Source organism: Curtobacterium sp. CFBP9011, assembly GCF_034045095.1.
Taxonomy (GTDB): domain Bacteria; phylum Actinomycetota; class Actinomycetes; order Actinomycetales; family Microbacteriaceae; genus Curtobacterium.
Genome location: NZ_JAXCWN010000004.1, coordinates 1 through 56,222 on the forward strand (window position 1 = coordinate 1; position 56,222 = coordinate 56,222).

Annotated in this window: 59 protein-coding genes; 38 read left to right on the forward strand and 21 right to left on the reverse strand. The window is 70.8% G+C overall.

Annotation, left to right across the window (positions count from 1 at the left end):
* Positions 1-308: hypothetical protein (locus tag SOM35_RS09575; protein ID WP_320515212.1), on the reverse strand; the 308-nt coding region annotated here is incomplete at its 3' end.
* Between the two features lie 114 nt (positions 309-422).
* Here SOM35_RS09575 and SOM35_RS09580 point away from each other — a divergent pair.
* Positions 423-1,076: a hypothetical protein gene (locus tag SOM35_RS09580; protein ID WP_320515213.1), complete on the forward strand. Its 654-nt coding sequence runs from the start codon at positions 423-425 to the stop codon at positions 1,074-1,076.
* Between the two features lie 129 nt (positions 1,077-1,205).
* Positions 1,206-1,718 carry a P-loop nucleotide/nucleoside kinase family protein gene (locus tag SOM35_RS09585; RefSeq protein WP_320515214.1) on the forward strand — a complete coding sequence of 171 codons (513 nt, stop codon included), beginning with the start codon at positions 1,206-1,208 and terminating at the stop codon, positions 1,716-1,718.
* Between the two features lie 51 nt (positions 1,719-1,769).
* Here SOM35_RS09585 and SOM35_RS09590 read toward each other — a convergent pair whose 3' ends face one another.
* Both SOM35_RS09590 and SOM35_RS09595 read right to left on the reverse strand, forming a co-directional pair.
* Positions 1,770-2,177: a hypothetical protein gene (locus SOM35_RS09590; protein WP_320515215.1), complete on the reverse strand. Its 408-nt coding sequence runs from the start codon at positions 2,175-2,177 to the stop codon at positions 1,770-1,772.
* 521 nt (positions 2,178-2,698) lie between these two features.
* Positions 2,699-3,685, reverse strand: coding sequence for a CobW family GTP-binding protein (locus tag SOM35_RS09595; protein ID WP_320515216.1), 987 nt, complete (start codon positions 3,683-3,685; stop codon positions 2,699-2,701).
* A 48-nt stretch (positions 3,686-3,733) separates the two neighbouring features.
* Here SOM35_RS09595 and SOM35_RS09600 point away from each other — a divergent pair, with 48 nt between their 5' ends.
* Together SOM35_RS09600 and SOM35_RS09605 are read left to right on the forward strand one after the other, a co-directional pair.
* The gene (locus SOM35_RS09600) at positions 3,734-4,669 is read left to right on the forward strand and encodes a magnesium chelatase ATPase subunit I (protein WP_320515217.1); all 936 of its coding nucleotides are present in this window, start codon (positions 3,734-3,736) and stop codon (positions 4,667-4,669) included.
* The gene (locus SOM35_RS09605) at positions 4,666-6,453 is read left to right on the forward strand and encodes a VWA domain-containing protein (RefSeq protein ID WP_320515218.1); all 1,788 of its coding nucleotides are present in this window, start codon (positions 4,666-4,668) and stop codon (positions 6,451-6,453) included. The genes SOM35_RS09600 and SOM35_RS09605 overlap by 4 nt, the downstream gene beginning before the upstream one ends.
* 45 nt (positions 6,454-6,498) lie before the next feature.
* Here SOM35_RS09605 and SOM35_RS09610 read toward each other — a convergent pair whose 3' ends face one another.
* Positions 6,499-7,971, reverse strand: coding sequence for a glycoside hydrolase family 32 protein (locus SOM35_RS09610; RefSeq protein ID WP_320515219.1), 1,473 nt, complete (start codon positions 7,969-7,971; stop codon positions 6,499-6,501).
* Positions 7,972-9,015 (reverse strand): LacI family DNA-binding transcriptional regulator, encoded by a 1,044-nt coding sequence (locus SOM35_RS09615; RefSeq protein WP_253465780.1) that lies wholly within the window; start codon positions 9,013-9,015, stop codon positions 7,972-7,974. It abuts the gene before it with no gap.
* Between the two features lie 133 nt (positions 9,016-9,148).
* Here SOM35_RS09615 and SOM35_RS09620 point away from each other — a divergent pair, with 133 nt between their 5' ends.
* The 17 genes from SOM35_RS09620 to SOM35_RS09700 all read left to right on the forward strand — a co-directional run bounded on the left by SOM35_RS09620 (position 9,149) and on the right by SOM35_RS09700 (position 25,238).
* Positions 9,149-10,558: an ABC transporter substrate-binding protein gene (locus SOM35_RS09620; RefSeq protein WP_111076283.1), complete on the forward strand. Its 1,410-nt coding sequence runs from the start codon at positions 9,149-9,151 to the stop codon at positions 10,556-10,558.
* The gene (locus SOM35_RS09625) at positions 10,555-11,499 is read left to right on the forward strand and encodes a carbohydrate ABC transporter permease (RefSeq protein ID WP_320515220.1); all 945 of its coding nucleotides are present in this window, start codon (positions 10,555-10,557) and stop codon (positions 11,497-11,499) included. Before SOM35_RS09620 ends, SOM35_RS09625 begins: the two co-directional genes overlap by 4 nt.
* Complete coding sequence (locus SOM35_RS09630) at positions 11,496-12,404, forward strand: carbohydrate ABC transporter permease (RefSeq protein ID WP_111076285.1); 909 nt, start codon at positions 11,496-11,498, stop codon at positions 12,402-12,404. The genes SOM35_RS09625 and SOM35_RS09630 overlap by 4 nt, the downstream gene beginning before the upstream one ends.
* Entirely contained in the window at positions 12,401-13,792 is a 1,392-nt protein-coding gene (locus SOM35_RS09635; RefSeq protein WP_320515221.1) for a glycoside hydrolase family 32 protein, read from the forward strand. Before SOM35_RS09630 ends, SOM35_RS09635 begins: the two co-directional genes overlap by 4 nt.
* On the forward strand, positions 13,789-14,694 hold the full coding sequence (locus SOM35_RS09640) for a carbohydrate kinase family protein (protein WP_320515222.1): 906 nt from the start codon (positions 13,789-13,791) through the stop codon (positions 14,692-14,694). Before SOM35_RS09635 ends, SOM35_RS09640 begins: the two co-directional genes overlap by 4 nt.
* A 143-nt stretch (positions 14,695-14,837) precedes the next feature.
* On the forward strand, positions 14,838-15,047 hold the full coding sequence (locus tag SOM35_RS09645) for a twin-arginine translocase TatA/TatE family subunit (protein WP_320515223.1): 210 nt from the start codon (positions 14,838-14,840) through the stop codon (positions 15,045-15,047).
* A 32-nt stretch (positions 15,048-15,079) separates the two neighbouring features.
* The gene (locus SOM35_RS09650; RefSeq protein WP_320515224.1) at positions 15,080-15,439 is read left to right on the forward strand and encodes a Sec-independent protein translocase family protein; all 360 of its coding nucleotides are present in this window, start codon (positions 15,080-15,082) and stop codon (positions 15,437-15,439) included.
* A complete protein-coding gene (locus tag SOM35_RS09655) occupies positions 15,429-17,027 on the forward strand; it encodes a glycoside hydrolase family 32 protein (protein WP_320515225.1) in 1,599 nt (532 codons plus the stop codon). Before SOM35_RS09650 ends, SOM35_RS09655 begins: the two co-directional genes overlap by 11 nt.
* Positions 17,028-17,331: 304 nt before the next feature.
* Positions 17,332-17,979 carry a hypothetical protein gene (locus tag SOM35_RS09660; RefSeq protein WP_320515226.1) on the forward strand — a complete coding sequence of 216 codons (648 nt, stop codon included), beginning with the start codon at positions 17,332-17,334 and terminating at the stop codon, positions 17,977-17,979.
* A 225-nt stretch (positions 17,980-18,204) separates the two neighbouring features.
* Entirely contained in the window at positions 18,205-18,612 is a 408-nt protein-coding gene (locus tag SOM35_RS09665) for a hypothetical protein (protein ID WP_320515227.1), read from the forward strand.
* A gap of 59 nt (positions 18,613-18,671) precedes the next feature.
* Positions 18,672-19,142, forward strand: coding sequence for a hypothetical protein (locus tag SOM35_RS09670; RefSeq protein WP_320515228.1), 471 nt, complete (start codon positions 18,672-18,674; stop codon positions 19,140-19,142).
* A 47-nt stretch (positions 19,143-19,189) separates the two neighbouring features.
* Positions 19,190-19,726, forward strand: coding sequence for a hypothetical protein (locus SOM35_RS09675; protein ID WP_320515229.1), 537 nt, complete (start codon positions 19,190-19,192; stop codon positions 19,724-19,726).
* Positions 19,727-19,801: 75 nt separating this feature from the next.
* The gene (locus SOM35_RS09680; RefSeq protein WP_239539739.1) at positions 19,802-20,440 is read left to right on the forward strand and encodes a response regulator transcription factor; all 639 of its coding nucleotides are present in this window, start codon (positions 19,802-19,804) and stop codon (positions 20,438-20,440) included.
* Positions 20,433-21,635 carry a sensor histidine kinase gene (locus SOM35_RS09685; protein WP_320515230.1) on the forward strand — a complete coding sequence of 401 codons (1,203 nt, stop codon included), beginning with the start codon at positions 20,433-20,435 and terminating at the stop codon, positions 21,633-21,635. Before SOM35_RS09680 ends, SOM35_RS09685 begins: the two co-directional genes overlap by 8 nt.
* A gap of 123 nt (positions 21,636-21,758) precedes the next feature.
* Positions 21,759-23,759, forward strand: coding sequence for a bifunctional lysylphosphatidylglycerol flippase/synthetase MprF (locus SOM35_RS09690; protein WP_320515231.1), 2,001 nt, complete (start codon positions 21,759-21,761; stop codon positions 23,757-23,759).
* The gene (locus SOM35_RS09695) at positions 23,756-25,036 is read left to right on the forward strand and encodes an alpha/beta hydrolase (RefSeq protein WP_320515232.1); all 1,281 of its coding nucleotides are present in this window, start codon (positions 23,756-23,758) and stop codon (positions 25,034-25,036) included. The genes SOM35_RS09690 and SOM35_RS09695 overlap by 4 nt, the downstream gene beginning before the upstream one ends.
* 76 nt (positions 25,037-25,112) lie before the next feature.
* On the forward strand, positions 25,113-25,238 hold the full coding sequence (locus SOM35_RS09700; RefSeq protein WP_320515233.1) for a PLDc N-terminal domain-containing protein: 126 nt from the start codon (positions 25,113-25,115) through the stop codon (positions 25,236-25,238).
* Between the two features lie 40 nt (positions 25,239-25,278).
* On the opposite strand, the gene SOM35_RS09705 is transcribed toward SOM35_RS09700, so the two are convergent.
* The 3 genes from SOM35_RS09705 to SOM35_RS09715 all read right to left on the reverse strand — a co-directional run bounded on the left by SOM35_RS09705 (position 25,279) and on the right by SOM35_RS09715 (position 27,848).
* Complete coding sequence (locus SOM35_RS09705) at positions 25,279-25,473, reverse strand: hypothetical protein (protein WP_221849310.1); 195 nt, start codon at positions 25,471-25,473, stop codon at positions 25,279-25,281.
* 116 nt (positions 25,474-25,589) lie between these two features.
* The gene (locus SOM35_RS09710) at positions 25,590-26,243 is read right to left on the reverse strand and encodes a class F sortase (protein WP_320515234.1); all 654 of its coding nucleotides are present in this window, start codon (positions 26,241-26,243) and stop codon (positions 25,590-25,592) included.
* A 3-nt stretch (positions 26,244-26,246) separates the two neighbouring features.
* A complete protein-coding gene (locus SOM35_RS09715) occupies positions 26,247-27,848 on the reverse strand; it encodes a tyrosine-protein phosphatase (RefSeq protein ID WP_320515235.1) in 1,602 nt (533 codons plus the stop codon).
* A 229-nt stretch (positions 27,849-28,077) separates the two neighbouring features.
* Here SOM35_RS09715 and SOM35_RS09720 point away from each other — a divergent pair, with 229 nt between their 5' ends.
* From SOM35_RS09720 to SOM35_RS09730, 3 genes are all read left to right on the forward strand, one after another.
* Positions 28,078-29,091 (forward strand): LacI family DNA-binding transcriptional regulator, encoded by a 1,014-nt coding sequence (locus SOM35_RS09720; protein ID WP_320515236.1) that lies wholly within the window; start codon positions 28,078-28,080, stop codon positions 29,089-29,091.
* 151 nt (positions 29,092-29,242) lie between these two features.
* Positions 29,243-29,908, forward strand: coding sequence for a 2'-5' RNA ligase family protein (locus SOM35_RS09725; RefSeq protein WP_320515237.1), 666 nt, complete (start codon positions 29,243-29,245; stop codon positions 29,906-29,908).
* A complete protein-coding gene (locus SOM35_RS09730; RefSeq protein ID WP_320515238.1) occupies positions 29,905-30,915 on the forward strand; it encodes a LacI family DNA-binding transcriptional regulator in 1,011 nt (336 codons plus the stop codon). Before SOM35_RS09725 ends, SOM35_RS09730 begins: the two co-directional genes overlap by 4 nt.
* On the opposite strand, the gene SOM35_RS09735 is transcribed toward SOM35_RS09730, so the two are convergent.
* From SOM35_RS09735 to SOM35_RS09745, 3 genes are all read right to left on the reverse strand, one after another.
* Complete coding sequence (locus tag SOM35_RS09735) at positions 30,912-32,813, reverse strand: ABC transporter ATP-binding protein (protein WP_221849305.1); 1,902 nt, start codon at positions 32,811-32,813, stop codon at positions 30,912-30,914. The genes SOM35_RS09730 and SOM35_RS09735 overlap by 4 nt on opposite strands.
* A gap of 187 nt (positions 32,814-33,000) precedes the next feature.
* Positions 33,001-33,705: a DUF2750 domain-containing protein gene (locus SOM35_RS09740; RefSeq protein WP_320515239.1), complete on the reverse strand. Its 705-nt coding sequence runs from the start codon at positions 33,703-33,705 to the stop codon at positions 33,001-33,003.
* A 9-nt stretch (positions 33,706-33,714) separates the two neighbouring features.
* Positions 33,715-34,587, reverse strand: a complete 873-nt coding sequence (locus tag SOM35_RS09745) for an inositol monophosphatase family protein (protein WP_320515240.1) — start codon at positions 34,585-34,587, stop codon at positions 33,715-33,717.
* 230 nt (positions 34,588-34,817) lie between these two features.
* Between SOM35_RS09745 and SOM35_RS09750 the strand changes: the two genes are divergently transcribed.
* The 3 genes from SOM35_RS09750 (at position 34,818) to SOM35_RS09760 (ending at position 38,032) form a co-directional block, all read left to right on the forward strand.
* Positions 34,818-35,759: a carbohydrate ABC transporter permease gene (locus tag SOM35_RS09750; protein WP_320515241.1), complete on the forward strand. Its 942-nt coding sequence runs from the start codon at positions 34,818-34,820 to the stop codon at positions 35,757-35,759.
* Complete coding sequence (locus SOM35_RS09755) at positions 35,759-36,589, forward strand: carbohydrate ABC transporter permease (protein WP_320515242.1); 831 nt, start codon at positions 35,759-35,761, stop codon at positions 36,587-36,589. Before SOM35_RS09750 ends, SOM35_RS09755 begins: the two co-directional genes overlap by 1 nt.
* 120 nt (positions 36,590-36,709) lie before the next feature.
* A complete protein-coding gene (locus SOM35_RS09760) occupies positions 36,710-38,032 on the forward strand; it encodes an extracellular solute-binding protein (protein ID WP_320515243.1) in 1,323 nt (440 codons plus the stop codon).
* A gap of 56 nt (positions 38,033-38,088) precedes the next feature.
* Here the strand turns inward: SOM35_RS09760 and SOM35_RS09765 are convergent, their stop codons facing one another.
* Positions 38,089-38,886 (reverse strand): helix-turn-helix transcriptional regulator, encoded by a 798-nt coding sequence (locus tag SOM35_RS09765; protein ID WP_320515244.1) that lies wholly within the window; start codon positions 38,884-38,886, stop codon positions 38,089-38,091.
* A gap of 132 nt (positions 38,887-39,018) precedes the next feature.
* Between SOM35_RS09765 and SOM35_RS09770 the strand changes: the two genes are divergently transcribed.
* From SOM35_RS09770 to SOM35_RS09795, 6 genes are all read left to right on the forward strand, one after another.
* On the forward strand, positions 39,019-39,813 hold the full coding sequence (locus SOM35_RS09770) for an alpha/beta fold hydrolase (RefSeq protein WP_320515245.1): 795 nt from the start codon (positions 39,019-39,021) through the stop codon (positions 39,811-39,813).
* 71 nt (positions 39,814-39,884) lie between these two features.
* A complete protein-coding gene (locus tag SOM35_RS09775) occupies positions 39,885-40,991 on the forward strand; it encodes a FecCD family ABC transporter permease (RefSeq protein ID WP_320515246.1) in 1,107 nt (368 codons plus the stop codon).
* Positions 40,992-41,172: 181 nt separating this feature from the next.
* Entirely contained in the window at positions 41,173-42,132 is a 960-nt protein-coding gene (locus SOM35_RS09780) for an ABC transporter substrate-binding protein (RefSeq protein ID WP_320515247.1), read from the forward strand.
* Positions 42,129-42,932 (forward strand): ABC transporter ATP-binding protein, encoded by an 804-nt coding sequence (locus SOM35_RS09785; RefSeq protein ID WP_320515248.1) that lies wholly within the window; start codon positions 42,129-42,131, stop codon positions 42,930-42,932. The genes SOM35_RS09780 and SOM35_RS09785 overlap by 4 nt, the downstream gene beginning before the upstream one ends.
* Positions 42,929-43,738, forward strand: a complete 810-nt coding sequence (locus SOM35_RS09790) for a class I SAM-dependent methyltransferase (protein ID WP_320515249.1) — start codon at positions 42,929-42,931, stop codon at positions 43,736-43,738. The genes SOM35_RS09785 and SOM35_RS09790 overlap by 4 nt, the downstream gene beginning before the upstream one ends.
* 25 nt (positions 43,739-43,763) lie before the next feature.
* Positions 43,764-44,312 carry a GNAT family N-acetyltransferase gene (locus tag SOM35_RS09795; RefSeq protein WP_320515250.1) on the forward strand — a complete coding sequence of 183 codons (549 nt, stop codon included), beginning with the start codon at positions 43,764-43,766 and terminating at the stop codon, positions 44,310-44,312.
* Between the two features lie 131 nt (positions 44,313-44,443).
* Here the strand turns inward: SOM35_RS09795 and SOM35_RS09800 are convergent, their stop codons facing one another.
* The 6 genes from SOM35_RS09800 to SOM35_RS09825 all read right to left on the reverse strand — a co-directional run bounded on the left by SOM35_RS09800 (position 44,444) and on the right by SOM35_RS09825 (position 49,959).
* Entirely contained in the window at positions 44,444-46,189 is a 1,746-nt protein-coding gene (locus SOM35_RS09800; protein WP_320515251.1) for a peptidoglycan D,D-transpeptidase FtsI family protein, read from the reverse strand.
* Positions 46,190-46,364: 175 nt separating this feature from the next.
* Complete coding sequence (locus SOM35_RS09805) at positions 46,365-46,847, reverse strand: hypothetical protein (protein WP_111074160.1); 483 nt, start codon at positions 46,845-46,847, stop codon at positions 46,365-46,367.
* A 158-nt stretch (positions 46,848-47,005) separates the two neighbouring features.
* Complete coding sequence (locus SOM35_RS09810) at positions 47,006-47,986, reverse strand: phosphotransferase (RefSeq protein WP_320515252.1); 981 nt, start codon at positions 47,984-47,986, stop codon at positions 47,006-47,008.
* 108 nt (positions 47,987-48,094) lie between these two features.
* Positions 48,095-48,538, reverse strand: a complete 444-nt coding sequence (locus SOM35_RS09815; RefSeq protein WP_320515253.1) for a barstar family protein — start codon at positions 48,536-48,538, stop codon at positions 48,095-48,097.
* A gap of 60 nt (positions 48,539-48,598) precedes the next feature.
* Complete coding sequence (locus SOM35_RS09820; protein WP_320515254.1) at positions 48,599-49,006, reverse strand: hypothetical protein; 408 nt, start codon at positions 49,004-49,006, stop codon at positions 48,599-48,601.
* A complete protein-coding gene (locus SOM35_RS09825) occupies positions 49,003-49,959 on the reverse strand; it encodes an alpha/beta fold hydrolase (protein WP_320515255.1) in 957 nt (318 codons plus the stop codon). The genes SOM35_RS09820 and SOM35_RS09825 overlap by 4 nt, the downstream gene beginning before the upstream one ends.
* Before the next feature lie 177 nt (positions 49,960-50,136).
* Between SOM35_RS09825 and SOM35_RS09830 the strand changes: the two genes are divergently transcribed.
* Together SOM35_RS09830 and SOM35_RS09835 are read left to right on the forward strand one after the other, a co-directional pair.
* On the forward strand, positions 50,137-51,120 hold the full coding sequence (locus SOM35_RS09830) for a type IV toxin-antitoxin system AbiEi family antitoxin domain-containing protein (RefSeq protein WP_320515256.1): 984 nt from the start codon (positions 50,137-50,139) through the stop codon (positions 51,118-51,120).
* A gap of 281 nt (positions 51,121-51,401) precedes the next feature.
* Positions 51,402-52,604 carry an FAD-binding domain-containing protein gene (locus SOM35_RS09835; protein WP_320515257.1) on the forward strand — a complete coding sequence of 401 codons (1,203 nt, stop codon included), beginning with the start codon at positions 51,402-51,404 and terminating at the stop codon, positions 52,602-52,604.
* A gap of 110 nt (positions 52,605-52,714) precedes the next feature.
* Here the strand turns inward: SOM35_RS09835 and SOM35_RS09840 are convergent, their stop codons facing one another.
* From SOM35_RS09840 to SOM35_RS09850, 3 genes are read right to left on the reverse strand one after another with little or no spacing between them, the layout of a single operon-like run.
* The gene (locus SOM35_RS09840; RefSeq protein ID WP_320515258.1) at positions 52,715-53,239 is read right to left on the reverse strand and encodes a hypothetical protein; all 525 of its coding nucleotides are present in this window, start codon (positions 53,237-53,239) and stop codon (positions 52,715-52,717) included.
* Positions 53,236-53,730: an ASCH domain-containing protein gene (locus tag SOM35_RS09845; RefSeq protein ID WP_320515259.1), complete on the reverse strand. Its 495-nt coding sequence runs from the start codon at positions 53,728-53,730 to the stop codon at positions 53,236-53,238. The genes SOM35_RS09840 and SOM35_RS09845 overlap by 4 nt, the downstream gene beginning before the upstream one ends.
* A 44-nt stretch (positions 53,731-53,774) precedes the next feature.
* Complete coding sequence (locus tag SOM35_RS09850) at positions 53,775-54,659, reverse strand: alpha/beta hydrolase (protein WP_320515260.1); 885 nt, start codon at positions 54,657-54,659, stop codon at positions 53,775-53,777.
* Positions 54,660-54,809: 150 nt separating this feature from the next.
* On the opposite strand from SOM35_RS09850, the gene SOM35_RS09855 reads away from it, so the two are divergent.
* From SOM35_RS09855 to SOM35_RS09865, 3 genes are read left to right on the forward strand one after another with little or no spacing between them, the layout of a single operon-like run.
* Positions 54,810-55,424: a TetR/AcrR family transcriptional regulator gene (locus SOM35_RS09855; protein ID WP_320515261.1), complete on the forward strand. Its 615-nt coding sequence runs from the start codon at positions 54,810-54,812 to the stop codon at positions 55,422-55,424.
* Positions 55,425-55,429: 5 nt separating this feature from the next.
* Positions 55,430-55,768 (forward strand): DMT family transporter, encoded by a 339-nt coding sequence (locus SOM35_RS09860; protein WP_445082755.1) that lies wholly within the window; start codon positions 55,430-55,432, stop codon positions 55,766-55,768.
* Entirely contained in the window at positions 55,768-56,082 is a 315-nt protein-coding gene (locus SOM35_RS09865) for a DMT family transporter (RefSeq protein ID WP_320515262.1), read from the forward strand. The genes SOM35_RS09860 and SOM35_RS09865 overlap by 1 nt, the downstream gene beginning before the upstream one ends.
* Positions 56,083-56,222: the final 140 nt, after the last annotated feature.

Sequence of the window (56,222 nt, forward strand, 5' to 3'; positions counted from 1 at the left end):
CAGAGTCGGAAGGTGGCCTGGTTGCCGTGCTCGCTGACGCTCGTTGCCACGAGCGATCCTTCCGCGGATCTGACGGTGGCTACTGTGTCGTCGTAGTTGACGCCGTACACCCATGCGGGTGCTGCACGAACCTGCACCAGGTCCGGCCCGATCGTCTTTGCGTTCAACGCTTCCCAGAACACGTCACCAGAGTCGGAGGGAAGCGCGAACCAGACTTCAGTGTCCGCGTCGGACGACGATTGCGTCGGCATAAGCGAAGATCCCGCCCATTCGGCCGTCCGACTGGGGTGCTGCCGGTACTCGCTCATGGCGGCAATCTATCCTCGCCATGCACCCGACCGCACTCGGTTTCGGTCGACGACACTGCCCGACCTCGAGCCCGGTTGACGATCCCTTGCCGGACGCCGTCGTACGCTGTGCGAGTGGTGAGCATGATCATCCTCGTGATGGCCGAGTACATGGTCGACGATTCCCCGCTGTGGTACCGCGCGTCGCGGTCTAGAGAACACTCCGGAGTTGCCGAGGCCACGGACCTCGGCCTAAGCGCGTCACTCCGGCACGACCTACAGGCATGGAACGACATCTTCGAGCAGGTGAGGCAAGAAGTGTTCGACGATCGTGACGGGTCGAGCTCAGTCCCGTCGACCTCGGCGTCCCCCGAGCTGTTGGAAGCACACCGAGTCGAGTCCTTCACCCTCGCGAGTCGCGTACAGCTCGAACTCGGCGACGACGTCCACGTCTGGTGCGGCGCAGGCAGCGGCATCGACACGTTGACCGAATCAGGGACGGCCGTTGTACTGCCGAACGGACGACCAGGCAACGACGTCGAGTTCTTCCACAACGGGAAGCGCGACGTCAGATCGGCGCGTGCTGCCCGCGCACGGGAGGGAACAGCCAAAGCAATTGTCCACTGGCGAGCCCTCACCGAGCGAGTCGAGACGCCGTTCGGCGACGCTGGAACCCGAGCCCTCGGACTCCGAACAGCCGGCCGCCTGCAGAGCGACGTCGGGCCGCACGCCCAGGTCATCTTCTATGCTGGCGCATCGGCGCCGTACCAGCTCGACCAATTCGACTGAGATGACCACCGTCCGGTAACCGATCGGCATTCGGACACGTCATCGGAAGCCGACGGAGGTATCCGCTTCGCTGGTGCTGCGCGTCCACGACCGATAGACAGTGAGCCACGTCCAACGAAGGAGTTGCCGATGCTGGTTCAGGTTTGTGGTCTTCCCGGTGCAGGGAAGTCGACGCTGTCTGCTGCGATCGCGGAGTTGACGTCCTCGCTGACGCTTCGCGTTGATGCGATCGAGGGCGCGATGTGGAAGTACCAGATTCCGCGGGGGCAGTCTGGGATCGCCGCGTACTCGATCGTGCATGCCATCGCGGTGCCGAATCGGCGGCGAGGACAGGTGGTCATCGCCGACGCGGTGAGCGGTGTGGAACCCGCTCGGGCTGGATGGGTGTCGACAGCGGAAGCCGCTGGGGTACCACTGCGCGTGATCGAGGTCGTGTGTGCGGACGTCGACGAGCACCGTCGCCGCGTGGAGCAGCGTGCGAACGACCTTCCGGGGTTCACCTTGCCGACGTGGGACGAGGTACAGCGCACTGCCGACGAGTACGAGCCGCGCACGGACGATCGACTCGTCGTTGACAGCATCCGCCCACTCGAAGAGACGGTTCGCCAGGCCGTCGACTACCTGGCACTCGACGCCCGGTAGAGGATCCTCTATCGGAACATCGAGCGATTGTTTCCTGAGGGGCGTGGGCCCTTAGCGGCGGACCTTGAGCTCTCCTCTGCTGGTGATCTGGATCGTTCCGGTCGGGTAGGTGACGTCACCGCAAGCTGTCTTGTCCTGAGAAGCGAACAGCCGCGTCGACTTCCTCCCGATTTCCGCCTTGGTCGTGGTGTCCGCGGCGGTCAACATGAACTTGTGTCCGTTCGGCTCGGAAGACCGCGCGGTGACCGTGTTCTTCGTTGCCGCATCGGCACAAACATCGTCGAGACAGACCGAAAGGACGTGTCCGGGGTGCGCATCGACCCACGCAGTGGCGTCGATCGCCACGCTGGCGGTCGATTGGCGGCTTCCGCTGCATCCTGTGACGGAGCATGCCGTCACGCTCCCCGCTAGGAACACGGCCAGTATGCCGCCCGCGGTTGCACGCTTGCCCCACTCCATAGGTCGACCGTACGTCAAGAACTACTATTCGGAGCCCACCACGTGATACCTGTGCATTGTCGCATTTTCATCCCCTTGTGCACGGTGGTTTTGTCGAGTTGAGACTGATTCCGGGGGAGAGGCATCAGGTCCTCGTTACGTCACCTTCAGCGCGACTCAGAACGCGCTGTACTGGGGCATCTGCTCGCAGTCAGAGAAGAAGTGCATTTCGGGTGTGGAGGACATGACCGGGAAGGTCTCGACCATGGCGCAGCAAGGTGAATGGATCCTCGAGCGTCACGGTCACAACGGCGGAACCAGCATGCTGGAGCCTTTCGGCAAGATCCCGACGCTCGGAACCAATTTGGACTCGGTGTCAGCGCTCGGGTCCACTGGAAACTTCTCGTTCACGTTCAAAGACACCGGGACGACTTGCTGAAGACGTTCGCGATCAACCCGGTCATCGCCTCGATCGTGTACGGCGCCGTGAACTCCGACTTCGCGCATTGGTCCGGTCTGAAGTAGGTGTTCGAGAACAGCTCTCACCGGCTGAGCCGCAACAGCCTCCGCAGCCGCCGCACGCCCGCTGGCGACGAAGGCTCGCCCACGGCGACCGACTCGAAACGCGCCCGGACTGCCTCGGCGTCGAACCCGTACCCGATGGCGACGAGTGCCCGAGCTGTGGACGCGGTCCCGAGCGGTTCGACGTGGACCGTGCCGGTGACGACGTGCACCACGTACGGCCGACTGGCGCTGCCGATCCGCACGTCGACGATGCCCTTGATCCGCGCGACGCCCGGAACGGGTGTGTCGAGCAGGTCGACGAGCGCGTCCGCGGACACCGGGGCGTGGAGTTCGCGGGTGACGGCCTCGGCGTGGTGGTGCACGTGCTCCGGTTCCGTCAGGCCCGAGAAGTCGAGCTCGTCCGATGCGGCCCGCTCCGCGACGTCGAACAGCACGGTGGGGTCGATCGCGCCGCGCACGGCCGAGACGACGACGGCCCGCGGGGCGACGGCCCCGAGCGCGCGGAGGACGCGGTCGGCGTCCGGTGTGCGGTCGGTCTTGTTCGCCACCACGAGCGATGCCGTCCGGTAGCGGGCGTCGCCGAGGCGTTCCGCTTCGGTCGTCCGCGCGAACCAGGCGGCGTCGACGACCTCCACGAGTCCGCCCCACCGGGCGCGGGGCGCCGAGCTGAACCGGATGAGGCGCGAGAGCACCGCGGGATCGGCTGCGCCGCTCGCTTCGACCAGGACGACGTCGAGTGCGAGTCGTGCGTCGGTCAGGCGTTCGAGGGCGTCGTCGAGTCCGCTGGTGTCGTCGAGGCAGCAGATGCACCCGCCGGAGATCGAGGCCGCCTCGTCGATCTGCCCGACCACCAGTCCGGCGTCGATGTTCACGGCGCCGAAGTCGTTCACCACGACGCCGATGCGGGCGCCCGGCGTGCGGAGCAGTGCGTTGACCAGGCTCGTCTTGCCGACGCCGAGCGGTCCGGTGATCGCGACGACGGGCACGGTGGAGCGTGGGTTCACGGCTGACCTCCGTTCCGCCTCGTGGATGAGAACAGTTATCATCAAAGCATGTCGGATGTGGTCTTCCCGTTCAGTGCGGTCCTCGGTCAGGACGAGCTGAAGCGCTGCCTCGCGCTCTGCGCGGTCGATCCGGGCATCGCCGGTGTCCTGGCGATCGGTGACCGTGGCACCGCGAAGACGACGACCGTGCGGGGCCTCGGGGCGCTGCTCCGCACGGCGGGGGTGCCGATGCCGATCGCGGAACTGCCGCTCGGCGCCAGCGAGGACCGGGTGCTCGGGTCGCTCGACATCGATCGCGCCCTCCGCGGCGAGGTCGCCTTCGCGCCGGGCGTCCTCGGTGAGGCGCACGGCGGCTTCCTCTACATCGACGAGGTGAACCTGCTCGACGACCTGCTGGTGGACGTGCTGCTCGACGTCGCCGCGTCCGGGGTGAACCGGGTGGAGCGCGACGGCATCAGCCACGTCCACCCGGCCCGGTTCGTGCTCGTCGGCAGCGGGAACCCCGAGGAGGGCGAGTTGCGCCCGCAGCTCGAGGACCGTTTCGGCCTGGCGACGGCGGTCACGACCATCACCGACGTCGACGTCCGCCTGGAGATCGTCCGCCGACGCCTCCGCTTCGACCGCGACCCGGCCGCGTTCGTCGCCGCCGCACGCGACGCGGAACTCCGGCTGGGCGAACGCATCGTCCGGGCGCGTGAGCTGCTCGACGAGGTCGAGGTGTCCGAGCGGATCCTGCGCCAGATCGTCGACGTCTGCGTCGAGTCCGGCGCGATCGGCCACCGAGCCGACCTCGTGATGACGCGGACCGCCCTCGCCGGCGCGGCCTTCGCCGGCCGGACGGACGTCACCGGCGCCGACGTCGCCATGGCAGCCGTGCCGGCACTCCGACACCGGACCCCGCGCCAGCCGGCGGAACGTGCCACAGCCCCTGCGGCGCGCGTCCGGCTGGCGACGGCCCGGGTGCTCGGCCTACGGGCCGCGTGACCGACGACCAGCACCGGGCGGTGCTCGACCGATGGCTCGCCGGCGACCGGTTCGGGATCCTCTGCACGGGCGACGCGGACACCGCCGAGAAGGCCTTCCGCGAGCTCGCCGATGCAGCTGATGCCCGCTTCGCGCACGCCGAGGCGGTCGACGTCGAACAGCTCGCGGCGGTCCAGGGCGAGCGCGTGCTCGCCCTGGCGTGGGACGCCCGCGACGTCGCACCGGCGCTGCTCCGCCGCTGTACGGCCGTCCTCCGGTTCGCACATCCACGCGCCGTCACGCTACCGAGATCATGCAGGGCACCGGCCTGGAGGCTCGACGAACTGTCCGGCGCGGTCGTCCGGCTCCTCGACGTGGCCGGTCTCCGCGACCACGGGCTCGACGTGGCTGCATCGCGTCTCGCCCTGGGGCTGGCAGAGGGCGGCCACCCGGATCCGCTGGCCGTCGTCGCGGAGGTCGTCGCGGGGCCTCGGCGCTCCCGATCTGCCGTACCCGAGGACCCGACCGGGGGAGCGGAAGGCGAGTGTGGGGACGACGCGGCCGGCCCGTCGGTCGAGGACGAGGCGGACGGCATCCAGAGCGGACCGGCGACCGAAGACCCCGCAGCGACCGCCGACGACGAGGACGGCGACGGAACGGCAGCAGGCGGTCAGGACACCGGTGCCGGCGACGAGGACGGTACGGGCAGTGGGCGCTCTGACCGCCCGGACGCGACCGGCGAACCGGATGCGCGCGACTCCGACTCGACGGACGAGGGGCCCGGCGACGAGGCGGACGGGACCGACGAGGGCGACGCCAGCGCCGATGACCGGGCGACCAGCAGCACGGACGTGTCCCGCGGTGCGGAGGCGAGCACCGCCTCCAGGCCGGACGGAGACCCGACCGGCAGTGACAGCGCGACCGGTACTGACGACGCGACCGGCGCGACGGCGACGGCGCAGGAGTGCCCGCTCGACGGTGACCGCACCGGCCTGGCGGTCACCGTCGAGGCGACCCGCGTCACGATCGACCACGCGATCCGCGTCCGCCCGGCGACGCGGAGCGACCGGCACCTGCGTGGGCGAGACGGGCCGTCGAGCCGATCGGGCGACCGCGGGCGGATCGTGCGTGACGTGGCGCTCGACCGCGGTCGGGGTGGGATCGCCGTGGTGCCGAGCCTGCGACGCGCGGCGGTCCGGGTGGCGCTCGAGACCGCGACGGGCCGACCCGATCCGGTCCCGCTCGTCCGCGACGACCTGCGTGCCGCCGTCCGGGCGCGACGAGGGGGGACCCACACGGTGGTGCTCGTCGACGGCTCGTCGTCGTTGGGGCGGGCGGGACTCGACCGGGCGGGTTCCGCCGCTGACCGCATGGCCGCCGCGGTCTGCGCGCGACGCGGCACCGTGAGCGTCGTCGTGGCGGCCGGTGACCGTGCGGAGATCGTCGTCACCCGCGCGACGAGTCTGCACCGCACCCGGTGGGGGATCGGCCGGGCACGGACGGGTGGCGGGACGCCGCTCGCGCACGGGCTCCTGGTCGCCGCGGAGCTGCTCGACGTCGACGAGCCCGCTCGTCGCCGGCTGGTGGTCGTCTCCGACGGCAGACCCACGGTCGGACTCGATGGAACGGTGCTCGGCGAGGCCGCGGCGGTCGGCGAACTCCGGGCGGTGCTGCTCGACGTCACCGCCCGCGTGCCGGACGTCGCCCTGCTCCCCGTGGGCGTGCCTCCCGGGATCCGGTTCGAGCGGGACACGGGGCCGTTCCGCGCTGCTGGCGTCCGGGTGCTCGGGGACGGACGCGGCTGAAGGGCGTCTGCCCTCCCGGCTCGCGGTCCTGCCCGCGATCCGGGGTCAGCGGGTGCGGATCGCCAGGCGCTGGAGCGTCATCGCGCCGTCTTGGGTGAAGAGTCCCAGACGGCCGGCCCTGCGGTCGTGGAGCCGCGTGCTCAACGCCACGGAGCCGTCGATGACCGCGACACAGATGTCGCCGTCGAGGTGCACTTGGATCCGGTGCGCTCCAGGAGCGAGCTCCACAGGGCGTTCCAGTTCCACGGCGTGCGGCACGTCACCGAGGATCTGCCACTGCTCGGTCCCGGTGCTGCCGCGCGGCCACCGGTCGAACACGACCCGGTTCCGATCGGGTTCGAGGCGGAGCGCGTACCCCTCCTCGCCGTCGTCACTCGTGCGCAGGAGCAGCCCGAGCGAGGCGGTGCCGGGCTCGATGACGACGTCGGCGACGACCAGTGCTTCGTCGGGGAGTTCCGGTCCGACCCACGACGCGTACCGGGTGGTCGCACCGTTCCCGACCGTCCCGTCGGCGCCGTTCACCGGTTCGAGCTGCGCCGTGACGTCCGACTCGTGCCGGTACGCGGCCTGCACCGCGTCCGGCAGGTCGAACCGGAGCGAACCGTCCGGGCGCTGGTGTGCCTGCAGTGTCGCCATGGTGCCGGCCCACTGCCAGGCTCCTTCGTCGCGGTAGCCGTCCTTCGTCGCGATCCAGCCGACGAAGTACCGGTCGTCGCCGAGCGCGACCGTCTTCGCTGCGTAGAAGGCGCGTCCGTCGACGGTGTCGTCCGTCGGGGCGAGCCACGGCCCGTCCGGGGACGTCGCGATGCGGTACCGGGTGCAGAACGCATCGGAGAACTCCGAGTACACGAGGTACCACCACTCGCCCCACTGGAACACGTCGGGGCACTCCTGGGTGATGAAGCGGTGTGGTTCCCAGAGCGGTTCGGCGTCGCGCCACGTGACCAGGTCGTCCGACTCGAGTCGAGCGACGAGCCCGGACCGTCGGTAGGGGTCAGCCCGCCGCCGTGTCGCGAGCAGCATCTGCCAGGGCCGGTCGGCGGCCGGCCGGAACACGAAGGGGTCTCGCCAGTCTTCGGGGGAGTAGCCGGCGAGTGCGGGGAAGTCCCAGTCGGGGTGCTTCGTCCAGTCGGTGAGGTCGCCGTCGGAGGTCGCGTGACAGACCACCTGCGCGTCCTTCGGCCCACTGTCCGCCTCGATCGTGATGCGCGGGTTGTGGCCCGTGTAGAAGAGGTGCAGCGCTCCGGTCTCGTCCTGGACGACGCTCCCCGTGTAGCAGTCGAAGTCGCTGGCCTCCGGTCCGCCGGACGGGAGCACCACGCCGCGGTCCTCGAAGTCGACGAAGTCGGTCGTGGTCACGGCGCCCCACGGCATCCCCGTGCTCCGCTCGAGCGGGGGAGCGTCGGGTCGCTCGTCGAGCAGGTAGAACAGCCATGCCGTGCCCTCGTGCTCGAAGGGGATCACGTCCCCGACGAAGCCGTTCGGCGGCTGGAAGTGGGTGCTGCGGTGGACGGTCACCTAGGTTCCTTCGGGTCGTGGGGATGCGAGCGAGCTGCGGGGCACGTAGTCGCAGGGGACGAGGTGTCGGCCGGGCTGCTCCGTCGCCGCGAGGAGCAGCGTTCCGGCGTCGTAGCCCATCTGCTGGTGCGGGAGTGCGACGGTGGTCAACGGCGGGTGCATCTGGTCGGCGAGGTCCGGCTGGTCGTCGAAGCCGACGATGCTGATGTCCTCGGGGCACCGCATGCCGAGTGACTGCGCGGCCATCAGGGCACCGACGGCCATGCGGTCGTTGCCACAGATGATCGCCGTCGGACGGATGGTCGTCAGGACCTCCATCGCCAGGTCGTAACCGGAGCCCACCTGGAACGTGCCGAACGCGACGCGGATGCTGTCGGCCGAGACGTCCGCGTCGGCCGCGGCCCGCTCGAGTCCGCGCTTGCGCTCCCGGCAGGCGTAGTCGTCCTCGGGGCCCCCGAGGAATGCGATGTCGGTGTGTCCTGCCGCGAAGACGGCGGCGGCCACGTCGTACCCGCCCTGGAACTCGTCGGCCAGCACGGTGACGGCGGGTGCGTCGCCGGACGGGAAGCAGTTGACGTAGACGGTCCGGACGCGCTCGAGGCCGTCCACCGGTGTGACGTACTCCGGACCGGGTGCCGCGTAGATGAGCCCGGCGACGCCCTGCTGGACGAGGTTCTCGACCGCTGCCTTGCCGCCGTCCGTGGTCTGCGCGGTCTCGACCACGAAGCAGACGTAGCCGGCCTCCTGGACCGCCTGCTGCACACCGAGCACGATGTGGCCGGCGTACGGCTGGGCGACGAGTCGGTCGGCGATGACCCCGACCGTGTACGACCTGTTCGAACGCAGCGACTGCGCCGCGCGGTTCGGTTGGAAGTTCAGCTCCTTCGCCGCCTCGAGCACCCGGGCTCGGGTGTCCGCAGCGATGGACACGTCCCTGCGGTCGTTCAGCACGAACGACACGGTCGGTTGTGACACGCCTGCGTGACGTGCGACGTCCTTCATCGTGACGCGGTGCGGCTGCGTCGTGCGTTGGCGGCTCGCCATCGACCCTCCTTCATCACCCTCATCATGCCAGAGCAAATACGTATTGCGTCGACCGTTGCCGGTGTGTACGCTCGCCACAAATACGTATTGGCACCCGGTCATCGGGGCCATCATCGCTCAGAGAGGAGCGACCGTGACGAACGGATTCAGTACACCGATCGACCGGCGCACGCTGTTCAAGTTCGGCGGAGCCGGGCTCGCGCTGGCCGGCATCGGCTCGCTGGCTGCCTGCTCGACCAGCGGCGGAGGGGGCAGCGGATCGGGGACCGTGAAGATGCTCTACTTCGGCGAGCAGAGCGCCGCCAGTGCACTGCAGAAGGCGATCGAGCCGAAGATCAAGCGCCTGGACAAGAAGGCCAGCCTCGAGGTGACCGCGATCAACGGCACCGACTGGAACGACTTCCTCGCCAAGGTGCTCACCCAGATCGCCTCGGGCGACGTCCCGGACATCGTCAGTGTCGCCACCGAGGGGCAACAGCTCCTGGCGTCGAAGAACCTGCTCACGCCGCTCGACGAGTACGTCACGAAGAACCTGTCGGACCTGCACGAGTACTTCACCGGCGCACACCCGGTGCTGCTCGAGTCGACGATGTACCAGGGACACCTCTACACGCTGCCGGACAGCTTCAACGCCGGCAGCATGTTCTACTCGACCGACCTGTTCGACAAGGCCGGCCTCGCGCGCCCCGCGGCCGACTGGACCATGGACGACTTCCACTCCTCGGCCGATCGCCTCGCGAAGGTCGGTGGCGGTACCTACGCCTTCGACTGGGTGGTGCGGCTCTGGGGGAGTTGGACCTCGTTCCTTTACGCCAACGACGGGAACCTGCTCGAGGAGGGCAAGTACTCCGGCGGCGACTGGCTCTGGAAGAGCAAGGCGTTCTCCGACAACCCGATCGGTGTCGCCGGCCGCAAGGGCGGATGGAAGTGGGGCGACCCCACCGCCAACTCGGACGCGGCCATCGAGGCGCTGCAGTACGTCATCGACCTGCAGAAGTCCGGCGCATCGCCCTCGCCCGATGTCGGCGGTGGTGCCACCCTGCAGGGGCTGATGGCCTCCGGTCGGATCGGCATGACCATCGGCGGCGGCTTCTGGGCCGGTGGGCTCCACAACGCGGGCATGAAGGACGGCAGCTTCGACGTCGTGCAGTTCCCCACGTGGAAGAGCAACAAGTCGCTCTTCGGCGCCGGTGGGTACGGCATCTTCAACTCGTCGAAGCAGAAGGACCTGGCCTTCGAGGTCATCAAGCTGATGGTGCAGCCGGAGAGCTTCGATTCGCTGTGGCCGGGCAACGTGACCACCCCGGCGCAGAAGTCGCTGATGACCGCGGAACGCTACTCCACGACGGGGCCGGAGCACTGGTCGGTGTTCTACGACCAGCTCGACAACTCGGCACCCATCTCGGCACCGCCGTACTACAACGCCCTCGCGACGGCGCTCAACCAGCGCACCACGCAGGCGATCTCCTCCGGCAACGCGAAGAAGGCTCTCGACGGCCTGCAGGCTGACATCGAGAAGGCTGCTGCGCAGGCGTCGTCGTGACCGCAGCGACCGGAACACGCACCCGGCGGGCCGCGACGGCCGCCCGTCGGCCAGCGGCCAGACGTGCCCGTCGGCGGGAATCCACCTTCGGCTTCCTCATGATCGGGCTCGCGGTGGTCTTCGTCGCCGTGTTCACCCTCATCCCGATCCTGGCCTCGCTCGGACTGTCCTTCACCTCCTGGGACGTCATCAGCAGCCCCAAGTGGGTCGGGTTCGACAACTACGTCCGACTCTTCACGGACGGGCCGGTCCTGGCGTCCTTCGGAGTCACCATCGGACTCGCCCTCGCCATCGTCGTCCTGCAGATCTCGCTCGGACTCCTGCTGGCCGTGCTGGCGAACAACCGGAAGCGCAACGCCACCCGCGTGTTCTTCCGCACGTCGTTCTACCTGCCACTCCTGGCATCGACCGCCGCCGTGTCGATCTTCATGGGCTACATCTTCGACACGAAGTTCGGCCTCATCAACTACTACCTCAACGAGATCGGCCTCCCGGGGGCGCACTGGTTGAACGACCCCTTCTGGGCGAAGGTCACGATCGTGATGGTCGTGGTCTGGCAACAGGTCGGGTTCACCTTCGTGCTCTTCGTCGCCGCACTGCTGGCGGTGCCGGTGGACGTCCAGGAAGCGGCCTCCATCGACGGCGCCGGCCCCTGGCGATCGCTGTTCCAGATCAAGGTCCCGTTGATCAGCCCCACGATCCTGTTCGCGACCGTCATCGCGATGATCAACGCGATGCAGCTGTTCGATCAGCCGTTCATCATGACCAAGGGCGGGCCCGGTACCGCGACGACGACGGCCACGATCTCGATGTACCAGGCCGGGTTCCAGAACCTGCAGTTCGGGTTCGCCTCGGCCATCGCGATCCTCCTGCTGGTCATCATCGGCATCATCACCGCCGTCCAGTTCATCGCCGCACGAAAGCTGGTGTTCTACCAATGACGACCACCGACACCCTCAACCCGCTGCACAGCCCGGAGACGGTGGCACAGCCGAGCATCGACCACATCGTCCGGCGCCGGCGTCCTGCCGCCACCGTCGGGAGCGTCATCGGGATGGTCATCCTGATCGTCGCCGCGGTGTTCGCCCTCGGGCCGCTGCTCTGGACCCTGACCACGTCCCTCCGGACACCAGCGGAGTCGTTCAACAACCCGCCGCAGTGGCTCCCGCTGTCCTGGGACTTCAGCAACTACGCCGCGGTGTTCAACCAGATCCCGATCGGACAGTTCTTCGTCAACAGCGTCGTCGTCACACTGCTCATCGTCGTCGGCCAGACCATCACCTGCACCCTGTCGGGCTACGCGTTCGCGATGATCAGCTTCCCCGGCAAGAACACGATCTTCGGGATCTTCCTCGCCACGATGATGGTGCCGATCCAGACGATCATCATCCCCGTCTTCGTCATCCTCAAGGACGTCGGCCTGACCGGGTCGATCGCGTCCCTGATCGTTCCCGCCCTCGGCAGCGCGTTCGGCACCTTCCTGATGCGGCAGTACTTCATGCAGATGCCGAAGGAGCTCGGCGAAGCGGCACGGATCGACGGGGCGAGTCAGTTCGGCGTGTTCTGGCACGTCTACTCGCGGATGGCGAGTCCGGCGATCGCGACGCTCGCGATCCTGAACTTCTCCGGTTTCTGGGCCGAGTACTACCGGCCGTTGATCTTCCTCAACCAGCAGGACTCCTTCACCCTGCCGCTCGGCTTGGTCGGTCTGCAGGGCAACCTCGGGACCGGGTCGATCTCCGTCGTCCTGGCCGGCGTCGTGCTGACGATGATCCCGAGTGTCCTGCTCTTCGTCTTCGCGCAGCGCTACTTCATCGAGGGCGTCACGGCTGGATCCTCCCGATGACCGACACCGTCACCGGCCACCCGGAACTCCGCGATGCCGACACCACCGCTGCCGATCACCACCTCCCGCAGTTCCACGTCAGGCTCCCCCGCGGGTACGTCAACGACCCCAACGGGCCCATCGACATCGACGGACAGGCGCACCTGTACTTCCAGTCCCGACCCCGCGTCGACCTCGACGTCCCGGTGGAGTGGGGGCACGCCACCAGCGACGACCTCGTGCACTGGACGCTGCACCGACCCGCCATCGTCCCCGTCCCGGGCGGGAGCGACTCGGGAGGCGCGTGGTCCGGCAACACCGTGCTCCACGAGGGCACCGTGCGCGCCTACTACTCGGGCAAGGTCGACGACAGTCCGTTCCAGTCGGTGCTCCTCGCCGAATCCACCGATGGCGGCAACACCTTCGGCCCGCCGGTCCAGGTCGTCGCCGATCCGTCGGCCGACGAGGGGATCACGATGTTCCGTGATCCGTTCGTCTGGCAGGACGAGAACGGCTGGTCGATGGCGGTCGGAGCGGCATCGGCGGACCAGACCGCTTCCGTTCGTCAGTACCGGTCTGCCGACGGCATCACCTGGACGTCCGTCGGCGATCTGCTGGCGATGCCCCGCACCACCGTCGACGGCATCGACACCGGCGAAGGGTGGGAGTGTCCGCAGATCCTCCCGGTCGACGGCACCGAGGTCGCCATCGTGGCGTCCTGGTCACACGCGGCGGGACCGGGCGACGTGATCGCGATGCCGCTGGCAGGTCCGCGGCACCTCGACCGGGTCGACGAGGGGCAGCACTTCTACGCAGCATCGGTGATGCGGACCGGATCCTGGGGGGCCGTGCTCTTCGGGTGGATCACCGAGGGGCGGACCGACGAGTGGACCGAGCAGGTCGGCTGGTCCGGCGCCATCTCCGTGCCCCGGAGGACATGGCTCGAGGACGGCCGGCTCCGCAGCGAGCCCCATCCCGCGCTCGAGTCCCTCCGAGCCGGCGGACCACAGCCGGGACACGGAGCGACGATCGGGGCACAGGTGGAGATCGTGCTCCCGGTACCGGTCACCGGGAGCGTCCTGGTGCGGTTCTCGGAGACCGAGTACCTGGCCATCCGCGTCGACCTGGACACCGACACCCTCACCGTCGATCGCGCGCAGGCCAGCCGTGACGACCGTGCCGATCCGACTCCGGCGGTGGTCCGAGCACCGTTCGATCGCTCGGCGGAGCGGCCCGCGGTCCGGGTGCTGTTGGACGGATCCGTCGTCGAGGTGTTCACCAGCGCCGGCCACGCCGTCACCACACGCGTCTACCCCGAGCAAGCACCGCCGTGGACGGTGGAAGCACCTGCTGGGGCACTCGTCTGGGAGCTGGCGAGCGCCGCCGTCACCGTGGTCGGTACGAGATGACCGGGTACCCGATCACCGTCGCGGGCGAGTCGCTGGTCGACGTCGTGCACGACGAGCGGACCCGGGAAGTGCCCGGTGGGAGCCCCGCGAACGTCGCACTCGGACTGGCGCGGCTCGGCACGCCGGTCGAGTTCGCGACGTGGCTCGGGGACGACGCGCGCGGACACCGCATCGCCGATCACCTCCGAGCGTCCGGCGTCCAGGTCGTCGACGACGCGTTCGGTGCGACGCGGACGTCGTCCGCGGTCGTCCGGCTGGCTCCTGACGGCCAACCGACCTACGAGTTCGACATCGAGTGGGACCTGCCGGACCTGCCGCGGACCCCGCGGTGGTTGCACGTCGGATCGATCGGCGCCTTCCTCGAGCCGGGGGCCGGCAAGGTGTCCGAACTCGCCCGGCGCACGGCGGCCGAAGGCGGAACCGTCTCCTTCGACCCGAACATCCGTCCTGCGCTCCTCGGCAGACCGGCCGACGGACGTCGCACGTTCGAACGACTCGCAGCGGTCGCCGACGTCGTGAAGCTCTCCGATGAAGACGCCGGCTGGCTCTACCCGGGGTTGGGTGCGGACGCCGTGCTCGATCGTCTCCTCGAGATCGGCGTCGAGTTCGCCGCCCTCACCACGGGTGCCGCGGGCTCGATCGTGACGACCGCGACCGAGCGGGTGGCCGTCCCCGGCGAACGCGTCGACGTCGTCGACACCGTCGGGGCCGGGGACAGCTACATGGCGACGCTCATCTGGCAGCTCCAGACGCGCGGCGCCGCTGTCGGCCCGATCAGCCGAGACAGCCTCCGCGAGCTCGGCCGCCTCAGTACGCGTGCCGCGGCGATCACCGTCGCCCGGCGTGGCGCCGATCTGCCGACCAGGGACGACCTGTTCTCCGCCGCCCTCGAGATCCGCTGATGACCGCCCCGCCCAACTGGACTTCCCGGTCCTCAGCGGCGCCTTCGCCCTCTGACTCCAGATCACGCTCACGATCGTCATCGCCAGCCCCGTCTGGCTCCTGGCCTCGACTGCACCGCTCCCATCTCGCAAAGGACAACCCCATGCTCGGCAACCTCACCGGAATCCACCTGCTCGTCATCCTCGGCATCGTCGTCCTCCTCTTCGGCGCGACGAAGCTGCCCGCGCTCGCCAAGGGGATCGGCCAGTCGCTGAACATCTTCCGCAACGAGATCCACGCTGACGGCAGCGGGAAGCCCGTGGTCGACGGCACCGCCCCCGCTGCCCCGACGTCGACGAACCCGACCGAATGACCTCCTCCCACCGTGCGTGACGGGACCTGATCGTGGACGTCGACAAGTTGCTCGTCATCGCCGTCATCGCGGCGTTCTGCCTCGGACCGCACCGTCTCGCCTCCGACACCCGGCGGCTGACGGGCTTCCTCCGTCAGCTGCGCACCTGGGCAGACACCACGAAGGCGCAGATCGAAGAAGAGACCGGCGTCGACATCGACTGGTCCGAGCTCGATCCCCGTCGCTACGACCCGCGCCGGATCATCCGCGACGCACTCACGCAGTCCCCGGTACCTCCTCCGGCCGACCGCCCCGAGCCGCCGACCGCCCCAGACCGTCCGGTGCAGACCCGACCGATGCAAGCCCGACCGATGCAAGCCCGACCTCGAACCGGAGTTGACCATGACATCTGAATTCCAACGACGCGCGCTCTTCCAGGGGGCGGGCATCGGTGCGTTGGCACTGTTCGCAACAGCCGGCCCAGCGGGGGCAGCGCGAGCATCCGCCGCGGCCCTTCCCGCGTCGACGTCTGCAGCATCGGCGGCTGCCGTCTCGTTCCGGGCGAAGTACCACATGACCCCACCGGCGGGATGGTTGTCCGATCCGCAGCGTCCCGTGTTCACCCGCGGTGCGTACCAGCTGTACTACCTGCACTCCGACGTCGACAACGGTGACGGCGGCTGGGACCACGTCTCCACGACCGACGGCGTCGACTTCACCTTCGAAGGCACCGTCATCCCGCTCGAGACCGACCTCCCCACCTGGACCGGTTGCACCCTGATCGACACCGACGACACCGCCGGGTACGGCGCCGGTGCGGTCATCGCCCTCGCCACTCGACCGACAGGAGGCGTCCGCAAGTACCAGGAGCAGTACCTCTTCTGGTCCACCGACGGCGGCTTCACCTTCACTGCCCGACCGGAGCCGGTCATCGTCAACAACGACGGACGCGCAGCGACCACCGATGCGGAGATCTCGAACGCCGAGTGGTTCCGCGACCCCAAGGTCGCCTGGGACGACGCCCGCAACGAGTGGGTCTGCGTGATCGGCAGGCAGCGGTACGCGGCGTTCTACACGTCGAAGAACCTCATCGACTGGACCCTGCAGCGCAACTTCGACTACCCCGACCACGACCTCGGCGGCATCGAGTGCCCCGACCTGTTCCAGATCACCGCTGACGACGGCACCACCCACTGGGTCTTCAGCGGCAGCATGGACGCGTACAACGAGGGACTGCCGTGCACCTCCGCGTACTGGACCGGCTCCTGGGACGGGACGTTCTTCACCGCTGACGACCTCACGCCGCAGTGGCTCGACTGGGGCTGGGACTGGTACGCCGCGGTCACGTGGCCGGCGAACGAGGCACCGACCACGAAGCGGTACGGCATCGGCTGGATGAACAACTGGAAGTACGCCAACCGACAGGTCCCGACCGACACTTCCGACGGCTACAACGGTCAGAACTCGATCGTCCGTGAGATCACGCTGCAGAAGCAGTCGGACGGTCGGTACAGCCTCCTCAGCGCGCCCATCGCCGCACTCCGGAACGCAGCGACCGGCACCGTCCCGATCGGGAGCCGGTCCGTCGACGGTTCCGCTGTCCTGCCGTACAACGCACGGGCCTACGAGATCGAGCTCGACGTCGCATGGACCGACGCCACCGACGTCGGCGTCTCCGTCGGTCGTTCGGCCGACGGGACCCGACACACGGACATCGGCAAGACCGGCAGCGATCTCTACGTCGACCGGGCGGCCTCCGATCGCGCCGGTTTCGCACTCGCCCCGTACACCCGTGCAGTCGCTCCCGTCCCTGCTGCGACCCAGGCGGTCCACCTCCGCATCCTCGTCGACACGCAGAGCGTCGAAGTGTTCGTCGATGCCGGCTCCGTCGTCTTGTCGAACCAGGTGGACTTCGACTCCGGGGACACCGGCATCTCGCTGTACTCCGTCGGCGGCGCGGCCACCTTCTCCGACATCGTCGTCCGCGAGTACGGCGACTGACGCGGACGGCCGGTGGGCACCTGACCGGTGCCCACCGGCCGGAGGCGCTGCTGGTCACGGTCCGTCGGCAGCCAGTCGTGAAGGCAGGACGACCGACCCCTGCGCGCGAGGACGAGCCTGTACTCCTCGCCCCGCGCTGGGCGGTAGCGTTGAACCACCCCGGTTCCGTGACCGACCTGCGAAGGCGACCGAGGTGCACGGTGGGGCGTGCGGTCATGAGTGGTCTCGGCTGCCTTCACCAGAAGCCGGGGCGACCGCTGGGGGAGCGGAGCTGTTCCCTCGGCGCAGTACCTGAGGGGACACCATGTCGATCAAGCACATCTTCACCACCGTCGTCGGGATCACGGTCGTGACCGTCGCACTCGCCGGCTGCTCGTCGCAGTCGGCGGACTCCGCGCCGAGCAAGGCCGCGGCGAAGCCGTCGCAGAGCCAGGCCGCGGAACAGCAGACGCCGACCCCGACGCCGACCAGCGAGGCCGCAGCGTCGGGTGTGGTCGACGTCACGTCGGACAAGATCACCGACGACCAGATGGGCCACACCGTGCAGGCCGACAAGGTCGTGCGGAACTTCCCGTGGACCTCGGCACAGTCGGGGCTCGCGGACCGGGACGACAACGAGCAGGTCCTGGTCCACGTCGCCGTGACCGCCGGGGACAAGTACTACTCGACGATGGACTGCCTGGCGATCCGCGTGCAGGCCCACGGCAGCACGGAGTCGTACACGTCCCAGGGCACGACCTCGGTGGTCGAGGACGCGATGAAGGCCGCGGGCTACCCGGCGCTGACGAAGGTCGAGCAGGGGCAGTCCGGCGAGGGCTGGTGCGCCTACTCGGTGACCGACCCGTCCGACGTCCTCGACCTGGAGTACCAGCGCAACGCGGCTGCGTCGAACGACGGGACGCAGATCACGGCGAAGGACTTCTACGCCGAGATGACGCCGGTGGCGTCGTGACCTTCACGCCGCGGCTGTCCTGACGTCGGATGAACAGTGCACGGTGTCAGCCTCATTGTCGAGCCCGCAGGACGATTTTTGCGCTCAGGATTTCAACTCCTCGATCGCGCAACTTCGACAATGAAGGTCTCCTCAGACACGGTCAGGAAGTATTCCATTGACGCTGAGGTTCCCTCTAGGTTTTTGCCGGGGGGACATGGGGTCCTCCGGGGAAATGAGGCACTCATGAAGTTCCGTAAGCTCGGCATGACATTGACTACTCTGGCGGTCGTCGCGGGGGCAGTGTTCGCCGCACCGATGGCCGCGCAAGCATCGGACTCGCACAGCGTTTCGGGGACGGTGTACGAAGGCGGCGCTTGGTACAAGTCGAGCACCACCCGCTCGGTCGCGAAATCCGGTACGAAGATCTACCTCAACCTGAATTCGGTGCCTGCGAAGGGCATCCAGTGGCGTCTGGTGAACTCGAAGAACAGCAAGGTGTTCAGTGACACGGTCACGCTGAACAGCGCCGGCACGAAGACCCTCGTCGATGACGTTCTCGCCGGTACGGTCTTCCAGAACGACTACCGTCAGAACAGTACGTGCAACTCCTCGTGCGGTGGTTACAACTTCTCGGGCTCCGAGATCTACTGATCGATCGAGACGCGGGGGTGGCGAGCATGACTCGGGGGTTCATGATGCTTCGACGAAGCATGCTCGCCGCCTGCGCCCTCGTGGTGCTGGGGGCAGCAACTGGTTGCGCTCAGGGGGTGCCCACATCGCACCCGTCGGGAAGCTGGGTCACAGCAACGCAGGCCAACAAGGAGTACCGGCAGGCGGCGGCAGCGCTGGTACTCGCGGATGGTGCGCGCTGGCCAGCAAGTCCTGAGAGCGCAAAGGGGCCGGACGGGGCACCGCAGTACTACCAGGTGGGCGCAGCGACGAATGATGCGCAGTTCTACTGGTTCTGTTCCTGGACGACGAAGGATGCAACCTCGGGAACGGATGCCTTCGACGCGCGTGCGGCGGCCGCGCTGCAACAAATCACTCGGTTACGGCTTGGTGGGTCGGGTTCGGATGAGAACACGAAGCAACTGCTCGATGCGGTACGCGCAGCAATTGCCGGTCATGACGAAGCCGCAGTGAAAGAATTCAACGAGAAGAATTGTGCAAGCGCGGTATGAGTGGATCTCGACCAGGAACGGCTCTGTTCCTCATCATCAGGTTGCTGATGCTCTTCCTTGCCGCGGTACTCGTCGGGGTGCTCTTCGAAGTCATCAAGGGGGACGGTACGAATCCCTTTCGATACGTGATCGGTAACCTTGCTGCTCCATGGCTGGTCGTACCTTTCGCCGGTGGTCGTAGCGTCCGCAATCCGCTGGCCGGAGCTTTGATCGGCGCCGTGTTGGCCGTCGTCAGTCTTGCTGCGTTCTACAGCCTCCTCGAGCTGGTCAATCATTCGCTGTCGATCCACGTTCTTTCCAACTACGTTCTGTTCTTCTCCGCAGGTGCCGTAGTCGGAGGTGTAACGGGCTTGCTCGCGACGCTCAGTCGTCGATTCCTGACATGGTGGCTCGCCCTCGGACTTCCCGCGCTGTTCGTGCTCGAGCCCTTCGCCGCCTTCGCTGTCGGCTTCAGCGGCGGTCGGACCGGTGTCAACGTCGCGGTGTGGGTTGTGGAGCTGCTCCTCGGGGTCGTGTCCTTCGTCGTCGTTCTGCGGTCACACGGCCGCCTCGCCGCTCGAGTCAGTGGGAGACCCCTCGGTTGAGGACGACCCAGAAGACTGGGGCCGCATGAGGGCGGTTCGACCGCTCCCGTCGCATCGCCGCCCCCGCATGCCAAGATGACCGCCGTGACCACCGTCGTGATCGTCGATGACGAGACGCTCGTCCGGTACGGCTTCGAACTCATCCTGGGTGCCGCGCCGGACATCGACGTGGTCGCCACCACGGGTGACGTCGACGCCGTGCAGGTGGTCCGTGAGCACGCTCCCGACGTGGTGCTGCTCGACGTGCGGATGCCGCGGATCGACGGGCTCGAGGTCCTCCGTCAGCTGCAGACCCTCCCGGAGCCCCCGGCGGTCGCGATGCTCACGACGTTCGACACGGACGAGTACGTCGGCCGTGCGATGGACCTCGGCGCCGCCGGCTTCCTGCTCAAGGACACCGACCCCGAGGGGCTCGCCGAGTACATCCGCGTGCTGGCCCGCGGGGGAGTCGTCCTGGCGCCGGGGGTGGACCGCCGGTCGCTCTTCGCGGCCCGGTCCTCGGCCGCGACCCCACCGCCGTCCCTGTCGGACCGCGAGCGTGCGGTCCTCCGGCTGATCGCCGACGGCGCGAGCAACCCGGACATCGGCCAGCGCCTCGGCGTCAGCACGGGCACCGTGAAGGAGGACGTCCGCGCCCTCCTCGCCGCGTTCGCCGTCCCGACACGGGTCCAGCTCGCACTGCGTGCGGCCGAGGCAGGACTGCTGGATGGCTGAGCGTCCCCGTCTGGCCCGCGTCGGTCGGGTGCTCGCGGCGACGGACGGGAGGCTCGACCACCTCGTCGAGGTCGCCCTGCGCTGGGTGCGCACCCACCGGGCACCCTGGTGGCTGGTCGACCTGCTCTTCGTCGCGGCTGCGGTCGCCGACGCGGTCCTCGACATCTCGGGAGCGACGACCGTCGACACGGTGCTCTCGCTGCTCGCCGCGGCCGGACTGCTGATCCGCCGGCGCTTCCCGGTGCTGGCGTTCGCCCTGACGGTTCCCGCGCTGTTCGTCGGTTCCGCGGTGGTCGCGGGCAGCATCGCGCTGTTCACGCTGGGGGAGCGCACGGACCGCCGCTGGCTCATGCTCCTGGCGGCGCTGGTGCAGTTCGTGGGGTTCAGCGGGTTCGTCGGGCCGGCGCAGGCCCCGGCGGAGATCGTCGTCTCCGTGGTCTACGCGCTGCTGTTCGCCCTCGGGCCGCTCGCGGTGGGGCTGCTCGTCCGGACCCGCCTGCTGCTGACCGAACAACTGACCGCGGCGCGTCTGGCCCGGGAGGACGAACGCCGCCAGGCCGCAGCCGTCGCACTCTCGCGGGAGCGGGCACTGCTGGCGCGGGAGATGCACGACGTCGTCGCCCACCAGGTCACCCTGATCGCCGTGCAGGCCGGGGCGATGCAGATGGCCGGACGCGACGAGGCCGAGCGCGGGTTCGCCCGGACGATCCGGCAGCTGTGCGTCGTGACCCTGCAGGAGCTGCGCGGCATGGTCCAGGTGCTGCGCGCCTCCGGTGGGACCGACCGGCAGATCGCTCCGCAACCGGTGCTCGCCGACCTGCCCCGACTGGTCGCCGAGAGCGGCCTCGACACCCGCTGCGACGTGGACCTGCCCGACACCCTCGAGCAGCCGCTGCAGCGTGCCGTGTACCGGTTCGTGCAGGAGGGCCTGACCAACGCCCGCAAGCACGCCCCCGGCGCCCTGGTCCGGGTGAGTGGCCGGCTGCACGGCGACGAGGTCCTGGTCGACGTCGTCAACGGCCCGGCCCGGTCGGACCGCCTGGAGCTGCCCGGGTCCGGCCTCGGGCTGATCGGGCTGGGGGAGCGGGCGTCGCTGCTCGGCGGCAGCATGCAGTCCGGACCGCAGCCCGACGACGGGTTCGCGCTGCACCTGCGGCTGCCGGTCGCGCACGTCTCGGCGGCCCGGAAGCCCTGACGGAGCCCCCCGGGAGCGGCCCGACCCGGGTCCTCCGGTCGACGGACCCGGATGGCCGATCGGCCATCGGAGTTCACGCTGCGGGTCGATGACGCGGAGCGCTCGTTCCGCTGCAATCAGAACGTGGCACCCTCAGCGCTCGTCGGACGGCTCCGACACCTCCCGGTCTCCGTCGCCGTGGCGGTGACCGCGGTCGTCCTCGTCGTCACCGCGCGCATCGCGCACGCCGAACCGGACTTCCCGCACCACCCGCCCGTCGCCTGCCTGGCACTCCTCGGCGTGGTGCTGACGGTCGTGCTCGCCGAACGGTCCCTCGGATCGGTCCGGACGCTCCTGATCGGCGTGCTGGCGCCGACGCTCGGCGTGCTCGGGACCCTCCTCACCGTCACCGTCGGGTCCGCGCTCGGCGAGGCACACGCCGAACTGGCGGTCGGCCAGCCGCTCTTCGCCCCGTCGACCGTCGCGACCGCACTGCTCGGCGCCGCCTCCGCGGCGATGCCCGCGCAGCGCCGGTGGCGCACCCGCGCCGCGCTCTGGACCGTCGTCCTGACGCTCGTCCTGTTCGCCGGCCACGGGTCGGACCTGGCCCGTGCCCTGGCGACCCTGCTCGGGACCGCAGCGGGCGCGTTCGTGGTGCGCCGCGCCTCCCGTCCTGGAGGCCCGTCCCCCCGTGACACCGTCAGCGCACGCACGTGGGTGGTCGCGACCCTCATCGCACTCGGCGCGGGCACGCTGGTCACGCCCGTCGTGCCGGACCCGGACGGCGTGCTGTCCGTCTTCGCCGACGCCATGAGCGACCACGCGGTCGTCGTGGTCGGGCTCCTGCTGCTCGCCTCGGCGTGGCTGGTGCAGCGCGGCCGCCGCGTCGGCGTGTACCTGGCCGTCGGCGTGCTCGTCACGCTGACCGCGGTGCTGGCCGACGTGTTCCTCATCGAACCGATGACCGACGACGCCGTGCAGTGGCGGGGGATCGGACTCGACGCGATCGAGTGGCAGGTCACCCTGCTCGGCGCCTGGCTCGTGCCCGCGATCGTGCTGCTGGCGGTGCTCGCCCTCCGCGGCACCCTTGTCCGTGGCCGGTTCCGGGCCGCTGCGGACGGACGGGACGCCTTCGTCGGGATGCTCCGCGACGGCGACGCCGGCACCCTCGGCCACATGGGCACCTGGCGCGGCAACGCGACCTGGACGCATCCGGGCGGACGCGGTGCCGTGGCCTACCGGGTCTGCGGCGACGTGGCGCTGACGGTCTCGGACCCGGCGTGCTGCGTCGACGACCGTGCCGAGGTGGTGTCCGCGTTCGCGGCCTTCTGCGAACGGAACGGCTGGGTGCCGGCGTTCACGAGCGTGCACGAGCCGGTGCGGCAGATCCTCGCTGCCGAGGGCTGGACGTCCCTGCCCGTCGGTGTGGAGTCCGTGCTCGACGTGACGTCGTTCGACCTGCGCGGCAAGAAGCGGCAGGACCTCCGGACGGCCTCGAACCGCGCCGACCGCGAGGGCGTGCGTGACGAGTGGACGACCTTCGACGCCCTCGACGCCGAGCCGCGGGCCCAGGTCGAGACGATCTGCACCCGCTGGGCGACCGACCGGCGACTGCCCGAGATGGGGTTCACCCTCGGGGGATTCCACGAACTCGACGACCCGGACGTGCGGCTCATGCTGGCCGTGGCCGCCGACGGGCACGTCACCGCGGTCACCAGCTGGCTGCCGGTGTACGAACGTGGGGCGCTCGCCGGGTACACGCTCGACGTCATGCGCCGCGGCGAGGACGGGATGCCCGGCGTGATGGAGTTCCTCATCGCCCGCACCGCCCTCCGCGCCCGCGACGCCGGACTGCGGATGATCAGCCTCTCCGGCACGCCGCTGGCCGCCCACGCCGGCGCCGGGTCGCTCGTCACCCGCGGATCGCTGCTCGTCGCCCGGCTGCTGGAACCCGTGTACGGCTTCAGGTCCCTGCAGCGCTTCAAGGAGAAGTTCGGAGCGCGGCACGAGACACTCTGGATCGTGGTCCCGACTCCGCTGCACGTGCCGCGCGTCGCCCGCGCCCTCGCCGGTGCGTACGTGCCGGGTCTGCGACCGAAGCACCTCTGGGCGCTGCGCCAGGCGCACCGCGCGGCGGCCCGGTGAGTCCGACCGAGTGGCTGCTCGCCACCCAGCTGCAGGCCCCGTCGAAGCTCGTCCCCCTGGACGTCGGGTTCACGTTGCTGACGGTCGCCGTCTTCCTGCCGGCACTCGGTGCGCTGCGGTCCCGGGCAGCCTGGCGTCGAGCCGGACTCCGCGCCGCCGTCGCCGCGGGTGCCGCCGTGGTCGTGCTCTTCGTCTGCTGGGTGCTCAGCGACCTGATGAACGTGTTCGGCGTCGCGCTCAGTCCGATCACGCGGATGTGGGTCGCCGTGGCTGCCGCCGCGCTCGGCATCGCGGTCGTCGGGCTGGTGCAGGGCGGTGGCTGGCGTCGTGTGCTGGCCGCGGTGCTCGTGCCGGCCGCGCTGCTGGTGCCCGCCCTGGGCGTGAACGTCGAGTTCGCGATGTACCCGACGCTCGGCACCGTGGTGCAGAAGAACCCCTACCCGGAGCTCGACCTCGCCGCCGCTCCCGCTGCCGCGCCGCCCGCCGTCGGCGAGGTCCGCACGATCGACATCCCGGGGCAGCGCTCCGGCTTCGACGCCCGACCGGCCGTCGTGTACCTGCCGCCGGCCGCCCTCGTCCGGGACCCGCGGAAGCTGCCCGTCGTGCTCGCGTTCTCCGGGCAGCCCGGCGCCCCGAGCGACCTGTTCACCGCCGGACAGCTGGACAAGGCACTCGACGCCTACGCCGCAGCGCACCAGGGCCGCGCCCCGATCGTCGTCTCCGTCGACCAGCTGTCGGCGCCCGGGCTCAACACGATGTGCGTCGACTCCGAGCTCGGGAAGGCCCGGACCTACGTCACCGAGGACGTCCCGCGCTGGCTCACCGCACACCTGCCGGTCACCACCGACCGGCACGCCTGGGGCCTGGCCGGGTTCTCACAGGGGGCGACCTGCGCGATGCAGTTCGTGACCGCACAGCCCGACCGGTTCGGGCCCGTGCTCGCGGTCTCGAGTGAACTGCACCCGATCGACCAGAACCCGCAGCACAGTGCCGACCGGGCCTTCGGCGGTTCCGTCGCAGCGTGGAAGGCCGCCGGTCCGATCGCGCAGATGCGGGCGAACGGGCTCGGCGGGCACGCGCTCTGGCTGACGGCGGGGTCCTCCGACCGCGAGTTCAGCGACAACGCCCGGGTGCTGGCACGGGCAGCGCGGGCCGCGGGAGCCCACGCCACCGTGGCGCTCGCACCAGGCAGCGGGCACGACTGGAACACCGTGCAGTGGTCGTTCCGCACCGAGCTGCCGCAGGTGGCCGACGTGCTGTTCGCGGCGCTGCGCTGACCTGGACGGTGGGTCCCCGACGGCGTGACCGGCGGGGCGGCGGTGCCCCGGGCCTCCCGGCGCTTGATCCGCGCGGATGACGCTGCCGGCGACCGTCGTGTGGATCGTCGGGGTGGTCGTGCTGCCGGTGCTGGGGTCGCTCGTCTGGTTCCTCGTCGGACGGCGGGATCTCCGCCGCCGTCCGAGCACCCTCCGCGGCTGACGGCTGACGGCTGACAGCTGACGGCTGAGCGTCAGCACGGTCAGCGGTGCTGACGCTTCCTGGTCTCGTACCAGCCGAGCAGCGCGGCGACGAGCACCATCTCGACGAAGAAGTACGTCGCGCCGTTCCCGGACCGGGCTGCGAGCGGGGTGAAGACCGCGAGCCCCAGGACGACCACCGCGACGACCCCCCAGCGGAAGGTCCGGCGGTCGCGGTCCCGGTCTGCGCTGTTCACGATGCCTCCTGATCGGCTGGTGCGGTCGATGTGGACGGCCCCCAGGCTCGCACGACCGGAGGACGTGTGTCAGTCGCCCGACTGGCCGACCGGAGTCGTACCCCTGACGACCGGCATCACGCCCGCACGGCCTCGACCACCACGTTGCTGACCGACCGCTCACCGTCCGCACGCTGCAGGCACGTGATCACGACGAGCCGCCCCGGCGTGTTCGCCCAGACCTCGGCGTCGGCATGGATGTCCCCCTTGCCGACCGTCTCGGTGCGGGTGACGCGGTAGCGGACGTCGTCGACCGTGATCGCCGCCCCCGTCGCGATGCGCGGGCGCCCCGCCGCGACGTCGATGAGCGCGTTCCCGGGCCCGACACCGCCGCCGCGCAGGGAGTGCATCGCGACGAACACGGTGCCGTGTGCCGCGTCCGCCGGGGCGACGCCGAGGTTCCGCACCCAGTACGCCGAGGTGAAGCCGGGAGGCTCGACCACGTCGTCGACGACGCTCAAGGCCCCGAGGGGCACGTCCAGACCGACGGACGGGGCCGCGAAGCGGCCGACCCCGGAGGGGGTGGCCGACGCGCTCGGGGCGGGTGCGGGGCCGTCCACCTGCACGGGGTGGCCGGCGAGGTCGAGGGTGGGCGGGCCTCCCGTCTGGCGGGTGTGGGGGAGCGTCAGGCCGACGATCGCGGTGACGACCATCCCGACCGCCAGCACGCCGGTGGCGGCGCCGAGGACGGATCCCCGGCGCCACCGCTTCGTCGTGTGTCGTGTCGTCACGACTCAGCGGCCGCTGCGGAACTGGCCGTTGCTGGCCCGGCCGTTGCGGACCCGGCCGCGCAGGCGGAGCACGCCGAGGCCGGCGAGCAGGGCCGAACCGAGACCGCCGAGCAGGACCCACGGCAGGACGCCGCCGTCGGCGGGGCTGGCCACGACCGTGCCGCCCGTGGCGACGGACGGACCCGATGCGGAGGAGGACCGGACCGGGACGGTCGCCACGGTCGTGCCCCCGCGGGTCGTGGTGGTCCCGGTCGCCGAGCGGGCGACCAGGACGATGCGTGCCGCGGTGGTGACGGCGGTCCCCTTCGCGTCGGCCAGGAACAGCGTGTGCGCGCCGGCGGCCAGGTCGGCCGGCAGGACGACGGAGGCCGAGACGGTCCCGGCCGCCGTCGCGGTGACCGTGCCGATCACGCGCGGGGTGGAGTGCACGACGACCGAGTAGACCGCACCGGGCGTGAGTCCGGCGCTCGTGATCGTCACGGCGGAGCCGGGCGCGAACGGGCCGTGGGCGGCGGGGCCGTTCGCGACGACGGACAGGGCGGGCTGCCGCACGGTGACGCGGTACTGCTTCGTCGTCGTGCCGTCCGCCGCGGTCACCGTGACGACGGCGCTGCGACCGGTGACGGCCACCGAGGAGGTCGCTGCCGAGTTCGTCGTCGTGACGTGCACGTCGGCGGCGGTCAGCGCGGTGAGGGGTGCGGTGACGGTCGCACCGGCCGTGGTCGCCGCAGCGGCGAGGGGCACGGTGACGCCACCGACGGTGACGGCCGAGGCCGAGGCGTCGTCGGAGACGAGGAACCGGGCACGGAGGGCCGCGACCTCGGCCGGGGTGACGCCGATGGTCTTGGACAGGTACGAGTCCATGCCGGCGTACTTCGTCGCGACGTCGTGCTCGAAGGTGCCCTGCAGCAGCTGCGGGGTGGCCCACGTGACGCCGAGCTGGGTGTTCGAGAGCAGGTAGTCGTGCAGGACGTCCGCGCTGTCGACGCCCAGGACCCGGTCGAGCAGGTCGATGACGGTGCCGGTGCGGTCCATGCCGTGGGAGCAGTGGATCAGCACGGTGCCGGTCGTGTGCGTCGCCAGGATCTGGAGCACCTGGGCGTAGGCGCTGATCATCGGGCCACGGTCCGCAGCGTCGACGTAGCCCTTGTCGGTGAGGTCGTGGTACATCACGGTGTCGTCCGGGTAGTCGCCGTCGGCGCCGAACATCGAGATGTCGACGACCTTCGCGCCGGGGATCGTCACGTCGGGCTTCGCCGCCACCTGACCAGGCGTGCGGAGGTCGACGACGAGGTCCACGTGGTACTTGCCCGCGAGCGTCTGGGCGCCGGCGGCCGTGACCTTGTCGAGCGACTCGGAGCGGATCAGCCGCGTCGCGTCGACCCGGCGTCCGTCAAGTCCGGTGAAGGCGCCGAGCTCGCGGCCGTTCACCATGCCCGGGACGTCGGTGACCGGGTGGTCCTGCGCGGTGAACGCGGGCTGCAGGCCGGTGTCGGCGCTCGCCGTGGTGGTCGAGAGGCAGACGGAGCCGAAGACGGCGGCGGCAGCGGTGGCGATGGACGCGGCTCGGAACAGCGCGTGTGCTCGGGCGGGACGGTTGGGCACGGGGCTCCTCGTTCGGGTACGGGTACGTGTCCGCCCGCGACCAGGGGGTCGGCGACGCGGCGGGTACCGAGAACGATCGGGGTCCGTCCGGGCCGTTCGGTGAACAGTGCGCGACGGCAGACTTTCTGCGCGGTGAGCCAGCGCTCAGGATGGCGATCGGCGCTGCTCCTCGTCGAGGGACGCGCTGTGCCCGCTACCGTGAGGGGATGACCACACGACGGGCCCGGGCGTGAGCCACGCCGTCCCGACGATCCTCGACGTCGCCGCTGCCGCCGGTGTCTCGAAGTCCGTCGTCTCGCGGGCGCTCGCCGGGGCCTACGGGGTCGCGCCGGCGACGGTCGAGCGGGTGAAGCAGGCCGCCCGCGACCTCGGGTACGTGGCGAACGCCAACGCCCGGGGCATGTCGGCGCACCGGACCCACACGGTCGGCGCGTTCGTGCGCGACGCCTCCACCCCGTTCTACGGGCACCTGCTGACGGCGTTCCAGCTGCGCGCGGCGGAGCGTGGGTACCGGGTCGTCACCGCGACCGGAGCCGGGTCGTTCTCGATCGCGGAGGAACGGCGTGCGCTCGAGACGCTGGTCGCGCTGCGGGTCGAGGGACTCATCGTCTGCAGCGGCGCCCTGCCCGTCGAGGACGTCCTGCCGTTCGCGCAGCGGATCCCCACGGTGGTCGCCGGGCGTCCGGAGCGGGACGAGTCGGTCAGCAGCGTCTACTGCGACGAGCACGGTGGCGGGACGGCGCTGGCGGACCGGGTCGCGGACCTCGGCCACGAGCGGGTCGCGGTCTTCACGGTCGCACGGTCCGGTTCGCTGACGCAGTCGGCGCGGACGGACGCGATGGCCCGACAGCTGGGCGCGCGGGGTGTCGACGTGGTGCTGGTCCGCCTGGAGGACCACGGCGACGACCCGCGCCGGCTCGACTCCGCCGTGGACCACGTGGTGGCGGTCGGGGGCGTGACGGCGATCATGGCGCCGAGCGACCACTGGGCGGTGGGTGTCCTCGAGGCGATGCGCCGCCGCGGGCTCCGGGCGCCGGAGGACCTGTCCGTCACCGGGTACGACGGCATCATGCCCTTCGCCACGGAGCTGTTCGGCATCAGCTCGTGGCGGCAGCCGCTCGACGTGATCGGATCCCTGTCGGTGGACGACGTCGTGGACCAGATCGACGGGGTGACCTCGCGGGCGACGCACACCGCCATCGACGGCACGCTCGTGCCCGGTCGGACGCTCGCTCCGCGCTGAGCAGCACGGCGGCACGGCCGCGCGGCGCCCGCTCGGGTGCCGCCCGCGTCACCACCCGTTCACCTGCTCGTCGCCGTCCAGACGACCACGACGGTGCGCTGGTGACCACGATGGGGAACGTTCCCTAAACGTGCTCGACCGAACGGATCCCATGTCCCAGCCCGACGCCGCCGTCACCTCCCGCCTGCCGCTCGACGCCACCGACCCGTACCGCTACGGCGTCTACCTGCGCCCCGATGCCCGCACCTGCCGCGCCGTCACGGTCGTCACCGACCAGCTCCGCGCCCAGTACGGCCTGGTGTCCGCCGGCGCGTTCCCGCCGCACGCCACCCTGGTCGGCAGCCAGCCGTTCGGCCGCGACGTCACCGAGGTCGTGCAGGCGCTGACGACCCTGCTCGCCGACCGTCCGGCGTTCGACGTCCACAACGCCGGCGTCCGCGGGCAGGGCATCGGGTACGTGTACGACGTCGCCGAACGCCCCGACGGCACCCTGAACCAGGACTTCGTCCAGCTCGCCGCGGACGTCGACGCCGCGGTCGACCCCTTCCGTCGGACCATGGACTCGCCGCCGTCGAACGACTTCCTGCCGGAGAAGTGGCGCGCACACCTCTCGCTCGCCTCCCACGACCTCTACGGCCGTCCGGACCTGCGCGACGAGGTCGGTGCGTTCATCCGCGACCTCGACATCGACGTGCCGTCCGGCTTCCGCGGCGACACCGTCGTCCTCTACCGGACGGCCAGCCCGGACTGGAGCGGCCGCTGGTGGCACACGATGACCTGGGAGCACGTCCACACCTGGACCCTCACCGGTCGATGACGGTCACCCTCGCCGAGGTGGCTCGGGCGACCGGGCTGTCCCGGTCGCTCGTCTCCCTGGCCCTCCGCGGCGACGACGGGGTGTCCGTGCCGTGTCGGGAACGGGTGGTGCGCGCGGCGGACGAGCTGGGCCTCCCGGTCGGTGCCCTGGCGCGACGACGTGCCTCCGGTGACCCGCTCGTCATCGGGGTGCTCGTCACCGACGCGGCACACCCGTTCCACGCCGAGGTGCTGGCGAGTGCGCGGGAGACCGCCGCGACCTTCGGGTTCGCCGTCCGGGTCGTCGACGCGGGTCGCGACGACGCGCGGCTGGCCGCCGGACTGGAGGCCCTGGTCGCCTCCGCCGGGACGGCCGACGGTGTCCTCGGGGTCGCGGTGGTGAGCAGCCGTCTCCCGCGGGCACGGGTCGTGTCGGCCGCGCGGCGGGTCCCGGTGGCGGTCCTCGGATCGGGGGCGGGCCTCCTGGCCGGGACCGGCATCGACACCGTGAGCGTCGATGAGGAATCCGGCATGCGGGAACTGCTGCTGTACCTGGCGTCGCTCGGGCACGTCCGGACCTGCTTCGTGGCGGAGTCGGCGTTCCCGTCGACCACACGGCGGGGGCGGGTGCACGCCGAGGTGTCGGGCCGGCTCCAGGTGACGGCGGACCGGTGCACGGCGGACATCGACGTGCTCGTCGCCGAGCCCGGACGAGTGCGGAGCTTCCTGGACGACGGCGTGACCGCGTTCGTCGCGGCGAACGACGCGACCGCGGGACGGCTGCTGGCCGCCGCCCGCGCAGCCGGGACCGACCTGCCGGAGGTGGCCGCCGTCACCGGGTTCGACGGCACCGCGCTGGCGGAACGGCTGGACCTGACGACCGTCGAGCAGCCGTGTCGGCGGATGGGGGCACGGGTCGTCGAACTCGTCGTCGAACGGCTGCGGGGTCGGCGTGTGGTCCGACACGAGGTGCTGCCGACCGTGCTCGTGCCGCGGTGCCGGCCGCGGTCGGTGCCTTCGGAGGGCTAGACCGCGCCGATCGCTTCCTCGTCCGCCGCGGCCTCCTTCTGCACCGCGAACTGCGTCCGGTGCAGCTCCTCGTACCGCCCACCCGCGGCGAGCAGTTCCTCGTGCGTGCCGCGCTCCACGATCGAGCCGTCCTCGACCACCAGGATCAGGTCCGCGCTGCGGATGGTGGAGAGGCGGTGGGCGATCACCATCGCCGTCCGGCCCTCGAGCGCCTCGCTCAGCGCGGCCTGCACGGCGGCCTCGGACGTCGAGTCCAGGGCGGCCGTCGCCTCGTCGAGGATGACGACCCGCGGCTGCGCGAGCAGGAGCCGTGCGATGGTCATGCGCTGACGCTCACCACCGGACAGCCGGTAGCCACGCTCACCCACCATGGTGTCGAGCTGGTCCGGCAGGGACCGGATGAGCGGCTCGAGGCGGGCCCGCCGGACGGCGTCCCACACCTCGTCGTCGGTGGCCTCGGGCCGGGCGAGCCGCAGGTTCGAGCGGATGGTCTCGTGGAACAGGTGGCCGTCCTGCGTCACCATGCCCATCGTGTGCCGCATCGAGCTGAACGTGACGTCGCGGACGTCCGTGCCGGCGAGCCGGACGGCGCCGCTGTCGACGTCGTACAGGCGCGAGAGGAGCTGCGCGACCGTGGACTTCCCCGCACCGGACGTGCCGACCAGGGCGACGGTCTGCCCCGGCTCGATCCGGAACGAGACCCCGTGCAGGACCTCGTCGCCACCACGGGTGTCCAGCGTGGAGACCTCCTCGAGTGACGCCAGGGAGACCTTGTCGGCGGACGGGTAGGCGAAGCGGACGTCGTCGAACTCGACCGCGACCGGACCGTCGGGGATCGTGACGGCGTCGGGCTTCTCCTGGATGAGCGGTTCGAGGTCGAGCACCTCGAAGACGCGCTCGAAGCTGACCACGGCGCTCATGATCTCGACCCGGGCGTTCGCCAAGCTGGTCAGCGGCGCGTAGAGGCGGGTGAGCAGGAGGGCCAGGGTGACCACGTCGCCGGTGTTCAGCTGGCCGCCGAGGGCGAGGGAACCACCGACTCCGTAGACGAGCGCGAGGGCGAGCGCGGAGACCAGGGTGAGCGCGGTGACGAAGACGAACTGCAGCAGTGCGCTCCGGACCCCGATGTCCCGGACGCGGGCGGCACGGACGCGGAACTCCTCGGCCTCTTCGTCGGGGCGGCCGAACAGCTTGACGAGGGTCGCACCCGGCGCCGAGAACCGCTCGGTCATCTGCGTGCTCATCGCCGAGTTGTGGTCGGCGGCCTCGCGGCGGAGCGCGGCGAGACGGCTGCCCATCCGGCGTGCGGGGATGAGGAAGACCGGCAGCATGACCACCGCGAGCACCGTCACCAGCCAGGAGGTGCTGAGCATCACGACCAGGGTCAGGACCAGCGCCACGACGTTCGTGACCACGCCGGACAGCGTGCCGCTGAAGGCCTGCTGCGCGCCGATCACGTCGTTGTTGAGCCGGCTCACGAGCGCGCCCGTCCGGGTGCGGGTGAAGAAGGCGATCGGCATCTTCTGCACGTGGTTGAACACGGCGGTGCGGAGGTCCAGGATCACGCCCTCACCGATCCGCGCCGAGTACCAGCGGGTCACCAGCGACGTGGCGGCGTCGGCGACGGCCACCAGGGCGATGACGACGGCGAGCCAGACGATGGTGCCGACGGCGCCCCGGGCCGCGATGACGTCGACGACCTGGCCGGCGAGCACCGGCGTCGCGACCGCCAGGAACGCCCCCACGACGGACAGCACGATGAAGACGAGGAGCTTCGCGCGGTACGGCACGGCGAACGTCATGATCCGCCGCACGGACTCACGGGAGATGCCGTGCTTGCCGTCCCTGGCGGTCGAGATCTTGTAGAGCGAGCTCCAGGCCACGCCTTCCATGCTCATGACAGTTCCCTCCGTGGCCAGCCGGGGCCTGCTGCGGTGGCGGGGAGCCCCGTGGCGGGGCCCTGCAACGGCGACGGCGACCAGGGAGTCAGGATACGGCTCGTCCGGCACCGAGCGGGCGGGCGTCGTGCGCAAGGCGGCTGGTGCGGGCGCTGGACGGAAGCGGTTCCGGACTCGGAACTGTGCCTCAGCGCCGGACTCCGATCCACTGCACGCTCCGTGGGTCGTCGCAGAGCCCGTCGGCCCAGTCCACGGGGAGGAGCTCACCCGGTCCGGAGGGGTCGACGAAGTCGCCCGTCCAGGCCTCGCCGGCGATCGCTTCGGCGCTGTCGTCCGTGAACAGCGTGCGTTCGGCGGCCAGGTCGTAGCGGCGGCCGAGGACCGGGCCTCCCGGGCGGTCGCGGTAGAGCACGACGGCGACGTCGTCGGTCAGGGCGCGGCCGGCGACCCATTCCGTGCCGTCGTTCCAGTCCGTGTCGGTCGTGAACAGGTGCTGCAGGTGCGCGAGGAACGCCTCGGTGTACGAGCGTCGTTCTGAGCCGGCGTCCTGTTCGGTCAACCGGGCCAGCACCTCCCGGGGCGTCAGGTCGTACCCGGTGGCACGAGATCCCGACCAGTTCAGTCCGACGTCGATGCCGTCCCGCTCGAGTCCCGGCAGCCGTCGGTCGACGAAGTCCCGGAGCGCTATCTCCGACGGTCGGAAGCCGGAGTAGGCGGGCACGGTGCCGATCACCCGTTCCGCCCTGGACCGTCGCGACCAGAAGGGCATCGCCCGTCGGCCGTCAGCGCCGAGGGGAGCGGGAACGCCGCCGTCGTCCTCGACGGTCCACACGGACTCCGCGCGACCGACCTCGTCGAAGAAGGCCGATGCCTGGGCTGCGCTGGTGCTCACATCGGGACCCTAGACCGCGGACCGACCCTGACGGTCGAGCGGTGGCGTGATCGTGCTCGAGAGCTGCTGCACCCGCTCGACCAGGGCCCGGTGGTCGACGCCACCGCCGGCAGCCACGTAGTCCTCGGCCCGGTGTGCCGGGTCGGTCGCGACGCCGGACGTGAACCCGCGGAACCACCCGCCGGCCCGCTCCAACACCAGCGCACCCGCGGCGACGTCCCACGGGTGGGTGGCGAAGCCCATCGTGACGTCCGACCAGCCGGCGGCCACGTGCGCGAGGTTGAGCGCGCCGCTGCCGGTGCTGTGGTGGTGCCGGTACCGGAGCGTGAGGTCACGGACCAGGGTGAGTGCAGCCTCCTCGCCGAGGAGTTCCAGGTCCTGCTGCACCGGGAAGCTGGTCAGCACGGTCGCGGCGTCCTCGGGCAGGGACACGGACCGGATCGGTGCGCCGTCGAGGGTCGCGCCGGTGTCGTCGGCGGCGAACAGGTGGTCGGCCACCGGGTCGTACACGGCGCCGGCGACGACGACCCCGTCGACCTCGGCGGCGATCGAGACGCACCAGTAGGCCAGCCCCCGGGCGAAGTTCGCGGTGCCGTCGATCGGGTCCACGATCCACCGGAGGGGCGCGTCACCGGTGCTGCCGCCCTCCTCCCCGAGCACCACCGACCCGGGGAACGCCCTGGTCAGCGCGGTGGTGATGGTCTCCTCCGCGGCACGGTCGTGCACCGTGACGACGTCGTGGGCGTCGCGCTTCGTGGTGATCGCCATGTCCGACCGGAACGCCTGGAGCAGCTGCGGGGCGACCGTGCGGCAGGCGGACTCGGCGGCGGCGCGGAGCGCGGCGGGGGTGGGGGAGACGGTGGGCGTGGCGGGCGACGACATGGGACCGGTCTACGACGTGGCCGGTCCTGGACGGGGAACCAGGCGGTGCTCCGAGCCGAACCGGAGGTGAACACCGGGGGTGCGTGGACCGCCGTCGTGGTTCGTCCGTTGAACGCGGTGTGAACGGACGGCGGCGGGTCGCTGACGTCGCTTGACCGGCTCCTCCGACCGCCCGCACAGTGGACACCGTTCCCGGATAGGGAACGTTCCCTACCCGAAGGTTGCTCGACATGACGGTGTCCGTCCGGCCCGGCCTGCTCGCCGGTCCCGCCCGCCCCGCCAGGACGACCCGGTCCTGGCTGCGGTCCGACCGCCGCGTCGGCATGGCCCTGCTCCTGCCGGCGTCGGTCGTGTTCGGCGTGTTCGTCTTCTACCCGCTCGTCCGCGTCATCGTCCTCAGCACGCAGGGCACCGACATCTTCGGCCAGCCCGCCGGATCGGTCGGACTGCAGAACTACGTCCGGACCTTCACCGACCCGGCCTTCGCCCGGACCATGCTCAACACGGCACTGTTCTGCGTCGGCGTCGTCGCCGGCCGGATCGTGTTCGGACTGCTCATCGTCGTGCCGCTCACCGCGAAGCTGCGCGGGATGCCCGTCTTCCGGGCACTGCTCACCTCGCCGATGGTCGTGTCGGTGTCAGCGGGGTCGGTCGCCTTCGCGACGATGCTCGCCCCCGGCACCGGCCTGGTGAACACCGTGATCCGGCAGCTCGGCGGTCAGGGCATCCCGTGGCTGACCGACACGCACTGGGCGCTGACGAGCGTCGTGCTCGTCACCGTCTGGGGCTCGCTCGGGTTCACCGTCCTGCTGCTCGTCGGGGCGTTCGGGGCGATCGACCCGCAGGTCGTCGAGGCCGCGCAGCTCGACGGCGCCGGCCCGCTCCGCACCTTCTGGTCGGTGTCGCTGCCACTGGTCACGCCGACCCTGTTCTTCGTCGTGGTCACCGGCACCGTCGAGGCGCTCACCACGTTCGGTCAGATCCAGATCCTCACCTCGGGAGGCCCGGCCGACTCCTCCCGCACGCTCGTCTACGCGATCTACCAGCAGGCGTTCGGCTCGGCGAGCGCGAACTTCGGGCTGGCGGCAGCGCTCGGCGTCGTGCTGTTCCTGCTCGTCCTCGGGCTGTCCCTCGTGCAGTTCGGTGTGCTCGAGAAGCGGGTGAACTACTGATGCGACCCGTCACCGCCCGGCGCTTCCGCAGCGCCCTCGTCTACGCCTGGCTGATCGCCGCCGTCGTGGTCGTGTGCTTCCCGCTGTACTACGTGTTCGAGGGCGCCCTCACCCCGAACGAGTACCTCGACCAGGGGCTGCCTGGCCTGCTGCCCGTCCACCTGACGCTCGACAACGTGGTCCGGGCGACCCAGGTCGTGCCGCTCGGCCAGCAGTTCCTCAACAGCGTGCTGGTGACGTTCTGCCAGACGGTGCTGCAGGTCGTGATCGGCATCATGACCGCCTACGCGCTGGTGTTCTGCCGACTCCGCGGCACCCGGGCGCTGTTCCTCGTCCTGCTCGCCAGCATGATGATCCCCGGCGAGACGACCCTGATCGCGAACTACCTGACCGTCTCGTCGTGGCACATCATCGACACCCTGCTCGTGGTGTTCCTGCCGTTCGTCGCCTCGGCGCTGACGATCTTCCTGTTCCGGCAGACGTTCCTGAGCTTCCCCGACGAACTGCGTGAAGCCGCGGTGCTCGACGGCGCCGGCCACTTCCGGTTCATCCGGTCGATGCTGCTGCCGATCACCCGGCCGACCCTGGTGTCCGTCACCCTCGTCAGCGCCACGGCCGCGTGGAACGGGTTCTTCTGGCCGCTGCTCGTCACGAACTCGCCGGAGAACCGGACCGTGCAGGTCGGCATCGCCCAGCTCGCCGACGCCCAGGCGTCCGACGTCGGTGTCGTCCTGGCCGGCGCCGCCATGGTCACGCTGCCGGTGCTCGTCCTGGTCCTCGTCGCCCAGCGGTTCCTGGCCGGTGGCCTGACCGCCGGCGCCCTGAAGTGAACGGCGCACTGCACGGCCACCGCGCAGGGGTGACCGCCGACGCGTCCGCGTGACCGTCCGTCCCTCCCGTCTCCCGCCCCGCCCCAGCTCCCACCCTCACCCCGAACAGGAAGCAGCACCATGTCGTCTCGACGCTCCACCGCCGCACTCGTCCTCGGCGCCGCCACCATGCTGGCGCTCGCCGGGTGCTCCGCCTCCGGCACCGCCGCCTCGTCCGGTCCCGTCACCGTCGACTTCTGGCACGCCATGTCCGGCCCCGCCGCAACCGAACTCGGCTCCCTGGTGTCCGAGTACGACGCCCACAACGCCGACCACGCCACCGTCAAGGCCTCGTACCAGGGTGACTACGCCGCGGTGCAGACGAAGTACACCGCCGCTGTGCAGTCCTCGTCGACGCCGGACCTGCTCATGATGAACGACGTGTCGACCGGCTTCATGATGGACTCCGGCCAGACCGTCGCCCCCACCACCCTCGGGAAGGTCGACACCTCGTCGATGGCCCCCGCCGCCAAGCGCTACTACAGCGGGAAGGACGGACTGGCAGCGATGCCGTTCTCGGTGTCCGTGCCCGTCCTGTACCTCGACAAGGCGCTCGTCGAGCGGGCCGGACTCGACCCGAAGTCCCCGCCGAAGACCCTCGACCAGGTCGCGACCTGGGCCGAGGCGATCCACAAGGCGACCGGCGCCTACGGCTTCAGCATGAACATGGCCGACTCGTGGATGCTCGAGGAGCTCTCCGCCTCCGGCGGCAAGCCCTTCTGCTCGCCGGACAACGGCCGCGGGTCCACGAAGGTCGACGGGGTCAGCCTGACCTCCGACACCCAGGTCGGCTTCATGACGCGGCTGCAGTCGCTGTACCAGGACGGCGTCGCGCTGAACCCGGGCACCGACTCCGCCGCCATGAACTCCGCCTTCGCCAGCGGCAAGGTCGGCATGCTGATGACCTCCTCCGGCGCGTACACGACCGTCGACCCGGACGGCTCGAAGTCCGTCGTCACGACCTTCCCCACCACCGCCTCGTCGAAGGACGCCGGCCAGGTCATCGGCGGCAACGCGCTCTGGATCTCCGGCAAGGGGCACTCGACCGCGGAGCAGCGTGCCTCGTACGACTTCGCGAAGTGGCTGCAGACGCCCGAGGTGCAGGCGAAGTGGGCGAAGGCGACCGGCTACCTGGCGATGGACACCGGGGCGGCGTCGACCAGCGTCGGCAAGCAGTCCCTCGCCGACCCGAACGTCGCGGCCATGTACCGGCAGCTGGCGGCCGACCCGTCGAGCACCGCAGCGGCGGGCTGCGTGACCGGCGCGTTCCCGACCGTCCGCGCGACCGTCATCGGCGCGTTCAACCGGGTGGTCGAGGGCGCGGACGTGCGCGCCACCATGCGGACGGCCGAGAAGCAGGCGTCCGCGCAGATCGCGGACTACAACGAGGCTGCCGGCAAGTGAGCTGAGCCGTCGCGGACGGGAGGCACGGTGCGGGCCCGCACCGTGCCTCCCGTCCGCTACTGCGCGCCTTCCGGCGCCATCAGACCGTTCCGGTACGCGAACGCGATCACCTCGTTGCGTGACCCGAGGCCGAGCTTGCTCAGGATGTTGCCGACGTGGGTCTTCACGGTCGCCTCGCTGATGTACGCCTGCCGCGCGATGTCGGCGTTGGAACAGCCGTCGGCGAGGAGCCGGAAGATCTCGCGCTCACGCGTCGACAGCGTCGCGACCGCCGCATGGTGCGTCACCGGGCTGATCGGGACCGGTGCGGTGTCCGGTCGACGTGCGCCGATCCTCCAGGACAGCGCTGCGGCCGCGACCGACACGACGACCCACACCGCGATGTCACTGGCGATCCGGCCACCCCACGGGAGGCCGTTGACCGTGCCCCACCGGCCGGACAGCGAGACCGTCGGAACGGTCAGCAGCGCGCCGACGCCGACCGCAGCGGCCAGGACGCCGGCGAGCAGCCGACGCCGGTGAGCGGGGTCAGCGGACCGCGCGACGAGCGCGGGAAGCGGCAGGAGGACCAGGTAGCCGACCCAGCTCGCCTGACTGAACCGGGCCGGCCAGAAGAGCAGTTGCAGGGTCACCAGCAGCACCGTGCCGACGACGGCCCAGGTCGGCCGCAGGCGCGCCATGCCGAGTGCCGCGGCGTACCCGACCATCACCAGAACCGCGTACGGGTTCGTGGCGAAGGTGTCCTCCCGCAGGGGGACGTCCACGGTGAACTGGCCGTGTTGCGTCGCGACCCAGGCGGCGAGGAGGGCCAGGGCGACGGCCGGCACGATGGAGGCCCGCAGCAGTTTCGGCATGCTGTTCACGGTAGGACCCGTGGTCGCCTCTCGGGCGGGGTCGGGGGCGGAATCGTCCGCGAGTCGGAGTCGTCCATCGGGGGGAGTGGCACGGGATCGGTGCCTCTCAGAGCATTCCCTAGGCTCGTGTCCGTGGAAGCGACGACGCGCACGGTCACCACCGCCGACGGCACCGAGATCGCGGCGCTGGTGTGGCCGGGGGACGGTCCGACCGTCGTCGTCCTGCACGGCCTGGCCGGGAGCAGCCGTGAGTTCGTCCCGACGGCGGAGGCGCTCGCCGGCCACTCCGTCGTCCTGGTCGACCAGCGCGGCCACGGCCGGAGCACCAGGCGTCCCACAGACACCTCGCGCGCGGCGTTCGTCGCCGACGTGGTCGCGGTCATCGACGCGCTCACCGTCCCCCCGGTTGTGCTGGTCGGCCAGTCGATGGGCGCGCACACGGCGATGCTCGTCGCTGCCGCCCGACCGGACCTGGTGCGGGGGCTCGTCCTGCTCGAGGTGGACCAGGGCAGTGGCACACCGGAGGACCACGCTGCCCTCGGTGCGTTCTTCCGTTCGTGGCCGACGCCGTTCGCCGATCGCGTGGCTGCCCGGACCGAGCTCGGTGACGGGCCGCTCGCGGAGGCCTGGGTCGCCGACCTGGAGGAGCGCCCGGACGGACTCCACCCGCGCTTCGACGCCGACGTCATGCAGTCCACGATCGAGGCGGTCGGTACGCCCCGCTGGGCGGAGTGGGAGTCGGTCACGGCGCCGACCCTGGTCCTGTACGCCGACGGTGGCATGTTCACCGCGGAGCAGCAGCAGGAGTTCGTCCGTCGTGGTCGTTCGGTGACGGTGGGGCGGCTCCATGACGCCTCGCACGACGCGCACCTCGACGCGTTCGACCAGTGGATCGACGCCCTCCGCTCCTGGGTCGCGTTGATGTGAGTCCGTCGCTCGGTTGTGTCTCCTGCGCCCGGATCTGGTACTAATGAGATCCGTTCTCATCAAGGAGACCCATGTCCGAGTCGCTGCCGGCGGTCCGCCCGACGTCCTCGTCGACGCGTCCGGCCGACGCCGTCGTGCTCCTGATGCGCCGCTCCCGTCGTCGCGCAGCAGCCCGGATCACCCTGCTCGTGGCGGTGCTCGCCGTCGTCGCCGTCGCCGCGATGATGATCGGTCCGGTGTCGATCGCTCCGACCCAGGTCATCGGCATCGTGGTCGACCGCGTCAGCGGCGTCCGATCAGGTGACTGGTCCGCGTCCGCCGACCAGATCGTCTGGGGCACGCGGGCACCTCGGGTCGCGATGGGGATCATCGCCGGCGCCGTGCTGGCGGCCGGGGGAGCGGTCCTGCAGGCCCTCGTCCGGAACGGCCTGGCCGACCCGTACCTGCTCGGCATCAACTCCGGCGCCAGCACCGGCGTCGCACTCGTGGTCCTGGTCATCGGCGGAGGCAGCGCGCTCCTCTTCTCCGGCGCAGCGCTGGCCGGGGCGATCGGCGCCGTGCTGCTGGTCGTGGCCCTGGCCGGGACCGCCAGCCGTCGCGGTCCGATCCGGCTCGTGCTCGCCGGGCTGGCCGTCGGCTACGCCCTCAACGCGGCGACGAGCTTCCTGGTCTTCTGGAGCGACTCCCCGGAGGCCGCCCGCTCGGTCCTGTTCTGGCTCTTGGGCTCGCTGGGGTCGGTGCAGCCGGTCGCGCTCGTCGCCGCAGCAGTGTCCGCCGGCCTCGGACTCGTCGCGCTCGTCGTCATCGCACCGTTCATCGACGCGCTCGCGTCCGGTGACGACTCCGCGCGGTCCGCGGGCATCGACCCCGAACGCGCGCGGCTGGCCCTGATGGTCGGTGTCTCCGCCATGGTCGGCGTCATCGTCGCCGCGGTCGGCGGTGTCGGGTTCATCGGGCTCGTCGTGCCGCACCTGGCACGTCGGCTCGTCGGCGGCCGACACCGGGCGGTCGTGCCGGTGTCGGCGTTGCTCGGCGCGGTCCTGCTCGTCGTCGCGGACACGGTCGCGCGCACCGTCTTCGCGCCCCAGGAGATCCCCGTCGGGGTCGTGACCGGTGTGCTCGGTGCGCCGTTCCTCCTGGTCCTCCTCCGCCGCACCGCCCCCACGTCCACCCCCTGACCGCCAACCCACGGTCGCCCCCCCCCACTGGAGAGCCCCCTTGCGAACCCGAACCCGAACCCGAACCCGAACCCGGCCATCCACCCGGCCCCGGTCCTCCACCCGGCCCCGGTCCTCCACCCGGACCCGGCCCCGGTCCACCCCGGTCCTGACGGCGATCGGTCTGCTCGCGACCGCCGCCGTGGTCGGCCTGAGCGGCTGCGCGGCATCGTCCAGCGCCACCGAACCGACCACGAGCCCGAACGGCGCCGCGCACTTCCCGGTCACGATCGAGAACTGCGGCACCCCGGTGACGATCACCGCGGCCCCGCGCCGCATCGTGCTCGTCAACAACGACGAACTCCCGAACCTCGAGGCGCTCCATGCCGTCGACCGGATCGTCGGCATCACCGCACCGCTCGCCCCGGACCTGTACGCGAAGCAGACCTACCGCGACCTCGCCCGCCTGCACGTGCTGTCCACGAAGCAGACCTCGACCGGTGGGTCCGTCGTGTCGCAGGAGAGCCTCCTCGGAGCGAAGCCCGACCTGGTGATCGCCCCCGCGAACGCCGTCGACCGGGACGCACTGCAGGCCGCCGGCATCCCGCTCTACACACCCTCGGCGTACTGCCCGGACCCCGGCCCCGAGCTGAGCCGCACGGCGACGTTCGGGCGCGTGTGGAGCGAGCTGCGGACGCTCGGCACGGTCCTCGGACAGCAGGCCCTGGCCGAAGACGCCGTCCAGGCCGGACGCAGCACCCTGGCGGAACAGTCCGCCAGCACCGACCGCGGGACCGCTGCTGCCCTGTACGTGTCGTCCGGCGGGGGCGTCCTCTCGCCCTACGGCGGACCGAGCATGGTCACGCCGGTGTTCCACGCGGTCGGGCTCCACAACGTGTACGCGGACGCGAAGCAGCGGGTCTTCGACGCCAACGTGGAGGACATCATCTCCCGCGACCCGTCGACGATCGTGTTGCTCTACTCGAGCGGGACGGCGCAGGACACCATCGACAGCTTCCGCACGGCACCGGGCGTCTCCGGACTCTCCGCGGTGCGACACCACCGGGTCGTCGCGCTCCGCTTCCCCTTCACCGACCCGCCCTCGACCCTGTCGGTCGCCGGGCCGGCCGAGCTCGCCCGGCAGCTCGACGCGCTCGGGTGATCGAGGCGCACGCCGTCACCGTCCGCGCCGGGCGCCGGGTGCTGCTCGACGGTGTCGACCTCAGGGCGCCGACCGGCTCCGTGACGGGGATCGTGGGGCCCAACGGCAGCGGCAAGACGACGCTGCTCCGCGCACTGCTCCGGGCCGTGCCTGTCGACGACGGGCGTGTGGAGATCGACGGGCAGGACGTCCGACACCGCTCGCGCCGGTGGATCGCCCAGCGCGTCGCGAGCGTGGCGCAGCGGCTCGACCCGGACCCGGCGCTCACCGTGGCAGACGAGGTCGCGCTCGGCGGCCTCGCCCGAGCCGGGCTGCTGGACCGCGGAGGCACGGGATCCGACGAGCAGGTCGCCGCAGCCCTCGACGCGGTCGCGCTGGCCCACCGAGCCGGTGATCCGTTGGCCGCGCTGTCGGGCGGCGAACTGCAGCGGGTCGGTCTCGCACGCGCGATCGCCCACGGAGCCGACCACGTCCTCCTCGACGAACCGACCAACCACCTCGACCTGCGGCACCGGCTCGAGGTCCTCGAACTCCTGCCGCGCATCGCACCGACGGTCGTCGTCGTCCTGCACGACCTCGAGGTCGCCGCACGCGTCTGCGACCACCTGGTCGTCCTCGCTGCGGGGCGCGTCGTCGGTGCCGGGCCGCCCGCCGGCGTCCTCCGCCCCGCGCTCCTGGACGCCGTGTACGACGTCCAGACCACCCGCCGGGACGACCCCGACGGCGACCTCCACCTCGCGTTCCGCCTGCCCACCCCACCGGCCGTCTCCTCGGCCCCTCCGGAAGGACCCACCGCATGACCGACACCACGACCACCACTCCGACGGCCACCCCGGACGACACGGCGCGGGCACGCGACCTGGCGACCCGGTGGGACGCCCAGCAGACCGCCTACATCCGGCACCGGGCGGAACGCTTCGCCACGATCGCCCGCGTGGTCGCGGCCGTCTGCGCGGACACGTCCGCCCCGCGGATCCTCGACCTGGCGGGTGGCACCGGCTCCCTCGCGGAAGCGGTGCTCGCCGCCGTTCCCGGCGCCACAGCCGTCGTCGCCGACAAGGACCCGGCGCTCCTCGCCATCGCCGCGGACCTCGCCGTCGCCGACCCTCGGCTCGTGATCGCCGAGGTCGACCTCGCCGACCCGCACTGGGCCGAGCACCCGGCGATCGCCAGCGCGCCGTTCGACGCCGTCGTCAGCTCGACCGCTCTGCACTGGCTCCAGCCGGGGACCCTCGTCGACGTCCTCCGACGCACCGCGGACCTCCTGCGCCCCGGCGGCGTCCTGCTCAACGGCGACCACCTGTCGTACCAGCGGGACGAGAGCACCATGGCTGCCATCGCCGCGGACGACGACGCGGCGACCCAGCGCGAGGGGTTCGCGAGCGGCGCGGACACGTGGGACGCCTGGTGGGCCGCGGTGGCGGAGACGCCCCGCTACGCCGAGGCCCTCGCGCGGCGCGACACCGTGTGGGGCGCGGAACTGCACGAGGCGCCGCCGAAGGTGACGCTCGGGTTCCACGTCGAGTCGCTCCGCAGTGCTGGGTTCGCAGAGGTCGGCACGGTCTGGCAGTACCTCGACGACCGCGTCGTCTACGGCATCCGGTGATGCTCGAGGCGCGAGATGATGCGGTGTGATCTCGCGCCTCGACCTCCCCACCACCGTCCCCACCCGGAGCGCCGTGGTGGTGATCCGTCGCGCGACGCTCGACGACCTCGGAACGATCCTGCGTCTCCTGACCGACGACCCGATCAGCGCCGCGCGCGACGGTGCGTCCGGTGCGTCCGGTGCGTCCGGCCAGGAGGCGCTCCTCGCGCACTCGGAAGCGTTCCGGCAGATCGCGGCCGACCCCGGCAACGACCTCGTCGTCGCGGAGGACGCTGACGGCGTCGTCGTCGGCACCCTGCAGCTCACGCTGATCCCCGGACTGTCGCGTCGGGGGAGTGCGCGCCTGCTCGTCGAGTCCGTCCGGGTCGCGAGCGAGCAGCGTTCGGCCGGGGTCGGCACGGCGCTGATGCGCTGGGTCACCGACCAGGCGGCGCCGGCGCTCGCCGTGTCACTCGTGCAGCTGACCTCGGACGCCGCTCGGGTCGACGCCCACCGGTTCTACGAGCGACTGGGCTTCGTCGGCAGCCACGTCGGCTTCAAGTACGCGGTCGAGCGCCCCGGGAGCGATGCCTGACGACGACCGTCGTGCGGCAACTTCGGGTGGGCTGCCGGCGTCGCGGGTCTCCTCGTCCTCGGAGCCTCAGGACTGCTCGCGTTGACCGCCAGAGGTCGAGCTGTGAGGACCTGACGCTCGACCGGGGCTGCTCACCAGGTCGCTGGGTAGAGCTTCGCTTCGGAGGTCGACGGGGCGACACGGTACTTCTCGAGGACCTGCGACATCAGGGTCCGGAAAGCGGGAGCCGCGGAGCTGGAGAACTTGTGGCCCGGTCCCGGCTTCGTGAACGTCACGGTGACGACGTACTGCGGGTCTTCCGCAGGAGCCATCCCGGCCACCGAGATGATCCGGTCTGCACCGTAGCCAGCGGCACCGTTCGCGACTTCAGCAGTGCCGGTCTTGGCTGCGATGTTGTACCCGGATATCGGCTGCATCCCGACGAGCGTTCCGCCCTTGACGACGCTCTGCAGCATCTGGACGACCTGATCGGCGGCAGCGGTCGAGACGACGCGTTGACCCGTGACGTCGGGGGCGTCGATCGTGGAGCCGTCAGCCAGTCGGCACCCGGCGACGAAGTGCAGAGGGATGCGGACGCCGCCGTTGCCGAGGGTCTGATAGATGCTGGCCACCTGCATGGCAGTCGTCGAGATGCCCTGCCCGAACATCGAGTTGATGTTGGTCTGCGAGTCCCACTTCGGCGACGCTGGGTAGTCCATGCCCGGCTGGCCGCCGTAGGTGATTGCCGACTGCGGCTCGAACAGACCGAACTTGCGCATGTAGTCGTAGCGTTGCTGTGCGCTCAACGCTTCCCCGAGACCGGTGATCCCGACGTTCGACGAGTCGCGGAGGATGCCGGTGAGCGTCAACTGCTCCGTCGGGTGCAGCTCAGCATCACTGATCCGTCCGCCCCAAGGGAAGGTCCGGGAGTACGGCACGGTGGCCTGTGTGGTCGGGGTCGCTCTGCCCTGGTCGATGAGTGCCGCTGCGATCGCGGCCTTGATGGTCGATCCCGGTTCGTAGGTGTCCGTGAGTGCCCGCGAACCGTAAGCGCCCTTGTCATGCGTTGCGTCGACGTCGTTGGGGTCGACTGTCGGGTAGTCAGCGACGGCCAGTACCTCGCCGGTCTTGGCCTTGGTGACCGTGGCAGTCGCGGACACGGCGCCGATGTCCTTCGCTGCAGCCGCGACGTCCTGTTCGGCCATGTACTGCAGGTCGCTGTCGATCGTGGTGAGGAGCGTGCCGCCGTCCTTCGCCTGCTTCGTCGTCACCGTCGACCCCGGCAGCTGCACACCGTCAGCACCTCGTTCGTAGGTCTGCGCCCCGTTCGTCCCGGCCAAGCACCGGTCGTAGGCGAGTTCCAACCCAGCCTGAGGTCCGTCGGTGCCCATGAACCCGGTGAGGTTCCCCGCGGTTGCGCCGGTCGGGTACGTCCGCGCTGACTGCGGTTGCGGGTAGATCCACGGGATCTCCAATCGCCGCAACTTCTCGAAGTGCTCTGTGTCCAACCCCTTCGCCAGGTACGCGAAGTTCGACTTCGGGTCGGCAGCGATCGCCGTGCGCATCGACTCCACCGATGCTCCGGAAACCCGCGAAACCGCCTCGAGCGCATCGCTGACGCTGACCTTCTGCAACCGCGTCCCGCCGAACTTCCCCCGGAACCCCTTCACCAGCGCCGGCGCGGTGGTGATGTCGTACCGGGTGACACTGTCCGCGAGTTCGACTCCGGATCTGTCGACGATCGCGCCTCGTTCCCCGTAGACCGTCACGGGGATGCTGCGCTTCAGCTCCGCCTGCCTGTGGAGCGCCGACGCGTGCACGACCTGGATGTCCACCAGCCGGACGACGAACACCACGACGAGCGCGATGACCGTCACCATCGCCACGGTGTACCTCATGCCGGTTCGCCGTCGAAGATCTGGCAAGAGTCCCCCTCTTGGTCCCGCCCCGGCAAAGCTGAGGCGTCCCCATGCTGGGGCACAGAGCACCTTTCGCGCAGACGACGCACGCAGGTCACACCAACAACGCGGGCGGCTTGATCGCCGATCGGAGCGTGAGACGACGACGCGGCCGTCAGTACTCGAGGACCGGCCACTCCCTCAACCGAGAGAACCGTGGGCGCGGCGGCACCGGCTCGTCGTCCTCCATCACCCGAACGTCCGTGAGCACCGTGATCTCGCCGGTGCCGTACGAGCGGTATGCGATGCCGTCTCGCTCGTCCACGACCATCGTCACGCGGTCAGCTGGATCGCGCTCATGCTCGAACGTCACGAGCAGCCAGTGCCCGTGAACCCGTTGGACCAGGATCGGCGCGAAGCTCCCGGGTGATCCCCACAGCAAGAGGAGCTCCGGTGTGAGGAGCCGGACGGGAGGAGCCACCGCGCCGCTCCGGGCGAAGCTGACCTCGACCGCTCCGTCGACGGAGTCGAGGACACCCTCCGCGTAGTGGTCACGGTGGCGGTCGCCCTCGTGGTCGAACGTCCAGCTACGGTCGCATTCGTCGATGACGACCTGGAACTGACGGGGCTGCGCCGAGCCGCCTCGCGTCATCGTCATGCCGCGAGCGAGTCGTCTGGCGGGACGTCGGAGCGCAGCGATCTCGGACTGGAGGACCGGCGCGTCAGCCGGAACGAGGACAGTGTCGAAACGCACACCCCAGTGTGACGCGAACGGCGATCCGAGGGGCCGGACGCCTGGGCGGATGTCGGACGGGCTCAGCCGCGCAGCTGTGCCGCTGCGTGCTCGAGCTGCTCGGTCGCTGCCGGACCCCACCCGTTGTGGTCATCGCCCGGGGGCACGAGGGCCAGGGAGAACCAACACACCAGGACCGGCCACCAACCGAGTTCCTCGTTCGTCAGGGCGTGGACCGCTCGGTACCCGTCGAGGAACTGCTCCCGCACGGACACATCGACGGGCCCCCAGTCCCGGAAGAGCGTGCCGAGCATGACCGCTGATCGAGCGAGTTCCACGATGCGATGGTCACGTCGGAGTTCCTCGAAGTCGAGGACGCCGACGATCGCAGTACCGGCGCACAGGATGTTCGCGGCGCGGTAGTCGCCGTGCACGATCTGCACGGGCGGGAGATCCGGTGGCACCCGATCGAGCAGCTGCCTGAAGACGTCGCGGGCCTGTGGGGACAGCGTGGACGGCTCGGCGGTGAGCCACCCCGAGATCTGTGCGGTGAGCGGTGCCGGCGGGGACAGGACCTCGTGTTGCAGGTCGCTCACTGGGCTCGAGCGCAACGCGTCGTGCAGTCGAGCGAGTGTCGCCCCCGCTGCACGGACCTGATCGGCGTCCTCGACATCGAGGTGCGCTCCTTCGATGACGCGTTGCAGACCCATCGAGACGCCGGCGTCCGCCACCTGGACGCCACCCGCGAGCGTCGTCACCGGAGCAGACACCGGCAATCCCTGTGCTCCGAGCCGAGCGGTGAGCTCAGCGGCGAGCGCGAGCCGTGGGAACCGGTCGGGGACGACCGACCACTTGAGCAGGAGGCGTTGGTCAGCGCTGCGAATCCATGCAAGGGCGTTGCCGTCGCTGATCACCACCCGCTCCGGCGGACCGACACGAACACCCCAGTGGCGTTCGACCGCTGCGGTCACCCAGTCGCCCAGCGCCGTGGTGTCCGCGAAGCCGAAACGGTTTCGCAGCACCTCGTCCGGGTCGTCCTGCTCCCACAACATCTCGATCGTCATCGATCCCCCTGCATCAACCGTCGAGCGCCGAGCCCGACGCCCCTGCCGATCCTGCCTCGCACCGGCGGCCATCATCGCCTTTCTCGGCGTCCTGGAAGCCGAGTCTCGTCAGGCCAGGATCGTGAGGAGCCGGTTCCCGAAGAGTGCTGCGTACCGTCCCTGCCGCCGCAGGATGTGCTGCACGTGGTCGGCGGTCCGAGGGAGCCGTCGAGCGAAACGGTCGAAGCCGGAGAGGACCAGCACGAGGCCGGTCTCGGATGCGTCCCATCCGTAGTCCGCTTCCGCCACATCTGCCATGCAGTCGTCGAGCGCGTCCAGGTTCTGCCCGAAGTGGCGCGGGAACTGGAGGCCCTCCGCGAAGTCCAGGTGCATCTGCTCGTCGTCACCCCACGCCCCGGCGTCCATCTCGACGACCCGGTAGCCCTCGCGCCGAAGCCACGTCTCGGCGTTCCGCAACACGGCAGCGTCGCGAAGCTCGCGGACGAAGCCGTCGCGAGCGATCTCGAAGTCCAGCCTGTTGCCGAGGACATCGTCAGTGGAGAATGCCGGCACGCTCGCACCCTAGTGCGAGACGGAGGCAGGCCGTCGGAGCCCGCCCATCGCCCTCCCGTCTCAGTCGACCAGCAGGCGGACGCCGGTGCTGGTCGTGACCGTCTGCGAGAGCAGACCGGCCGACAGGCGACGGGCGAGCATGCCCCACAGGCCGTTGGACACCTCCCGCAGAGGGATGTCGTCCGCGACGTCGACCAGGCTCACCACCCAGACCACGGGTTCCTCCCCGTCCGAGTGCGCGAAGGCCAGGCGGACCACCAGATCGGTGTCGACCGACGTGGTGCCGAGGACCCGCAACGGTGTCTCGACGAGCGGTGGTGGACCCCCGATCGGGTTGAACGCTCGCACCCCTCCCGCGGGCGTCGCCGGCGTCGCCGGCGTCCCCGACGGATGCACGGTCGAGGGGCCGACGTGTCCCCAGTCGTCGGGCAGGAACTCCGCCAGGTGTCGGACCTGCTCCGGCGTCACGACCCGCCCCCCGCGAACCCGTCGAGCGCCGCCGTCAGCGCCGCACTCCCGCCGGGCCCGCCGTGCCCCTCGTCCTCGACGATGGTGAGCGTGCTCGCCGGCAACCCCCGGTGCACACGCCAGGCCGTGACGGCGGGTCCGCTGATGTCCCGCCGTCCGTGCACGAGCGCCGTCGGGACGTGCGCGATCCGGTCCAGACGTGCGAGCACGGCCTGGTCGCCCGGCAGGAACCCGTCGTTCGCCCAGTAGTGCGTGACGAGGGTGGCGAAGCCTTCGCGCAGCTCCGGACCCAGGTGGCCGCGCTCGCGGAGCGCGGGGTCGTCGAGGGAGACGTGGACGTTCTCCCAGCGGTCCCAGGCCTGCGCGGCGTCCGCACGGGCCTCCCGGTCGGCGCCCGCCAGGCGACGCGCGTACGCGTCGACCACGCGCTCACCCGGGAGGCGCTGGCTGGCCTGCTCGAACGCCTCCCACTCCGCCGGGAACACGCGTCCCACACCTTCGGTGATCCAGTCGACCTCGTCGCGGCTCGTCGTCGTGACGGCCATGAGGGCCAGCGCTCGGACACGTGCGGGGTGCTGCTGCGCGTACGCGAGGGCGAGGGTGGTGCCCCACGAGATCCCGGCGACGACCCAGTCCTCGATGCCCAGGTGCTGCCGGACCGCCTCGATGTCGGCGATCAGCCGCTGCGTGGTGTGGCCCGCGAGCCGTTCGCGGGACTCCGTGACGAGGGGGCGGCTCCGGCCACTGCCGCGCTGGTCGATGCCGATCAGGCGGTACCGGGTGGGGTCGAAGTGCGTCCGGTACCAGCCGCTGCCGAGCGAGCCGCCGGGGCCGCCGTGCAGCCAGAGGGCGGGGACGCCGTCGGGGGCGCCGGACTCCTCCCAGTACAGGGACGTGCCGTCGCCGGCGTCGAGCATCCCGGAGGCGGTGGGTTCGGTCCTCGGGTAGGCCATGGCTCGACGGTAGCGGGCGGGTCAGCCGTGCAGGGTGCGGGTGAGCTCAGCAGACGGAAGCGCTCCCGCCCAGCACGAGGTCGAACACGGCGACATCAGTCGCGGAGATACCGACGACCGAGGGCATGCGGACCGGTGGGATACTGATTCTGTTGCGCTAGCGCGTATGATCACAGTATGTCTGTCACTGCTGAGGGTCGGCTTGCTCGCCTTGCCGCGGGCCAGTGGGGCATGCTCACGGCGGCGCAGGCCAGCGCTGCGGGCATCGCTCGGAGCACCCTGGCCCGCCGTGAGAAGACCGGCACGCTCGAGCGGATGCGGCCGGGCGTGTACCGGCTGCCGGGGACGCCGACAGATCGTCTCGAGGACGTCCGTGCTGCCTGGCTCGCCAGCGATCCGGCGACCATCGCGCACGACCGGCTCGCCAGCCCGGACGTCGTCATCGGTGGCGCGGCTGCGGCGTGGGTCCACGGGATCGGTGACCTCTACCCGACGCCGTACCTGCTGTACACGGCGAAGCGTCGCCAGACCGGGCACGATGATGTCCGCTACAGCCGCCGAAGCCTCTCTGCGTCGGACGTGATGATCCTCGACGGCCTTCCCGTGACCACTCCCGAGCGCACGATCGCGGATCTTCTGGACGAGGGTGATCTGTCTCTCGTGGCAGATGCTCTCCGCGACGCCGAACGCTCGGACAACGACCTCGATGTCCCCTCTCTGGTCGGCCACCTCGACACACACGCAAGGCGGCTCGGCCATGCAAGCGGCACCGAGCTGTACGCGGAGCTGCGCACTCGTGCCGGGGTCGATGCAGAGCGTCTGCAGGACCTCGTGGTCAGCACTGACCTCACAGAACGTCTGACTGCCGAGATCGGCGAGCAGATGCAGCGAGTCCTCGCGCCGATCATCGACGACATGAACGCCAGGACGGCCGCGATGGTCTCGGACATCCTCGCGCCGGTCCAGAAGCAGCTGGCGGAGCAGGTCGAGTGGATGATCGCCCCCGTCACGAAGGCTCGTGCAGGGGACCTGACGCGGAACCTGCCACGCGTGATGCTCCCCCAGTCAGCGCTGCCGAAGATCGCCCTGCCGCCGGCCACGGAAGCCATGCTCCGGGACCTCGCAGAGCGGGGCGGGGGTCTCCCGCCGCAGACTACGTGATGATCGCTGTCGAGCAGCAGATCGCCGACAAGGTCGCCGCGATGATGGAGCACAATCACGGCAGCAGGCCGAGGCGTTGACGAACCGGATGGTCGGGCCGGTCCTCGACGGTTCCGTCGCTTCCGGCAGGTGGGACCCAGCGTCCGGGACGTGGCTCTCGTAGCGGGGGACTGCCGGAGGGGAGGCGCGGCGCCAGCCGACACCGAGCCTCCCGTCCGTCATGTGGCGCGGAATGCGCTGCACCCCGCCGTACCGTCGGGGGTCGCCAGCATGATCAGGGGGTGTTCATCCCCACCAGAGCTGCCGGCCTCGACGCCCTCGACGAGTTCGTCCCCCGCGCCGGCCGTGACTACGCCCGCGACCGGAACGCGGACCTCGGCGCATCGCGGGACAACGTCTCGGGCCTGTCGCCGTACGTGCGCCACCGCCTGGTGACCGAGCACGAGGTCGTCGCAGCCGTCCTCGACCGCCACAGCCTGCCCGCGGCCGAGAAGTTCGTGCAGGAGGTCTTCTGGCGCACGTACTGGAAGGGCTGGCTCGAGCAGAACCCCGAGGTGTGGCGCCGGTACCGGCGTGAGGTCGACGAGTTCGCGACCGGGACCCTGCCGGCGGGCCACGACGACGCGGTGCACGGCCGGACCGGCATCGACGCGATGGACGCCTGGGTACGAGAGCTGGTCGAAACGGGCTACCTGCACAACCACACGCGCATGTGGTTCGCGAGCATCTGGGTCTTCACGCTCGGCCTGCCGTGGCAGCTCGGTGCCGACTTCTTCCACCGGCACCTGCTCGACGGCGACGCGGCCTCGAACACCCTGTCGTGGCGGTGGGTCGCCGGGTTGCAGACCGCTGGCAAGACGTACCTGGCGACGGCATCGAACATCGCGCGGTACACGGACGGGCGGTTCTCGCCGACCGGGCTGGCGACGACGGCCCGGGCGCTCGCCGAGGAGCCGCTACCTCCGCGCACGCCGATCGCGTCCGACGACGTCGTGGGCGTGATCGGCGACCGGGCCGGTCTGCTGCTGCACGAGGAGGACCTCGAGCCATCGAGCCTGCTCGCCGAGCACCCTGAGCTGACCGCCCCCGTGGCGACGGCGGTCGCCGGGGACCCCGGCGCACGGTCCCCGTTCGCGGTCTCGGACCTCGTCGCGGCCTTCACGGCCACCGCCGTCGACGACGCTGCCGGACGGACGCCGGACGCGGGCGGCCGTCCGGCACAGGTGCTGGCCGACACGCTGCCGTCGACGGTCCTGCGGTGGGCGGAGTCCGAGCAGCTCGACACCGTGGTGGTGCCCTACGCACCCGTCGGGCCGGTCCACGAGCGGCTCGGCGCGCTGCGTGCCGCCCTCGCGGCGGAGGGTGTCGCCCTCGTCACCGTCCGTCGCCGCTGGGACAGCGCGTCGTGGCCCTTCGCGTCCCGCGGGTTCTTCCCGTTCCGTGAGCGCATCCCGGCGCTGGTCCGTCAGCTCGTGGCGGGCTGAGTCCGGCCCACGGACGGGAGGCGCGGTGCCAGCTGGCACCGCGCCTCCCGTCCGTCTGCCCCCGGCCGCGTCGCCGAGGGGTGCGGTCGTCCGCGGCGGGAGCGGCCGGCTCACCCCTCCAGGGCGTCGGCGAGGCTGAGGCGGGCGGGGAGGTCGTCGCCCTCGTCCATGCCCCGGCGGAAGTCAGTCCGACCGTCCTCGGCGACGTACACACCGGCGGCTCCGCCCGTGACGAAGAACTGCTCGGCCAGGTCTCCCTCGAGTGCGGACGGACGCAGGTAGAGCAGGTAGGTGGTGCCCTGCCGGAGGAGCATCCCCGGGTGCGACGACCGGGCGGTGCCGCGCTGGCGGACGATGACCGTGGACCCCGCCGGGTGGTCGGCGTCGGTCTTGGCGGTGTCCACGACCCGGACGGTGGACAGTGTGGTGGGGCCGGCGTTCGCGACGTCGTTCGTGACCCGTTGCTCGTCGACGGTGCCGGTGACGACGAGGGAGCTGCTGTCGGCCATGCTGCTGACCGAGTCGTACATCCGCGCCCGCGAGCCGCTCGACCCGGACGCGCAGGCGGTGACGGACACCAGGCCCACGGCGACCAGGGCCGCTGCGACGAGGGTGTGGCGCCGGAGCCAGGTCACGACTCGCTCCGGGTCGGCCCGTCGCTCGGGGTCGGCCAGAGCAGCCGGAAGCGCTCGCAGACGACGGGCATGTCCGGCGCCCAGCCGCGCGGGTCCTCGGAGTGCTCCCGCCAGTACCGTTCGTGCGAGGCCCGCCAGTACGCCAGCGTCCGGTCGCCCTCACCCTCGGCTCGGGCGTGCTCGGGGTCGACCCGGTCGAACGGCACGGTCCGGACGTCCGTCGTCACGATGACCGCGCGGGGCTGCCCGGTGCCGTCGAGGACCACGCTGTGTTCACCGACCTCGGGCAGCGGTTCCGCGGTCGCCTCGTAGTCCCAGAGCGACGATGCCGTGCCGTCCTTCACGCCGTTCAGGACCAACGCGAGCAGCTCGTCGGCGTGCTCGGGTGTCGCGCCGAAGCCCCAGGCAAGAGGGACCTCCACGGGCAGGTCCCGGGACTCCAGACGGCGGGCGGCCCAGAAGGCGGCCACGGCAGGCGACACTGCGTCCATGGCGCCGACCCTAGCGGTGTCGACTCGGTCGGTGCCAGAACCCCTCAGAGCGCGGCCGCGAGGAACCGCAGCTGCTCCGGAGCCTCGCGCCGCCAGTACGACCAGTCGTGTGCGCCCAGGGTGAAGCTCGACGTGGGCGCCGGCGTGATCCGGTGCACGAGCTGCTCGTCGCCCGGGCAGAAGGCGTCTGCGGTGCCGCAGGTGATCCGGGTGTGCAGGGCGCCGAGTGCCGCGGTCCGTGCGGTCAGGTCGTGCCGGGCGAAGTCCGCCGCGCTGTCGAACGCCCCCGAGGCTGCGCGCTGCGGGGTCGGCCAGAGCGCCACCGAACTCGCTGCGACGGCCCGGACCCGCTCGGGCCCCAGGGTGCTGCCGACCAGGAGTGCCCCGTACGCCCCCATCGACCAGCCGAACAGCCCCAGCCGTCCGACGTCCAACCCGTGGTCGTGCAGCAGGGGCAGGAACTCGTCGACGAGCATCCGGTGCGGGTCTCGGCCGGAGGCCCGGGGGTGCCAGTAGTCGTTGCCGCCGTCGACCGAGGCGATCGCGACCGCCGGCTCGCCCGCTGCCCGGCCTGCCGCCTGGAACCGGTCGAGGTGCATGCCGTGGTCGAAGCTGCTGCGGTGGTTGCCGCCGTACCCGTGCAGGGACACGACGACCGGCAGCGGGTCACCTTCGCGGGACCCGGGCGGGTAGCTGATCGTCCACCCGGTCTCGGCGCCGCCGCGGGCGGTCGAGGTGAACGAGCCTCCGAGGCGCCGACCGGGTGCGGTGGTGGGGACGACGCCCGCCGGTCCGGTCATGCCGAGCAGCCGCTCCGCCGAGGACCGTCCGGGCAGCACGCGCTGTTCGACCAGGACGGCGCCGGCCGCGGCCGCGAGGACCACCGAGCCGCCGCCGATGAGCAGCGTGCGTCGCGACAGTGCGGTCATCGGACCCCTCTTCCGTTGTGGTGCGACGACGTTCCCAGGGAGCACTGGGGAAGCCCTCGCGACACGCTGCGCAACCCTTCAGCACCCGATCAGCCCCGAAGACGCTGGGAGACTCGGCCAACTGGCCAAGTTCGACGCTACGGTCGCAGCATGACCACCACCCAGGAGCACCGCAGCGTCGAGGAACGCCGTGACCAGCTCGTCGACGCCGCGCTCGCCGTGCTGCGTGACGAGGGCGTCGCCGCCGTCACCACCCGCGCCGTCACCAGTCGCGCCGGGCTGCCGCACGGCGCCTTCCACTACTGCTTCGCCACGAAGCCAGCGCTCTTCCGTGCCGTCCTGGAACGCCAACTCCGCACCGCGATGGCCGCCGCCTTCGCCACCGCCACCGCCGCACTCGCCCCGGAGGCCCGGATCACCGCCGGCCTCACCGCCCACCTCGACACGACCCGCGCCGACCCCGCGACCGCGCTCGCACTCGTGGAGCTGTTCGCCCTCGCACGACGTGACCCGGGCCTCCAGGACGTCGCCGACTGGGAGCAACGCGCCTACGTGGCCGCCGTGCGTGCCCACCTGGAGGCGTGGACCGACGACCGGCGCTTCCGGTGGACCGTACCCCCGGAGACCGTGGCCCGCCTGCTCGTGGCGCTCGCCGACGGCGTCAGCACCGCCTGGCTGCAGGACCGCGACGACGCCGCTGCCGCCGCGACCATCGCGCTCGCGGCCCGGACGACCGCCACCCTCGTGGACGGCAGCGCATCGTGAAGTGGGTGTTCCTGGCTTCCGCGATCGTCGCCGAGGTCACCGCCTCCCTGGCGCTCCAGGCCGCCGTCGAGCACGCCGGTTGGTACGCGCTCGTCGTCGTCGGGTACCTGGTGGCGTTCGGGATGCTGGTCCTGGTGCTCCGCCGCGGGATGGGCATCGGCGTCGCGTACGGCATCTGGGGAGCGTCCGGGGTCGCCCTGACCGCGGTGCTGGCGGCGGTGCTGTTCGGGCAGGCGCTCACCCTCGTGATGGGGATCGGCATCACGCTCATCGCCGTCGGGGTGCTGCTCGTCGAGCTCGGCTCGCAGCGAGCGCTGGCCGCACGGAAGCGGGAGGCGCACTGATGGGATGGGTCCTGCTGGCGATCGCGATCGTCTCCGAGGTCGCCGCGACGATCAGCCTGAAGCTCGCCACCGACGGCAAGAAGGGCTACTACGTCCCGGTCGTGGTCGGGTACATCGTCGCGTTCAGCCTGCTCGCGGTCGCCCTGACCCTGGGGCTGCCGATCGGGGTCGCCTACGGCATCTGGGCGGCGACCGGGGTGGCGCTGACGGCGGTGCTCGGGCGCGTGCTGTTCCGCGAGCCGCTGACCCGGCTGATGCTCGCCGGCATCGGACTCATCATCGTGGGGGTGCTGCTCGTCGAGCTCGGGCACTGATCCAGATGGTGCAGGTCGGGGGTGGCGTCCCCAACGGAACCGGGTCATTGCCATATCAGTCTGCATGTCGTACACATGAGGACGTTGATACATCAGCGTCCAGATCCCACTGGTCGGGCGCTCCACTGATCCCCGGGAGG

Coding starts and splice junctions, on each gene's coding strand:
- SOM35_RS09725 (WP_320515237.1), top strand. CDS start 29,243: ATGTCCCAGCCCGACGCCGCCGTCACCTCCCGCCTGCCGCTCGACGCC.
- SOM35_RS09775 (WP_320515246.1), top strand. CDS start 39,885: ATGTCCGAGTCGCTGCCGGCGGTCCGCCCGACGTCCTCGTCGACGCGT.
- SOM35_RS09825 (WP_320515255.1), bottom strand. CDS start 49,959: ATGGCCTACCCGAGGACCGAACCCACCGCCTCCGGGATGCTCGACGCC.
- SOM35_RS09655 (WP_320515225.1), top strand. CDS start 15,429: ATGACATCTGAATTCCAACGACGCGCGCTCTTCCAGGGGGCGGGCATC.
- SOM35_RS09750 (WP_320515241.1), top strand. CDS start 34,818: ATGACGGTGTCCGTCCGGCCCGGCCTGCTCGCCGGTCCCGCCCGCCCC.
- SOM35_RS09800 (WP_320515251.1), bottom strand. CDS start 46,189: ATGAGGTACACCGTGGCGATGGTGACGGTCATCGCGCTCGTCGTGGTG.
- SOM35_RS09675 (WP_320515229.1), top strand. CDS start 19,190: ATGCTCTTCCTTGCCGCGGTACTCGTCGGGGTGCTCTTCGAAGTCATC.
- SOM35_RS09830 (WP_320515256.1), top strand. CDS start 50,137: ATGTCTGTCACTGCTGAGGGTCGGCTTGCTCGCCTTGCCGCGGGCCAG.
- SOM35_RS09735 (WP_221849305.1), bottom strand. CDS start 32,813: ATGAGCATGGAAGGCGTGGCCTGGAGCTCGCTCTACAAGATCTCGACC.
- SOM35_RS09585 (WP_320515214.1), top strand. CDS start 1,206: ATGCTGGTTCAGGTTTGTGGTCTTCCCGGTGCAGGGAAGTCGACGCTG.
- SOM35_RS09630 (WP_111076285.1), top strand. CDS start 11,496: ATGACGACCACCGACACCCTCAACCCGCTGCACAGCCCGGAGACGGTG.
- SOM35_RS09660 (WP_320515226.1), top strand. CDS start 17,332: ATGTCGATCAAGCACATCTTCACCACCGTCGTCGGGATCACGGTCGTG.
- SOM35_RS09700 (WP_320515233.1), top strand. CDS start 25,113: ATGACGCTGCCGGCGACCGTCGTGTGGATCGTCGGGGTGGTCGTGCTG.
- SOM35_RS09685 (WP_320515230.1), top strand. CDS start 20,433: ATGGCTGAGCGTCCCCGTCTGGCCCGCGTCGGTCGGGTGCTCGCGGCG.
- SOM35_RS09680 (WP_239539739.1), top strand. CDS start 19,802: ATGACCGCCGTGACCACCGTCGTGATCGTCGATGACGAGACGCTCGTC.
- SOM35_RS09865 (WP_320515262.1), top strand. CDS start 55,768: ATGGGATGGGTCCTGCTGGCGATCGCGATCGTCTCCGAGGTCGCCGCG.
- SOM35_RS09640 (WP_320515222.1), top strand. CDS start 13,789: ATGACCGGGTACCCGATCACCGTCGCGGGCGAGTCGCTGGTCGACGTC.
- SOM35_RS09755 (WP_320515242.1), top strand. CDS start 35,759: ATGCGACCCGTCACCGCCCGGCGCTTCCGCAGCGCCCTCGTCTACGCC.
- SOM35_RS09670 (WP_320515228.1), top strand. CDS start 18,672: ATGCTCGCCGCCTGCGCCCTCGTGGTGCTGGGGGCAGCAACTGGTTGC.
- SOM35_RS09805 (WP_111074160.1), bottom strand. CDS start 46,847: ATGACGATGACGCGAGGCGGCTCGGCGCAGCCCCGTCAGTTCCAGGTC.
- SOM35_RS09600 (WP_320515217.1), top strand. CDS start 3,734: ATGTCGGATGTGGTCTTCCCGTTCAGTGCGGTCCTCGGTCAGGACGAG.
- SOM35_RS09730 (WP_320515238.1), top strand. CDS start 29,905: ATGACGGTCACCCTCGCCGAGGTGGCTCGGGCGACCGGGCTGTCCCGG.
- SOM35_RS09615 (WP_253465780.1), bottom strand. CDS start 9,015: ATGGCGAGCCGCCAACGCACGACGCAGCCGCACCGCGTCACGATGAAG.
- SOM35_RS09645 (WP_320515223.1), top strand. CDS start 14,838: ATGCTCGGCAACCTCACCGGAATCCACCTGCTCGTCATCCTCGGCATC.
- SOM35_RS09760 (WP_320515243.1), top strand. CDS start 36,710: ATGTCGTCTCGACGCTCCACCGCCGCACTCGTCCTCGGCGCCGCCACC.
- SOM35_RS09590 (WP_320515215.1), bottom strand. CDS start 2,177: ATGGAGTGGGGCAAGCGTGCAACCGCGGGCGGCATACTGGCCGTGTTC.
- SOM35_RS09745 (WP_320515240.1), bottom strand. CDS start 34,587: ATGTCGTCGCCCGCCACGCCCACCGTCTCCCCCACCCCCGCCGCGCTC.
- SOM35_RS09850 (WP_320515260.1), bottom strand. CDS start 54,659: ATGACCGCACTGTCGCGACGCACGCTGCTCATCGGCGGCGGCTCGGTG.
- SOM35_RS09845 (WP_320515259.1), bottom strand. CDS start 53,730: ATGGACGCAGTGTCGCCTGCCGTGGCCGCCTTCTGGGCCGCCCGCCGT.
- SOM35_RS09665 (WP_320515227.1), top strand. CDS start 18,205: ATGAAGTTCCGTAAGCTCGGCATGACATTGACTACTCTGGCGGTCGTC.
- SOM35_RS09855 (WP_320515261.1), top strand. CDS start 54,810: ATGACCACCACCCAGGAGCACCGCAGCGTCGAGGAACGCCGTGACCAG.
- SOM35_RS09810 (WP_320515252.1), bottom strand. CDS start 47,986: ATGACGATCGAGATGTTGTGGGAGCAGGACGACCCGGACGAGGTGCTG.
- SOM35_RS09635 (WP_320515221.1), top strand. CDS start 12,401: ATGACCGACACCGTCACCGGCCACCCGGAACTCCGCGATGCCGACACC.
- SOM35_RS09765 (WP_320515244.1), bottom strand. CDS start 38,886: ATGCCGAAACTGCTGCGGGCCTCCATCGTGCCGGCCGTCGCCCTGGCC.
- SOM35_RS09790 (WP_320515249.1), top strand. CDS start 42,929: ATGACCGACACCACGACCACCACTCCGACGGCCACCCCGGACGACACG.